The following is a 56759-nucleotide window of genomic DNA, read 5'->3' as shown; positions in this document are numbered from 1 at the left end:
GAATGTAAGGCGTGTAGCTGTCGATATCCGCGACCATCACGATGATGTCGCGCGGCGTCAACGACGGATCCTTCGCCAGCATGGTCAGCAGTTGATCGTGCAGCACCTCCACTTCCCGCTGCGGGCTGTGGCAGGCATGCAGGCTGAGGGAGCGGTCGTTCTCATCCAGCGGACGTTTGCTGAAGCTGCTTTCCAGCGTTTCCGCGGTAATACCGATCACCGCATGGTCTTCCAGCTCCAGCATGTCGCGCTGAACGGCGTGCAACATGGTATCGGCCGGGATATCGACAAAGGCGTCAACCTCTTGCGCCCCTTCCATCTGCGACAGCAGATAGAGGTGATCGCGCCCCAGCTTGCCCCAAGAGGCCAGCAGCGGGTTGCTGAGCTGCTGCTGGCCTTCGGCGTCAAACAGGCGCGCCGCGTCATCCGGCTGGCGGAACAGCCCGTGCTCACGAGCCTGGTGGTAGTGACGGCGTTTGCGGCTCTGCAAGCGAGCCAGGAAAGCGTAATCCTGAATATCGCCCCAATAGTAGCGACAGGGGTTGGTGAACATCAGGTGGATATCGATATGCCGCCCCAGCGCCTGCAGCGCTTCCAGATAGACCGGCGGCAACGCCGAGATGCCGCAGATAAACACCCGCGGCGGCAACCCGGGCGGGCAGGTTTTTGCCTGCTCCAGCGCGTGGATAAATCGGCTGTACAGATTGGCGCGGTGCCATTCCGGCTGCCCCAGCTCGCGCGTGTACTCCACCAGCCGCGCCCAGAGCGGCGCCTGCCATTGCTGAGCCTCCGCCAGGCCGTCGATGCGCTCACCGCGCTGCCAGCTCTCCAGCCACTGCGGGCGATAAACCAAATATTGGTCGAACAGGTCGGCGACCCGACCGGCCAACTGGTGAATTTTGCGCTTGTCACCGTCATCGGTCAGATAGTGCTGCAGTGGCGCAAACGCCGGCTGAGTCAGCATCTCCGGCAGCAACCACATCAGCTTCCAGGTCATGGCGTCCTTGCTGAAGGCGCTCTCTTTCGGGATATCCGGCAACACCCGGGTGAACATGTCCCAAATAAAGGTCGCCGGCAGCGGAAACGCAATATTGGCGGCGATGCCGAACTGTTCCGCCAACTGCATCTGCAGCCATTGCGCCATACCGGGGCTCTGCACCAGCACCACTTCCGGTTGAAAAGGATCGGCCAACGGATCTCTGGCTATCAGCGCGCTGGTCAGCGTTTTCAACAAATCCAGCTGATTGGAATGATAAACCGTGAACATCAAGGCTCCTTTAAAACAAAAGACATACCGGCTTAAAAGCGGGTGCAATACCAGCGGCTCAGCGTCGCCCACTGCCGCTGCGGCGTTTGGACTCTAACCGTCAATCGGCGGCAATCACTCTCCGCATCGTCAAGCGCCGTCTCGCGTCGCCAACCTTCCGGCGGCGATTCGGCCTCGAGCCGCCCGGTGACGGCGAACGCTTCTAACTGCTGATGCGCCAGCGCCCAGGCTTGCCGGTAGTGCCACTGGCGCTGAAACGACTGCAACAGCACCTGATGATACTGTAACAAGCCAAGCAGCGACACCGAGAACAGCAAGGCCGCCACCAACACTTCCGGCAGGCTGAAGCCGTTGCGGGATAGCCGCCCTGCCCGAGCGTTAGCCGTCACAGTCGGTCAGCCTTTTCTCTGGGCAAAAATCCAGCCGACCGCCCGGCTGAGCTTGCACCTTGCCAGCGGTCTCTGCGCCGTTAAAGGTGCCCCACTGATACAGCCAAAGCGGTTCACCGCCGCGCATCTCACCAAGGCCGCGTATCGTCACAACGCCCGCTCTGGCAGACAGCCGGGCGCAGGCCGTCAGTTCCGCGCGCTGCCTGCATAACCAGGCCGCCGCACTCAGCTCGGCGCGTGGCCAGCGCTGGCTCATGCCCCAACTCAGCGCCGAAGCGGCCTGATTATAAGCCTGAAGGTAACGCTGCTGATCGGCGGCCAGTAACAGCGCGTTATCCAACTGCCGATGCTGAGCGTTAAGCAACATCAGCCCCAGCGCCAACAGCAACATCACCGCCGCCAGAGTGCTACCGCCCCGCTGGGTTCGCCAATTCATGGCAGCGCCGCCATTTCGACGCTCGCACTCAGGCTGCGCCTGATACGCGTATCGCTGGCGGAGCGCCCCGCCAGCGTCAGGCGAGCCAAGGTCGCGCCGTGATAGCCCCGCTCGATCGCCACATGAAACCGCTCAATGCGCACTTCGTCATGATCGAGCAACCGCTCCCAGCCACCGCCATCGCATTGGCTCACGCCGCGCTGCCCTTCCAAGCCGCCATTGCGCAGCCGATAACCGAAATAGCCCGCATTCTCGCCCGAAGCGAGCCATTGCCCGCTGCGAGCGATGTCGTAGGCAACGATAACGCAGCTGCCCGCCGCTTCTCCCGATGCCTGACCGATCAGCAACGGACGGCCGGCGCACTGCCCGGCGCAAAAACCGGCGCGGCGCAGATCTTTCTCAATGCCGAACGCCAGTTGCCGCAGCGTTGACTCCAGCCGAAAGTGCTGGCTGACGACTACACTTTGCTGGCGCAACAACGGATAGGTTTTCGCCGCGCCGAGCGCGATCACGCTGCCGAAGACCAACGCCAACATCACCTCCGGCAAGGTAAAACCGCGTTCTAAAGTCAACATAGCGCAATGCCCCTGACCCGCTGCCCTTCGCTGCACAAACGCAGCCGCCCACGGGCGGACAGCACCAGCCGCAGGCTGCCTGCGTCGTTGCTGAGAAGGATGTGCCCCGCCTGCGCAGTATTGCGCAAACCGTAAAACCCAATCTCTTTGCCGGTGTAGCCGCTCAAAGCGACGTCGCGATAAGACGGCGAGAAAACGGCGCCTTCGGCGGAAGCGCAATCCGTCGGCGGCACGCCACCGCCCAGACACCAGGGCGTGCCGTTCTTGAACCACAGCAGCGTCGCGCGGTTACGCCAGTTGGCGTCCGCCTGCAATCGCAGCAAAAACGCCAGCAGCTGCTGAGCCGTGTGTTCCAGCCGCAGCGCTTGCTGATGATAACGCCATTGCCCGACGCCCCAGCCGGTGAGCATGCCGGCGATCAATATCGCCGCCAACAGCTCAATCAGCGTCATGCCACGCTGGCGATCATCGATGTTCGAGAGAGTATTGTCTTTCATGCCGCCAGTGTAAGGATCGCCACAACGCGGTAAAGCCGCATGCGTAATCGCTGCGGCAAGCTGCGCAATGTTTTATTTACGACGGCAGAGGACGACAAAAAAATGCGGCGCGGTGCGCAATGCGGATAAAAAAAGGGGTGCAATCGCTGCCCCCCTGGTGTGATGCGGTTAAGGTTAGATCGCGACCGGCGCCTTGATGGCCGGGTGCGGATCGTAACCTTCGATCTCGAAGTCTTCGAAACGGTAATCGAACAGCGAAGCCGGCTTGCGTTTGATCACCAGTTTCGGCAACGGACGCGGTTCACGCGTTAGCTGCAGCTGAGTCTGTTCCATGTGGTTGCTGTACAGGTGGGTATCGCCGCCGGTCCAGACGAAATCGCCCACTTCCAGATCGCACTGCTGCGCCATCATATGCACCAGCAGCGCGTAGCTGGCGATGTTGAACGGCAGGCCTAGGAACACGTCGCAGGAACGCTGGTACAGCTGGCAAGAGAGCTTGCCGTCCGCGACGTAGAACTGGAAGAACGCGTGGCACGGCGCCAACGCCATCTGATCCAGCTCGCCGACGTTCCAGGCGGAAACGATGATGCGGCGCGAATCCGGATCCTGCTTCAGCTGTTGGAGCACGTTGCTCAGCTGATCGATCTGACGGCCGTCCGCCGCGCCCCAGGCGCGCCACTGTTTGCCGTACACCGGGCCGAGATCGCCGTTTTCATCGGCCCACTCGTCCCAAATGGTGACCTTGTTGTCACGCAGGTAGGCGATGTTGGTATCGCCGTTCAGGAACCACAACAGCTCATGAATGATCGAACGAAGATGACATTTCTTGGTGGTCACCAACGGGAAACCTTCCTGCAAGTTGAAACGCATCTGATGGCCGAAAATCGACAGCGTGCCAGTGCCGGTACGGTCGGCTTTAGGGGTGCCCTCGGCGAGCACCTTGTTCATCAAATCCAGATACTGTTTCATTTGTCCCTCACGACATTTGTTGCTGCGGGCGACGACGGTACGCCCAAATCATCATAATAATACCGGCCACCACCATCGGGATGGACAGGATCTGCCCCATGCTGATCACGCCGTCGAACAGGCCGAGCTGGGCATCCGGCTGGCGGAACGCTTCAACGATGATGCGGAATGTGCCATAACCGATCAGGAACAGGCCCGAGACGGCGCCCATCGGCCGCGGCTTGCGAATAAACAGGTTCAGAATGATAAACAGCACCACGCCTTCCAGCAGCAGTTCATACAGCTGCGATGGGTGGCGCGGCAGTACGCCGTACTGATTCAATAACGGCAGCAAGGAAGGATCGGCGGCGGCGAGGGCCACGTCTTCGCTGCGCGAACTTGGGAACAGCATCGCCCAAGGGGTGTCGGTGGTCACGCGGCCCCACAGTTCACCGTTGATAAAGTTGCCGAGGCGGCCGGCGCCCAGGCCGAATGGGATCAATGGCGCGATAAAATCGGAAACCTGGAAGAAGGTGCGTTTGGTGCGGCGAGCGAACCAGAACATCACCAGAATCACCCCCATCAAGCCGCCGTGGAACGACATGCCGCCATCCCAGACCTTGAACAGATAGAGCGGGTTATCCAGGAACAGCGGCAGGTTATAGAACAGCACATAGCCTACGCGGCCGCCGACGAATACGCCCAGGAAACCGGCGTAGAGCAGGTTTTCAACTTCGTCTTTGGTCCAGCCGCTGCCCGGCTTGTTGGCACGGCGCACAGCCAGCCACATGGCAAAAACGAAGCCGACCAGGTACATCAGGCCGTACCAATGCAGAGAAACCGGGCCAATGGAGAAAATGACCGGATCAAATTTAGGAAACGCCAGATAGCTATTGCTCATCTATCACCACAACATGTCTGTTATTTTTCCCCATGCGGGGGCGGCAGGTGCCAAGCGGCGGCGGAGATTGTCCCGCGTCTTGCAAGCAGCAGCATTGGCCGCTGCGGTGTGCAAGGCGACGAGCCTGCGCCGCACTGAGGTTGCGCATCATAACATAGGCTTAGCGCGGTCCGGTCCGGCAGGCTGGGAAAAGTTCTGTAAAAAAATCACAACGCGCGGCGGCTACCGGCCCCCGCGGATCAATCCGCCCATGCCGCGTCGCTCCATAAACGCCGCCACCAAATGGCGCACTTCCGTGGTCATCTGGGTGTTCAACACCCGCTGCGCCAACATTTCGGCGTCGGCAAGGTCGATATGCCGCAGCAGGTATTTGATGCGCGCCACGCTGCGGCCGTTCATGCTCAGATTGCGATAGCCCATGCCCACCAGCAACAGCGCGCCCATGGGATCGCCGGCCAGTTCACCGCACAGGCTAAGCTGCAACCCGGCAGCGTTCCCCTGCTCGGCGATCAATTTCAGCACCTGCAGCATCGCAGGATGCAAACTGTCATACAGCGAGGCGACCCGGGTATTGTTGCGATCTACCGCCAACAGGTACTGGGTCAAATCATTGGTGCCGACCGAGATGAAATCAACGCGCCCGGCCAGATGCGGGATCAGGAAAATCATCGACGGCACTTCCAGCATCACGCCGATTTTCGGTTTCGGGATCGCATAGCCGAGCACCTCTTCCACCTCGCGCCCGGCGCGGTCAATCAGGCGTTTGGCCTCGTCGACCTCTTCCAGGCTGGTGATCATCGGCAACAAAATGCCCAGATTGCCGGTGCCGGCGTTGGCGCGCAGCATCGCGCGCACCTGAATCAAAAAGATCTCCGGCTGATCCAGGGTGATGCGGATGCCGCGCCAGCCCAGGCAGGGGTTCTCTTCGCTGATCGGCATATAAGGCAGTTGCTTGTCGGCGCCGATATCCAGAGTGCGCAGCGTAACCGGCTTGCTCGGGTAAAGCTGCAGCATGCCCTGGTACTGCGCGACCTGTTCCTCTTCGGAGGGGAAGCCGCTTTGCAACATGAACGGGATTTCGGTGCGGTATAACCCCACGCCATCTACCCGGCCGCCCAACAGCTGTTCATGTTCCGGGCTGAGGCCGGCATTCAGCATCACCTGAATGCGCTCGCCGCTTTTCAACTGCGCCGGCTGCTCGACGTCGTCTTCCGCCAGCTTGCTCAGTTCCAGCTCTTCGCTGATCAGCCGTTGATATTCCTGCACCAGCACCGGTTCAGGATCGACCAGCAGTTCACCGCGATAACCGTCGACGATCAGCAGCCGCTGGCTGAGCAGAGAAGGCTGGATGTCGGCGCCCATCACCGTCGGCACCCCCATCGCCCGCACCAGAATCGCCGCATGCGAGTTGGCGGCACCGTCGCGCACCACCACGCCGACCAGGCGATCCTGCGGCACTTCGGCCAGCAATGTCGCGGTCAGCTCATCCGCCACCAGCACAAAACGCGCCGGCCACTGGGTAGCGCCCTGAGTGGTGTCGTCGAGGTGGAACAGCAGACGCTGGCCCAGCGCGCGCAGATCGCTGCCGCGCTCGCGCATGTAGGTGTCCTGCAGTTTGGCGAACTGCTCGGCAAAGGCCTCTATCACCTGTTTCACCGCCCACTCCGCCACCGAACCGTTGTCGATTTCGGCGAACAGTTCGCGCTTGAGGCGGGCGTCGTTTAGCAGGTGAGAGTAAAGATCGAAGATCGCCGCGCTCTCCTTTTGCGAACTGGCGGCAAAACGCTTGCTGAAGCGGCGAAATTCCGCGCCGGCCTCTTCCAGCGCCAGCGTCAGGCGCTCGCGCTCGCTGGCTGTGTCCAGCGTCGAAGCGCGGTAAACTTGATCGAGTGAAGGCTGGCTGCTGTCCTGCCACCCTTCCGCCACCGCCACGCCGGGCGAGGCCGCCAGCGCGCGCACGCGCGTTTGGCGATACTGGCCGAAAATGGCGTTAAGCTGCGACTGTGACAGGATCCCGGCCATCTGCGTGGCCAGGGTGACCATGAAAGACTCTTCGCTTTCGTCGAACTGGCGCAGCTCGCGCTGCTGCACCACCAGCACACCCAGCAGCTGGCGCCGATGAATGATCGGCACCCCGAGGAAGGATCGGAAACGATCCTCTTTCACCTGCGGAACGTATTTGAAACTGGGGTGGCTTTGGGCATCGGCCAGGTTGATAGGCTCGGCTCTGCGGCCGACCAACCCGACGACGCCCTCGTCAAACGCCAATGCGATGGTGCGCCCGCGCGGCTTTTTCAGCCCGCGCGTGGCCATCAGGTAGTAGCAGCGGCGATCGTTGTCCGCCAGATAGATGGAACACACTTCGGTGTCCATCGCCAGACAGGTTTCATTGACCAGCAGATCCAGCGCATCCGTCAGACTGGCCGCCGCAGCCACCTTCTCTACAATTTCTCGCAAGCGCGTGAGCATAGTCGGCTTAACTTAACCTCTCTTTCGGCGATAAGCAGGGGCCTGCCGCGGCGCCGCCTGCTCTTGCATCGGCATCACGGTCACGGCGAATTCTTTCATCACCCGGCGGTAGACGTCGCGTTTGAACGACACCACCTGGCGTACCGGATACCAGAAGCTCACCCAGCGCCAACCGTCGAACTCCGGCGTGCTGCTGCGCTGCATATTGATATCAGCGTCATTGCACAGTAGCTGCAACAAAAACCATTTTTGCTTTTGGCCGATACAAACCGGCTTTGTGTCCCAACGCACCAAACGTTTCGGCAATTTATAGCGCAACCAGTTGCGGGTCGAAGCCAGGATGCGCACATCCTTTTTACTCAGCCCCACTTCTTCGAACAGCTCACGGTACATCGCCTGCTCCGCAGTTTCGCCAGGGTTAATCCCACCTTGGGGAAACTGCCAGGAGTGCTGACCGTAACGGCGGGCCCATAAGACCTGCCCCTGACGATTACAGATTACGATACCAACATTCGGGCGGTAGCCATCATCATCGATCACCGGACTACCTCGATAAGCTTAAATTCGCATAGATGTCCTGATTGTTTCACACAAGCTACAGGCGGTAAACCACTGCTTTACGGCGCTGCGGGCCGAATAACATTGGGATAACTCACAGATATAGGCAAAGTTATAAACATACCCTAGCCTTTCAGACCGGTTTTATTCACTTTTTCTGTGGATAGGTGTGTGCAGAACTCGAGGAATAAGCCGGTAAAACTCTTACCCCCCAAAATCCCCCCTCAACACTAAAAACGCATATTTATTTTAAAAACATACAATTATGTATTAACGCATCGTTATATACAGGGCAAAAATGTGATCTGTGCACGGTAAGGATCTTACCCTGGCGAAAGATCCACCAACGTCGTTTTTATCCACAGATTATCCGGGCGAGTTACGCACAAAACGGACAAATTCGTAAAAAACCGCCCGAGTCAAGGCTGTAAATTGAACCAGTGATCGGCAAAAATTTGGGTTATCCCAAAAATCTGTGGATAAATAGGTGTAAGATCCTGTTTATTGTCGGTGGCTTCAGGTGAACAAGCCCCGCCAGTGCATTGTCCACCACGCCAAGAAAGGAAAAAAGTCATGTAAAATCATGCTACTATTATTCTTTTCCCCAAGCGATGGCGGTTATCGCTCACCGCGCATAATTGCAGTACGTTTTTCAACCAAACCAGACAGGCTTGATTTATGGCGTTTTTATCCCCTTTGCCGCCCCCGCCGGAAAATGAACGGCAGCTGTTCGAGCGCGCTCAGGCGCTGGCCGGCGCCAGCTTTGGCGAACTGGCCGCTCGCGCGCAGCTGCCAATCCCCAAGGATCTGAAACGCGATAAAGGTTGGGTAGGCATGCTGCTGGAGCTGTATCTCGGCGCCATGGCCGGCAGCAAACCGGAGCAGGACTTTCCCGAGCTGGGCATCGAGCTGAAAACCATTCCTGTCGATGCCGCCGGCAAACCGCTGGAAACCACTTTTGTCTGCGTCGCTCCGCTCACCGGCAACAGCGGCGTCACCTGGGCCAACAGCCACGTTCGCTACAAGCTGGCGCGCGTGTTGTGGATACCGGTAGAAGGCGAACGCCAGATCCCGCTGGCCGAACGCCGCGTCGGTTCGCCGCTGCTGTGGAGCCCAAGCGCGGCAGAAGACGAAATGCTGCGCCGCGACTGGGAAGAATTGATGGATCTGATCGTGCTCGGCCACGTAGAGCGCATCACCGCACGCCACGGCGAAGTGCTGCAGCTGCGCCCCAAAGCGGCTAACAGCAAGACGCTCACCGAAGCCATCGGCGAACAAGGGCAACCGATCATGACGCTGCCGCGCGGCTTCTATCTGAAAAAGAGTTTTACCGGCGCGCTGCTGGCAAGACATTTCTCAATCTAAGCGATTTCGTTTAACTCTGGTTTAGCTGCCCCTATCAGCGCCATGATAAACGCGTATAATTCACGCTTTGCATTTATTAAGTATTAATAAGGTGTGTCGAGCAATGTTCGAATGGATTATGGATCCCAATGCCTGGTTAGCGTTAGGCACGCTAACCATTCTTGAGATCGTACTGGGTATTGATAACATCATTTTTCTGTCGCTGGTGGTGGCCAAGCTGCCCAAAGCGCAACAGAACAAAGCTCGCCGGATCGGGCTGGCCGCCGCCATGCTTATGCGCCTGGCGCTGCTGGCTTCCATCGCCTGGGTGATTCGCCTGACCCATCCGCTGTTTACCGTGATGGAGCACAGCGTATCCGCTCGCGATCTGATCCTGCTGCTGGGCGGGCTGTTCCTGATCTGGAAAGCCAGCAAAGAGATCCACGAAACCATCGAAGGGTCGGAAGAAGAGCACCACACCAAGGTGCACAGCTTCTTCGGCGCGATCGTGCAGATCATGCTGTTGGATATTATCTTCAGCCTGGATTCGGTGATTACCGCCGTGGGCCTTTCCGACCATCTGTTCATCATGATGGCGGCAGTGGTGATCGCCGTCGGCGTGATGATGTTCGCTGCCCGACCGATCGGCGAATTCGTCAACCGCCATCCATCGGTGAAAATGCTGGCGCTGGCGTTCCTGATCCTGGTGGGCTTCACGCTGATGCTGGAAAGCTTCCAGGTGCACGTGCCAAAAGGCTACATCTACTTCGCCATGTTCTTCTCGATGTCGGTAGAAGCGCTCAATCTGATGCGCAGCAAAAAAAATCGCGCGCCGGAATAACGCTATCTATATGAAAGCCGCCATTGGCGGCTTTCATCACTTTGTTGACCTCTCATTTCACTTTTTCTTATCAGATAAAGACTTATCTGAGACGCGCTTCGCCGAGAGTTTGCTAATCTTGAAAGAACATTATTTTCTGCATAATCGAGGATCCGCAGGATGAAAAAGTGGGTAATGGCAGTGTCTGCGCTGGTGATGGTGGCTGGCCTGGCGGGGTGTTCCAGCGACTACGTGATGGCGACCAAAGACGGCAACATGATCCTGACGCAAGGCAAACCGGAGATCGATGAAGATACCGGCCTCATCAGCTATAAAGACGAGAAAGGCAACCAGCGCCAGATCAACGGCGATCAAGTTTCTCAGGTTATCGAACGCTAATCACCGCCCGCCGGCTATCGCCCGTTCAAGCGCGGTAGCCCCCATTCGCGTCCGCACGGAATCCGCTTCCCCCATCTTCACCGCTTGGTTATAGTCAGGAAAGGCGACATCGCCGCCCGACGGACTCTGCGCCGTCTTCTGACATTGGGCTCCTGTTTCACCGGGCCGCGCGGCCCGTAAGCGCTAACAAGAAAGGAAGGCCGTTAATGCAATACCACCGTATTCCCCACAGTTCTTTAGAAGTGAGCGTGCTGGGACTGGGCACCATGACCTTTGGCGAACAGAACAGCGAAGCCGACGCCCATGCGCAACTGGACTATGCATTGGCCGCAGGCGTGAACCTGATAGACACCGCCGAACTGTACCCGGTGCCGCCCCGTCCGGAAACCCAGGGCCTGACCGAAAGCTATATCGGCAGCTGGCTCAAGGCGCGCGGCAATCGCGAAAAAATCGTCCTGGCCAGCAAAGTCTCGGGCCCGGTGCGCGGCACCGACAGCAGCATTCGCCCGCAGCAGGCGCTCGATCGCAAAAACATCCGCGCCGCGCTGGACGCCAGCCTCAAGCGGCTGAATACCGATTATCTCGATCTCTACCAATTGCACTGGCCGCAGCGCGCCACCAACTGTTTTGGCAAACTCAACTATCAATACACCGACGACAAAGCCACGGTCACGCTGCTGGAAACGCTGGAGGCGCTGACCGAGCAGGTGCGCGCCGGCAAGATCCGCTATATCGGGGTTTCCAATGAAACGCCCTGGGGCGTGATGCGCTACCTGCAGCTGGCGGAGAAACACGAGCTGCCGCGCATCGTGTCGATTCAAAACCCGTACAGCCTGCTGAACCGCAGCTTTGAGATTGGCTTGGCCGAGATCAGCCAGCACGAAGGGGTGGAACTGCTGGCCTATTCCAGCCTGGCGTTCGGTACCCTGAGCGGTAAATACCTCAATGGCGCAAAACCGGCCGGTGCGCGCAATACGCTGTTCACCCGCTTCAACCGTTATTCAGGGCAGCAAACCCAGCTGGCGATCGCCGAGTACGTGGCGCTGGCCAAAAAACACGGGCTGGATCCTTCGCAGATGGCGTTGGCCTTCGTGCGTCAACAGCCGTTCGTCGCCAGCACCCTGCTGGGCGCCACCACGGTGGATCAGTTGAAAATCAACATCGACAGCCTCGATGTGGTATTGGATGAAGACGTGCTGCAGGCGCTCGAAGAAATCCATACCCGGTTTACCATTCCGGCGCCTTAATACAGCAAGGGCGCAGCCTGGCTGCGCCCCGTTTCACCGCCGCTGCGACCACCATAGCGCGCTAATCGCCAGCGCAAACACCACGCCAAACCCTACGCCGACGCCCACCACCGGCACGCCCAGCTTCACCATCAGCGAATACAGCGCCAGCATCAGCAACATGGCGGCGTTTTCACCCAGGTTTTGCACCGCGATAGCATTGCCGGCGCCGACCGAATGCTTGCCCCGCTCCTGCAGCAACGCATTGAGCGGCACCACGAAAAAGCCCCCCAGCATGCCGATGATCGCCAACAAGACATAGGCATTGAGCATGGTGGTTTGCAGCGCGAATACCGCGACCGCAACGCCGATCAGGATCCCGGCCGGCATGCAGCGCTTCACCGTCTTCAGCGTGACAAAGCGTGCGGCGGCGCCGGCCCCCACCACGATACCGACGGCTACCATGGCGTTCAGCAGCGTCGGCGTGGCGTTATCGGCGATGCCGAGCGCTACCGGCACCCACAGCACCAGCAGAAAACGCAGCGTCACGCCGGCCCCCCAGAACAGGCTGGTGCCGATCAAGGAAAAACGCGTCTGCCCATCGCGCCATAACGTGACGCAGGCGGTAAAGAAGCTGTTCGTCATGGCCCGCGGGCGCCAGGAAGCCCCCGGGCGCGCCGCCGCGAGGCGCGGAATATACAGGTTGGCGACCACCGCCCCCGCGTAAACCAAGGCGCAGACCGCCAGCGCCGCCACCACATGCCAGTCCGCCAGAATGCCACCGGCCACCGAACCGGTCAGAATGGCGGCGATAGTCGAGGCCTCCATCAGGCCGTTAGCCTTGACCAGCTTCTCGCCGCTGGTGATCTCGCCCAGAATGCCGTATTTGGCCGGCGAATACGCGGCGGCTCCCACCCCGACCAGGCTGTAGCCGAGGAACGGGTTTCCCCCAAAACAGATCACCAACGCCCCCGCCAATTTTAAGGCGTTGGCGAACATCATCACCCGCCCTTTGGCAAAGCTGTCGGCCACCTGGCCGACGAACGGCGCCAGAATGATGTAGGTGGCGACGAAGGCCATCTGCAGGATTGGCTGGCTCCAGTCCGGATACAGCTGCTGCTTGATCAACGCCAGCGTGGCGAACAGCAACGCATTGTCGCCGAACGCCGAGAGGAACTGCGCGCTGATGACGGCGATCATGCCGCGTGACAGCAAAGGGGACTCGGTCGAAGGATTCATCGGGCACTCTCCGGCTGTTCGGCCATATGACGCAGGGTGACGAAATCGGGTTTGCCGCTGCCGAGCACCGGCAGCGTTTTCAACAGGCGAATATCGCGCGGCACCGCCAGCTCCGGGCTGCCCAGCTCACGCGCCACCCGCAGCAATGCTTCACGAGTGATGGCGGGATCGGTGGTGAACAGCACCAGCGCCTCGCCTTTGCTACTGTCGCCTTTGGCCGTGGCGGCATGCATTTTTTCCGGCGACAGCCGTTGCGCCAGCAATTCGACGCTCTCCAGCGACACCATCTCGCCCGCCAGCTTGGCGAAGCGTTTCACGCGGCCGCGAATGGTGCAATAGCCCTGCTCATCCAGGCTGACGATATCGCCGGTGTCGTACCAGCCCGGCTGCAGCACTCCGTTCGCATCTTCCGCCGCCGGCGGTTCCAGCTCGCCGGGGCGCTCAACCCGCAGATAGCCTTTCATGATGTTCGGCCCCTTCAGCTGCAGGCGGCCGCCGTTATCGATGCCCGGCACCGCAATCAGGCGCGCCTCCATCTGCGGCATGATGCGGCCGACGGTGCCCACCTTGGTCGCCAACGGCACGTTAATGGACACCACCGGCGCACATTCGGTCACGCCATAGCCTTCCAGAATGCGGATGCCGTATTTGTCCTGGTAGATCTGTTTGGTGCTGTCCGCCAGTTTCTCCGCGCCGGCCACCACGTAGCGCAGGCGGGCGAAATCATACGGATGCGCGAAGCGCGCATAGTTGTTGAGGAAGGTCGCCGTGCCGAACAGCACCGTGCAGTTGCGGTCATACACCAGCTCCGGCACCACGCGATAGTGCAGCGGGCTGGGGTAGAGGAAAATGCGGCTGCCGGTGATCAGCGGCGTAAGCAGCCCCACCGTCAGGCCGAACGAGTGGAACAGCGGCAGCGACGACATGAAACGGTCGCGCGGCGTGAAGTCGGCGATGGTGCGAATTTGTTCTACGTTAGCCAGCAGGCTGGCATGCGAATGCACCACGCCCTTGGGGTGGCCTTCGGAACCGGAAGTGAACAGGATCAGCGCCGCGTCCTCCGGGCGTTGCGGCAACGCCGCGCGCTGCGGCTGCAGCAAGTGCCGCAAAATCCACAGCTTGTCCGCCAGCGTAACGGTGTCTTTCAGATCTTCCAGATACACCCAGTTGGCCTGCGTCACCTGCTCCGGCAGGTGGGTCAGCTTGCCCTTCTCCAGAAACTGGCGCGAGGTGACGATGGTCTTGATGCCGGCGGCGAGCATCGCGCTGTTCAGGCCGTTGGCGCCGGCGGTGTAGTTGAGCATCGCCGGAATGCGGTTACGCAGCGAAGCGCCGAAGATCGCCGCCGCGGTGATGGTGGCGTTCGGCAACAGCAGCCCGACGTGTTCCCCTTCGGCGGTAAAGCGCTGCAGAATGCGGCTGACGCCCAGCGATTTCTTGATCAGCGTCTGGTAACTGTCTTCTTTGAAAGCGATGTCTTCGATACAGGGCTTGCGGCGCCCGTAGCGGTGCTGCGCCGCCAGCAAGGCATGGAACAGCGTCTGCGGTTCGCGCGTATCCATTCGCGCCCGCATCATGATCTGCATCAGCCGATCGCCCGCCAGCGCCCGGCGTTCACGCGCGCGCGGCGCTTCCGGCATCGGCAGCGTGGTCGGCGGCAAGATGCGGATGCTGATTCGCGGGAACCAGCGGATCTTGAATACCCCGGCCATGCGGCCGAACGGGCTGAACTCGGGGCCGTCGATCCGCACCGGCACCACGGTGGCGCCCGATTTGGCAGCGATAAACGCCGCGCCGTCGTAGATTTTCATCAGCGCGCCGGTCACGGTGATGCGCCCTTCAGGGAACACCACGATCGGCCGCCCCTGCTCGACCATGCGCACCAGTTGCTTGATGGCCATCGGCTTGGTGGGATCGAGCGAGACGAAATCAATGTAGGGCCGCAGCCAGCGCATAAACCAGCTCTCGCCGATGCTGGCGTAAACCGCAAACACCGGTTTAATCGGCAGGAACAGCGCCAGCAACACGCCGTCGAGGAAAGAGACGTGGTTCGGCGTAATCAGCAGTTTTTGCCGCTCGAAGTGCTGAACGTCCCCTTCGACCCGAACCCGAAACAGCAGGCGAAACAGCGCGCGCAGCAGTGAAAAGATCATGCCCTTCTCCCTTGGCCATGGAGGCGTAAATCGTTGTAGGGAAAAGAATACTATATGGCAGGCAAAAAAAAACCTACGCATCCGCGTAGGTTGGTGCAATTGAAAATGGCTTCAACATACAGAGTATGCTGATTTCTCACCAATCAATACCTCTGGGATCACCTACTCTAGAGAGATGGCGTGCAGGAAACTACCGGCGAATCGCAAGAGTTCTGCTCCAAATGCAACCAGCTGTAAATTTCCCGCGATCTGCTGTAATAACTCAATGAAACTTAAACCTTCCCGCAGCGGCGAAAAAATAAATACAGCCGCGACGGCGAGCCGGTTATCCCGACGTGAAACCTTCACTCATCGCGCGCTGACCTCCACCAAGCAACTCATGGCGTTCGGCCCCTGCGTCAGCGGCGAGGTGCCGATATCCAGCGTCAGCACGTTCGGGTTGCCCGCCTGCTCGACCGGCCGGCGCTGCGCGTCGTAACCCGGCTCGAACCAGGCGCCGGTCGCCATCAGCACCACGCCGCGCGTCACGCCGTCGGTGAGGGAGGCCCCCGCCAAACAGCTGCCGCGCGCATTGCTGACCAGCACTTCGGCACCGTCCGCCACGCCGCGCTGCGCCGCGTCCTCCGGATGCATATACAGGGTTTCGCGCCCGGCGGTCTTATTGCCCTGCGCCAGCGGCGCCGGATCCATCTGGCTGTGCAGACGATCGCTCGGTTGAATGGAGATCAGATGCAGCGGCCAGGTTTTGGCCTGCGGCGCCCCCAGCCACTCGACCGGCGGCCGCCACTGCGGATGCGGAGCGAAATCCTCGTAGCGATAACCGGCGATCCGCTCGCTGAACAGTTCGATCTTGCCGCTGGGCGTCTGAAGCGGGTTAGCCTGCGGATCGGCGCGGAACGCGTCAAAAAATACGAACTCCTTGGCCGGCGCGGGCAGTTCGACATAGCCCCGGCGCCAAAAATCCTCAAACTCGGGCCAGGCGACGCCGGCGCGCCGCTGTGCTGCGCCGCATTGCCGATAGATATCTTCGATCCAGGCCCGCTCGCCGCGGTTTTCGGTAAAGCGCTCGCGATAGCCCAGGCGCTCCGCCAGATCGGCGAAGATATCGAAATCGTTGCGCGCCTGATGCTGCGGCGCAATCGCCTGATGCATCGCCAGCACGTAGCGATCGCGCGAGGAGCCGCCGATGTCGTTGCGCTCCAGCGAACTGGTGACCGGCAACACGATATCCGCCATTTTGGCCGCCGCCGTCCACCAGATATCTTGTACGATCACCGTATCCGGCTTCTGCCAGCCTTCCACCAGCCGGTTCAGCTGCTGATGGTGATGGAACGGGTTGCCGCCGGCCCAGTGCACCAGGTGGATATCCGGGTACTGCCGCGTCTCGCCGCAAAATTGATAGGTTTCGCCGGGGTGCAGCAGCATGTCGCAGATGCGCGCCACCGGGATCGCCAGCCCGGCCGGGTTTTCCCCTACCGGCATGGTCGGCGCGGGGGTGTCCACGCGCGGGTTGCCGACGCCGTTCATCGAGCCGTGGCCGAACGAGAAGCCGCCGCCCGGCAGGCCCACCTGGCCCAACATCGACGACAGCGCGATCATCATCCAATAGGGTTGCTCGCCGCGGTGCGCGCGCTGTACGGAGTAGGAACAGGTGATAAAACTGCGCACGCCGATCAGCTGCCGCGCCAGCAGGGCGATGCGCGCCGCCGGAATGCCGGTAATGGCGCTGGCCCAGGCCGGCGTTTTCGCCACGCCGTCGCTCACGCCGTTCAGGTAATCCGCCAACTGTTGATAGCCCACGCAGTGGCTGCGCAGGAAGGCTTCGTCCTGCGCGCCCAGCCGCTGAATTTCGTAAGCCAGCGCCAGCATCAGCGCCACGTCGGTATTCGGCCGGATCGGGATCCACTCCGCGTTGACGAACCCGGGGCAGTCGTCGCGCATCGGGCTGATGTTGACAACCGGCGTGCCCTTGTGCGCCAGCTTTTGCAGCCAGGGTTTGAGCGCATGCTCCGCCGCACCGCCGGAAGAGACCTGGGCATTTTTCAGCGCCAGCCCGCCAAACGCCACAAACAGCTCGCAATGCTCCACCACGCTTGGCCAACTGGTGACGCGCCCGGTCAACGGCGAGAAAGTGCCGATCACATACGGCAGGAAAAACTGCGCCGCGCCCCAGCTGTAGTTGCCCTGCTGATCGACCCCGCCGCCGCCGCTGAAATAGAACCGTCGCACCAGCGAGCGCGCATGATGCAAGCGCCCGGCCGACGACCAGCCATAAGAGCCGGTAAACAGCCCGGAGGCGCCGTAGCGATCGCGCACCCGGCGATTCTCCTGCGCCACCAAATCGAGCGCCAGTTCCCAGTCCACTTCGACGAAATCTTCCCTGCCGCGCAGCGTGCGGTCGCTGCCCTCGCGCTTTTGCAGCCACGAGCGGCGCACCGCCGGCTTGCGGATACGTTTGTCAGAGTAAACCATCGGTACGATGGAATCGAGCAACGGCGAAGGGTCGGGATCGTCGGCGAAGGGTTCACAGCGGATAAGCCGGCCGTCTTCAACCACGGCGGTATAGGCGCCCCAATGGGCGAGCTGCGGATAGCGTTTAATGGACATGGCGTTCTCGGCGCAAATCGGAATGCACAGACGTTACCTCAGCCCGTCGCCAGTGCCAACGTACAAATTGCGCTATCGTTCGGCGGCCGACGGTTATGCGCGCAGCCGCGAAAAGATTCTGCAACGGCCGCCACAAGTTGCGCACAACACCGCTTGCAGCCCCGGTTTTTTTCCGCAAAACTGGGGGATGTAAGCGATTACCCAGGATGTGTTGACTGATATGGCTACGATAAAGGATGTTGCCAGGCTGGCGGGTGTTTCCGTGGCCACGGTATCCCGCGTGATAAACAATTCCCCCAAGGCCAGCGAAGGGTCGCGCACCGCAGTGCTGGCCGCCATGGAACAGCTGCAGTATCACCCCAATGCCAACGCACGGGCGCTGGCGCAGCAGTCCACCGAAACGCTGGGCCTGATCGTCTCCGACGTTTCCGACCCCTTCTTCGGGGCGATGGTCAAAGCGGTCGAGCAGGTGGCCTACGCCACCCACAATTTTCTGCTGATTGGCAACGGTTACCACGACGCCGAAAAAGAGCGTCAGGCGATTGAACAGCTGGTGCGACATCGCTGCGAGGCGCTGGTGGTGCACGCCAAAAGTCTGAGCGATCGGGAACTTGGCGGCTGGATGCAGCAGACCCCGGGCATGGTGCTGATCAACCGCACGCTGCCGGGTTTTGAAACGCGCTGCGTGGCGCTCGACGATCGCTACGGCGCCTGGCTGGCGACCCGTCATCTGATCCAGCAAGGGCATCAGCGCATCGCCATCATCTGCTCCACCCACCAGATTTCCGACGCCACCGATCGCCTGCAAGGCTATCTCGACGCGCTGCAGGAGCACGGCATTGCGGTGGATGAAAAGCTGATCGCCTACGGCGAACCGGACGAGATCGGCGGCGAACAGGCGATGACCGAATTGCTCGGCCGCGGCCGCTCTTTCTCCGCCGTTACCTGCTACAACGATCCGATGGCCGCCGGCGCGCTTTCGGTGCTGAGCGACAACAGCGTCGACGTACCGGGGCAAATTTCGCTGATCGGTTTCGACGACGTACTGATTTCGCGCTACCTGCGGCCGCGCCTGACCACCGTTCGCTACCCGATCGTGGCGATGGCGACCCAGGCGGCGGAACTGGCCCTGGCCTTGGCCAATCGTCAACCGCTGCCGGAAATCACCAACATGTTCAGCCCGACGCTGGTGCGCCGCCACTCGGTCGCCACCCTCAACAACGCGCACGAACAGCCGTAATCATGCCGCCGCATGGGTGAGCCATCACCCGTGCGTTCATATTGCGCAGCCCGCCGCATTTCCCGCTTTTGGATTTTTTCCGCTCCCAGCGTTCGTGCATATTGTTGGCACAATAACCTTTACACTATATAGCATAAACGCTATATTCGGAGCGCGTCATGTGGCAAGTGGTGACCGTCGAACGGTTCGACGACTGGTTTTTAGCGCTGAACAACGCCCAGCAAACAAGTATCCTGGCGGCGATCTACAAATTGCAGACGTTCGGCCCGCAGTTGACGCGGCCGCATGCCGATACGCTGTATTTTTCCGACGCGGTCCGGCAGTTGAAGGAGCTGCGCGTTCAACACCGCGGGCGCCCTTTCAGGGTGTTTTTCGCCTTTGACCCACAGCGGCAAGCGGTATTGCTGTGCGGTGGCGATAAAACCGGCGACAAACGCTTTTACCAGCGCATGTTGCCCATCGCCGCCATGGAGTTTTCACATTATCTGGCAACCCGGAGGTAGTGCAGATGGCCAAACCTTTATCCCAACTGATCGATAAACTCGATCCCGCCGTCGTTGCCGCCGCCAGGCAAAAAGCGGACCAGGAAATTTTCGAGCTGCGGCTGGCGATGCTGAGGGAAGAGCTGGCGGTCTCTCAGGTTGAATTGGCGAAGCGGCTCGGCATCAGCCAACCCTCCGTCGCCAATTTGGAAAAGCGCGGCAGCGAAATAAAGCTGTCATCGCTCAAACGCTATATCGAGGCCATGGGCGGCACGCTGTCGCTGGATGTGCAATTGCCCAATGGCCAACACCGCCGCATGACGTTGTGAAGCGAGCGCAAGGCGCCCGCCCGCTTATCAGATAAGCTCCAGCGCGATCAGCTCTTCGATGGTCTGGCGGCGGCGGATCAGCCGCGGTTCGCCGTTTTCGAACAGCACTTCGGGCAACAGCGGGCGACTGTTGTAGTTGGAGGACATCGATGCGCCGTAGGCGCCGGTGTCGTGGAACACCAGATAATCGCCGATCTGCACCGGCGGCAGTTCGCGGGTTTCCACGCCGCCGCCCGCCTGCTGGGTGAACACGTCGCCGGATTCGCACAGCGGCCCGGCAATTACCGTCTCGCACAGCGCTTGCCGCGAGGTGTCGCGCCCATCGGCCGGCAACAGCGAAATATGGTGATAGCTGCCGTACATTGCCGGGCGCATCAGATCGTTAAAACCGGCGTCCACCAGCACGAAGTGGCGGCTGCCCATGTCTTTTACCGCCCGCACCTCGGCCACCAAGACGCCCGCTTCCGCCATCAGGAAACGCCCCGGTTCGATCTCCAGCTGCACCGGATGCCCCAGATGCGCAGCGATGCGTTCACGCGCCCGGTTCCACAACCCGAAATAGTGTTCGGTATCGATCGCCTCTTCGCCGTACTGGTACGGGATAGACAGGCCACCGCCGGCGGAAATGGCGCTGATATCATGACCGAGATCGATCACCTGCTGCACCATCGCATCGCAGACACGCTCCAGATGCTGGTAATCGACGCCGGAACCGATGTGCATATGCACGCCGATCAGTCTCAGGCCGTAGCGGCGAATTTTCTCCACCGCCTGCGGCAGATCGGCATACCAGATACCGTGCTTGCTGTTCTCGCCGCCGGTGTTGGTTTTCTGGCTGTGGCCGTGGCCAAAACCCGGGTTAATGCGCAGCCACACCGGGTGCCCTGCGGAAACCTGGCCGAGCTGCTCCAGCATGTCGATGGAACCGGCGTTGACCGGGATCTTCAATTCGCTGACGCGCGCCAGCGTGGCATGATCCAACACGTCCGCGGTAAACACGATTTCGCTCGGTTCGCCGCCCGGCTGAAAACCGGCCTGCAGCGCCCGCTCGATCTCGCCCAGCGACACCGAATCCACCTTCACGCCCTGCTCGCGCATCAAGCGCAAAATATGAATGTTCGAACAGGCCTTCTGTGCGAAACGGATAGTGTCGAAGTGGCGCAGCTGAGCGATGCGCTGGCTGATGATGTCCGCATCATAGGCCCAAACCGGGCAGCCGAAACGCTGCGGCAAGGCCAACAGGTTAGCGGCGTTCAACGCAGTGGAGGTGTCGTGCAACGGGCGTGGCATGGCGATATTCCCAATTCAAAAATGACGGCAGATAACGCCATAGTGCCGCACGCTGAATCGGGTGGAAAATATCTATTTAGCCGTAGTCTATTCATTTATGATATGGCTTTCCCCTTAATCGAGCGCCCTCGCCATGCACAGCATCTCTTTGCGGCAGATCGAAATCTTTCGGGCGGTGATGACCACCGGCAACCTGACCGAGGCGGCGGCCCTGCTGCAGACCTCGCAACCGACCGTCAGCCGCGAGCTGGCGCGCTTTGAGAAGCTGATCCGGCTGCAGCTGTTCGACCGGGTGCGCGGTCGCTTGTCCCCCACGATGCAGGGCCTACGGTTGTTCGAAGAGGTGCAGCGCTCCTATTACGGCCTCGATCGCATCGTCAACGCCGCCGCCGGCATCCGCCAGTTTCAGCAGGCGCAGCTGTCGATCGTGTGCCTGCCGGTATTTTCCCAATCGCTGCTGCCGGCGGTGTGCCGGCCCTTTATCGAACGTTACCCGGAAGTCAGCTTCAGCGTTATCCCGCAAGAGTCGCCGCTGCTGGAAGAGTGGTTGTCGGCCCAGCGCCACGATCTCGGGCTGACGGAAACCACCCTGACGCCGGCGGGCACCGAGCGAGTGACGCTGATGACGTTGAACGAAGTGTGCGTGCTGCCGACGGGCCACCCGCTGCTGCTGAAAGATCGGCTGACGCCGCAGGACTTCGCCGGGCAGAACTTTATCAGCCTGTCGAGCACCGACAGCTATCGCCACCTGCTGGATGCTTTATTCGGCGAACAGGGCGTCGAGCGCCGCATGGTGATGGAAACGCACAGCGCGGCATCGGTATGCGCCATGGTGAGGGCCGGCGTGGGGGTGTCGATCGTCAACCCGCTGACGGCGCTCGACTATGCCGGCAACGGCGTGCACGTGCGGCCGTTCAGCATCGACGTGCCATTCACCGTCAGCCTTATTCGGCCGCTACACCGCCCCTCGTCGGCGCTGGTGACGGCCTTTATCGACCACCTTCATCAGCAGGCCGCCACCTTTGTCGCCCGGCTGGCCGCCGCCGTCAGGCGCTGAAAGCGGCGTGGGAATATTGCCGAAGCATCAGCGCAGCGTCGCCTGCCACTGCGGATCGGTGGCGAACCACTCCACCAAAAAGTCCAGCATGGTGCGCAAGGTGGCGGGCATCTGGCGGCGTGAGGTATAGATGCCGTAGATGCCCATCGACTGCGGCCGGTAATCCGGCAACAGTTCGACCAGTTCGCCGCTGGCCAGCAGCGGCGCCGCCGAATAATAGGGCTGCATGGAAATGCCCGCCCCCTGCACCGTGCCGGCCATCAGCACCACCGACTCGTTGGCACTCAGGTTGCCGCTGACCGCCACCGCCGATTTCACGCCCTGAGCATCGAAGTGCCACAGGCTTTTGCCGAAATAGGAGTAGGTCAGGCAGTTGTGCAACGCCAGATCCTGCGGTTGACGCGGGGTGCCGTGCGCCGCCAGATATGCCGGCGCGGCGCACACCACCGATGCGCAGGTGGACAGCGGGCGGGCGATCAGGTTGGGATCCAGCTCGTTGGTGATGCGCAGCGCCAGATCGATGCGCTCTTCCACCAGGTTCACCGCCCGGTTGTTCATCTGCAGATCGACCGCCACCTGCGGGTGGCGCTTCAGATACTGAGCGACCGCCCCCACCAGCGCCGTTTGCCCGAGCGATTGCGAACAGGTGATGCGCAGCAGGCCGCGCAACTCGTCGCTCTGCCCTTCCTCCACCAGGTCGATCTCCCCCGCCAGCGCCAGCATTTGCCGGCAGCGTTCCAGAGTGCGCTCCCCGGCGTCGGTCAGACTAAGCTTACGGGTAGTGCGGTGCAGTAAACGCGCCCCGGCCCATTGCTCCATCTGCGCCAGGTAGCGCGTCACCATCGCGCGCGACATCTCCAGCGTTTCCGCGGCGGCGATCATGCTGCCGCGATCGACGATGGTGACAAAAACCTCAGCGGCGGTAATGCGATCCATAATTAGTCCGATTTATGCAACGAATAATTGCTTATTATCCGGTTTTTCTATCGCTTTATGCAACCTAACATCATTACAACATTAACCGATACCTAAGGACCTCTGCCCATGTTTAAGAAATCACTGTTAACTCTGGCCTTCACCGGCGTCGCCACCCTCAGCACCTACGCCACCGCGGCCGATACCCTGACCATGGAAGTGTATAACCCGGGCGAGAAAAGCGTGTTCCCGGTGTCTTCCGAAATCATCAGCGGCAAACACGAAGTGGCGCTGATCGACGCTCAGTTCCAACGCAACGACGCTGAAGAGCTGGTGAAAAAGATCAAGGCGACCGGCAAGAAACTGACCACCGTTTACATCAGCCACTCAGACCCGGATTTCTATTTCGGTCTGGACGTGATTAAAGCGGCCTTCCCGGAGGCGAAAATCATCGCTTCGCCAGGCACCATCAAGGACATCAACGCCACCAAAGACGGTAAAGTCGCCTATTGGGGCCCGATCCTGAAAGACAACGCGCCGAAAACCGTGATCGTGCCGCAGCCGCTGCAGGGCGACAGCTTCACCATCGACGGCCAGAAAGTGGAAGTGAAAGGCCTGAACGGCCCGACCCCCGATCGCACCTTCGTGTGGATCCCGGCGCTGAAGGCGGTCGTTGGCGGTGTCGCGGTCGCCGGTGACAATATCCACCCGTGGATCGCCGACAACCAGAGCGTGGAATCGCGCCAGCACTGGCAGCAGACGCTGAAAAACATCGAAGCGCTGAAGCCGCAGGTCGTGGTGCCGGGCCACTTCCTGCCGGGCGCAGCGCAAACGCTGGCATCGGTGCACTTTACCCAGAAATACCTGACCACGCTGGAAGCCGAGCTGCCGAAGGCCAAGGATTCCGCCGCGCTGATTGAGGCGATGAAAAAGCACTACCCGACGCTGAAAGACGAGTCGAGCCTGGAACTGAGCGCGAAAGTGCTGAAAGGCGAGATGAAGTGGCCGCAATAAGCGCCCGTGCGTGATTGAACCAGCCCTGGCGCCGCGGTGAGCTGCCGCGCGCCAGGCGAGGAGTAAAGATGACCGAAACCACTCTGCATTACATTTTCGATCCGCTGTGCGGCTGGTGCTACGGCGCCGCACCGCTGGTGAAAGCGGCTCAGAGCCTCCCTGGGCTGAAGATCGTGCCGCATGCCGGCGGCATGATGACCGGCAACAACCGCCGTCAGATTACCGACGAATGGCGCAACTACGTCATTCCGCACGACAAACGCATCGCCGAGATGACGGGCCAGCCTTTTGGCGAAGCCTATTTCAACGGCCTGCTGCGCGACACCACGGCAGTGATGGATTCCGAGCCGCCGATCACCGCTATCCTGGCGGCGGAAAAGCTGGCGGGGCGCGGGCTGGACATGCTGCACCGCATTCAGCAGGCGCACTATCAAGAAGGCCGGCGCATCGCCGATACGCCGGTGCTGGAAGCGTTGGCGAAAGAGCTGGGGTTGCCTTCGGCGGCGTTTATCGCCGAAATGCGTTTCAACACCGGCGCGCCAACCGCGCAGCACATCGCGGAAAGCCGGGCGCTACTGGCCAAAGTGCAAGGCCAGGGCTTCCCGACCTTTGCGCTGCAGGACAGCGAAGGCCGTCTGCATCTGCTGCCGGCCGGCAACTATCTGGGTAACGTGGAAGCCTGGAAAAACCTGCTGGGCGCCGCCGCGCTGGCGTAACCTACCTTTCCCGCCCCGGCTGCCGGGGCGGGTCATTCGACCCGCACGAACCGCCCTTCCGCGCGCACGTTGTGACCGAACCCGCAATCCCCCCGCGTGTGCATCTCCAGCGCTTGCTCGCCAAATTCCAGCGTGACGTCGCAGACCTGCGCGCTTTCCGAGTCATGCTGATGGTAGACCGCTTTGCCGTGCTCGATTGGCAGCTCGGCGGTGAAGTCACCCATGTTCGGCCCGTAATACAGCCCCATCTGCGGCATGGCGTAGCCGGAAAAATCGATCAGCCAGCGCTCGCCCTGCGGCTTCACCGCCACTTCGCTCCACACGCCGCGCCCGGCGTATTGCCAATACACGCCGCCCGGCCCCTGCGGCTGCGGCCGCTGCGCCAGGCGTTGGCGCAACAGGCTCATGTTGTGCTGCGATTTGTCATCGTGCGGCGCCAACGCCAGGTAGGCCTGTGCCTTGAGCAATTCCCCGGCGCGCATCAGCGACAGCGCCACGTTGTTGTAGGCCGTGGCGATGGCCTGCTCGCTCAGGCCGCAAAACTCGCTCCAGGCCGCCTGATCGCGAAAGATGTCGGCAGCTTTGGCGTAATCCTGCCGCTGATAGGCCTTTTTTCCCAGTTCGGCGTAGCTCGCCACCTTTTGGCAGTCGGCGGCGATGTCCGGCTCGTCAATGTGCGCCCAGGCCCGGGCACCGGCGAAGACGCCGCAGGTCAGCAACAGGGGAAACCAAGCCTTCATCGTTTATCCTTTCTGCAAAAATTCGGCGCCAGTATAACCGCCCGGCGGTGGAGTGTATGCCGCAATTGCGCCCGTCGGCGTGCCGCTGTCGATTCAGCCGCCTTATTTCAAACGGTTAGCGGAGTTAAAACTGCTTACAGTCGCGGTTTGTTTGTTACCGCCCCGCAGCCCATGCTGAACGAAATACCGCAATTATCGAGCCGTTATGAACGCAACCCCCTTGCAGAAACACGCCGTGTGGCAGCTGATCAAACCCTTTTGGGTGTCGGAGGAGCGATGGCGCGCCTGGATGATGCTGATCGCCATCGTCGTCCTGTCGCTCGGTCTGGTCTATATCAGCGTGCAGATCAACCAGTGGAATCAGGTGTTCTACGATGCGCTGCAGAACAAGAACTACCCGGTATTCAAGGCGCAGCTGTGGCGCTTTACCTATCTGGCGCTGATCTTCATCGTGCTGGCGGTCTACAAGATCTACCTGACTCAGGGGCTGCAGATGCGCTGGCGGCGCTGGATGACGGAAAAGTTCATGGAAAAATGGCTGGCGCACCAGGCGTATTACCACGCCGAGCAGCAGCAGATCGTCGATAACCCCGATCAGCGTATCGCCGAAGATCTCAACGTCTTGACCCAATATACCCTGTCGCTGTCGCTCGGGCTGCTCTCCAGCCTGGTGACGCTGTTTTCCTTTATCGACATCCTATGGCACGTCAGCGGACCGATGACCTTCGCGCTCGGCCAGCATGCCATCACCTTGCCCGGTTATATGGTGTGGTTCGCGCTACTGTATGCGGTGCTGGGATCGCTGCTGATCTGGTGGGTCGGCAAACCTCTGGTCATGCTGGGCTTCAACCAGGAACGGTATGAGGCAAACTTCCGTTTCGGCCTGATCCGCATCCGCGAAAACAACGACGCCATCGCGCTGTACCACGGCGAACCGCGCGAGGCGCAGCAGCTGGGCGACCGTTTTGACACTATTCGCAGCAACTGGTGGGCGATTATGCGCATCACCCGGCGGCTGAACATCGCCACCAACTTCTACGGCCAGTTCGCCATCGTGTTTCCCCTGCTGGTGGCGGCGCCGCGCTACTTCTCCGGCGCCATTCAGATGGGCGGCCTGATGCAGATCGCCTCGGCCTTCGGCCAGGTACAGGGTGCGCTGTCATGGTTTATCGACGCATTTAACGATTTGGCGACCTGGAAAGCCTGCGTCAACCGTCTGGCCGGCTTCAACGCCGCCGTCGATCAGGTGCATCATCAGCCGCGCGGCATTCAGCTGCGGGAAGAGACCGCCCATCCGTTGACGCTGGATAACCTCAGCCTGAACTTGCCCGACGGCCAGCCGCTGCTGGCCGGCGCCGAGCTGACGCTGCAACGCGGCGATCGCCTGCTGATCGTCGGCCCTTCCGGCTGCGGCAAGTCGACGCTGCTGCGGGCCATCGCCGGTATCTGGCCTTACGGCGCGGGCGCCATCGGGGTAGCGGCCAATGCCAACACGTTGTTCCTGCCGCAGCGCAGCTACATTCCGATCGGCACGCTGCGCGAAGCGTTGAGCTACCCGAGCCTGGCGTCGGAATACAGCGATCCGCAGCTGATGCGGGTGCTGGAAAACTGCCGCCTGAAACACCTGCAGCGCTGGCTGAATACCTCCGCCAACTGGAGCCACCGCCTGTCGCCGGGCGAGCAACAGCGGCTGGCGTTCGCTCGCGCCCTGTTGATTCGCCCGAACATCCTGTTCCTCGACGAAGCCACCAGCGCGCTGGACGACGAAACCGAACAGTTGATGTACTGCCTGCTGGTGGATGAACTGCCGGACGTGACGCTGATCAGCGTGGCGCACCGCAACAGCGTGGCGAAGTACCACCAGACCTGCTGGCGCTTCAGCCGCAGCGAAGATCAAGCGGCGCGCCTGGCGCTGAGCCCGCTGCCGGCATAACCCGCAGAGCCGGGCGCGGCGGCGCCCGGCGTTCGTTCAGATGCCGTCGGCCGGCACGTCTTCACATTTCACCCGGCGGCGCTCATGCCACAGGCTGGTCAGGCCGCGTTTGCCGCACGCCAGCGCCACCTCGCGAAACTCATCCAGGCTCAACCCGTCGCGCTCCAGCATCATTTCCGCCGCCAGCTGCATGTTGACGCCGGTCAGCACTTCGCAATCGCCCTGCGCATCCGCCAGTTCGCAGGCGCTGCGAAACGGCGAGCCGCCGAGCATGTCGGTGAGAAACACCACGCCGTCCGGCTGCGCCACCGCCGCCAGCGCCGAGCGCAAGGCGTCGTTGAGCTGCGCGGTGCTCATCTGTTCAGGGAAATCGACCGCCGCGCAGTGCGGCTGCGGCCCCACCACCTGCTCCACCGCCTGCAACAGCCCGGTGGCGAAGCCGCCGTGGCCGGTAATCACAATGCCTGGCATAGCCCACTCCTCACAAAATGCCGATAAATTTGCCCGCCACGCCGATCGCTACGGTGACGCCAATCAGCTTCACCGGCGAGAAACCGCGCTTCATCAGGAAGAAAATGAGCAGCGTGAAGCACAGCGGCAACAAGTTGGGCATCAACTTGTCCAGCACGTCTGTCTGCAGCGCCACCCTGGCTTTGCCGGCATGCATCACCAACGGCGTGGACAGATGCACATACGAGGCCACCAGTGCGCCGATCACCGTCATGCCGACGATCGACGCGGCGTGAGAAATGCGCCGGGTGTGGGTCTTCAACAGCGCCAGCGCGCTGGTGCCGGCCTGATAGCCGTAGTGCGCCAGCCCGAAGCGTAGGCCGAAGTGGAACAGGTTGAACAGCAGCAGGAAGACGATCGGCCCGAACAGGCTGCCCTCCAATGCCAGCGAAGCGCCTATCCCGGCGCAGATCGGCAGCAGCGTCAGCCAAAACAGCGCGTCGCCGATGCCGCCGAGCGGCCCCATCAGCGCCACTTTCACCGCGCGAATGGTGGAGATCTTCTCCTTGTTCTGCTCCATCGCCAGCACCAGGCCGGACAGGAAGGTGACGTCGAACGGGTGCACGTTGATAAATTCCATGTGCATCTTCATCGAGTTGGCCAGATCCTGCGGGTTGCGGTGGATCTTGCGCAGTCCGGGGATCAGCTGGTACAGCCAGCCGCCGGCCTGCATACGTTCATAGTTGAACGACGCCTGCAGCAGCAGCGAACGCCAGGCCATACGATTGATGTCGCCGCGCGTCAGCGCGTCGGCGGGCTGGCTGTCCAGATAGTCGTCCTGCTCCACCTGGCTGGTGGCCAGCGCCTGCGCCATGCGTTGCTCGGCCTTTTGCGCCAGCAGATCGTCGGAATCGTTAAATGCCATCTTCGGCATCCTCCTGCGGAGCGGGCCGGGCCGTCGCCTCTGCCGCGCCGCGTTGCGTGTTGAAGAAGTCGATCAGGGCGATCGCCAGGGCACCCAGCGCCACCGCCAGGATCGGCAGCTTGAGGAACGTGACCGAGATAAAGCCGAGGATAAAATAGGCCACGTAGGTTTTTTTCATCATCACCTTCATCAGCAGCGAGAAGCCGATCGCCGGCATCATGCCGCCCGCCACCGCCAGCCCGTCCAGCAGCCAACCCGGCGCCTTCTGCACCATGGCGCTGGCCGCATCGGCGCCGAAGTAAATCGGCAGGAACGCCACCACGAAATAGAAGATGAACAGGATGCCGATGCCGAGATAGTTCACCCGTTCGACGCCGCGCCAGTTCAGCTCTTTCACCATGCGATCGCAGCGGTGCATCATCGGCGAGAACAGCGTAAACAGCAGCGTGATGCAGCCCTGCACCGCAATCGAGAATGGCACCGCCACGCCGATCGCCACTTTAGGGTCGGCCTTGGTCAGAATGGCGAACGCGGTGCCGATCACCCCGCCGATCACCACGTTCGGCGGTTGGGCGCCCGCCAGCGGCACCATCCCCATCCACACCAGCTCCAGCGTGCCGCCCACCAGCAAGCCGGTGTAGACATCGCCCAAAATCAGCCCCACCAGCGGCCCCATCACCACCGGCCGATGGAAGTGGGTCAGGCCGTCGAACAGGTCCACCCCCGCCAGCCCGGCCAACAACGCAATCAATAACGCATCCGTCAACATGCTTTCCCCCTGGCTCAAAAGAGCAATTTGCCGATCGCCTCGCCCGCCTCATCCGGCACCCGGCGCACTTCGCACTCCACGCCCAGCGCCGCTAACGCGCGAAACGCGGCCACGTCGCCGTCGTCCAGCGACACCGTTTTGTGCACCTGCCGCTTCCCCTCGGCGAAGTGCATGTTGCCGACGTTGACGAAACGGATCGGCACCCCACCGCGCACCAGCGTCAACACATCCTGCGGCGTTTTGCACACCAGAAAAATCTTCTGCCGATCCGCCGCCTTGTGGATCACGTCGATGGTTTTCTGCAGCGTGAAGTAGCGGGTCTGCACCCCTTCCGCCACCACCATGTCCATCAGGTTCTGCTGCACCGGATCGGCGGCGGCCTCGTCGTTGGCCACCACCACCAGGTTGGCGCCGAGGGTGTTGGTCCAGGTCACGCCCACCTGGCCGTGCACCAGGCGATTGTCGATGCGGGTCATTAAAATGTTCGGCATGTCAGCGGCCCTCCGGGTAGCAGGCGGCGTGGTAATCGTCGAGCACCTGCGTCACTTTATGCAGCACCCACTCTTGCGGATCGGCGCTCAATTCGCCGGCGTTCAGCGCCCGCGCCTGATCCGGCAGGTACTGGCTGAGCAGCGCCAGCGGCGCCGGGCTGCGGCGCAGGTTGTCCAGCAGCCCGTCGACCGCCTGCTGCACCTGCGGCTGCGGCCAGTAGTAACGCACTCGATCGCTCAGGCTGTAGTGGCGATCGAGGTACTGTTGGTGCGGCGTGCCGTGGTAATAGCGGCTCCACTGCTGCGGCTGCTCGCGCATCACCTGCTCCAGCGTGGCGCACAGCTGCGCCGACTGGCGCTCCCCCAGCCATTCACGCTCGATGCGATCGAGGGCGAACAGCGCTTCGCGCAGCGCGAAGGTCAGCGCCGGCCCCACCTTCAGGATGGCGAAGTGATCGCGCACCAGTTGGCGGTAGGCCTGCGGCGGCTGATAGTCCGTGGAGTGCGCTTCATAGATCATGCCCGGCTGGCGTTCGATGAAATGGCTCAAGGCGTCGGCGCGCTGCGGCTGATAGCGTTCGACGCGGTGGTGATCGAACTCGACGCCCGGCTGCACCACCAGCGCGATGGCTCTCTGCCAGGCATCGTTCAGCTCGGCCTGTTGCCAGGCGATACGGTGCGTTTCCAGCGTTTGCGCCACCGCCTGCGGCGTGGTGACCTGCAGGCTCGCCAGCGCCTCCTGCGCGCCGCCCGGCACCGGCACTTCGGTGCCAATCACATAGACCGGCGCTTCGCCGCCGCTCTGCATCCAGGCCCGCTCCGCCACCGCGCACAAGCGCGCCGCACGCTCGGCGACCATGGCATCCCCCAGGGGCGAGGGATCGCCGGCGCACGACATGGAACAATCGAGGTGAATCTTGCGAAATCCGGCGCGAACGTAATCGTCGATCAAGGTTTCCGCCAGCGCCATCGCCTCCTGAGCCGGGCGATCTTGCCAGGCGTTGGGCCCCAGGTGATCGCCGCCCAGCCACACGCGATCGCGCGCCAGGCCAACCTCATCCGCCAGATGCCACAGCGCATCGCGGAACTGGGCCGCCGTTTGGCCGGTATAGCCGCCGAACTGATTGACCTGGTTGGACGTCGCCTCCACCAATACCGGCGTGCCGCGCGCTTTGGCCTGCCGCAGCGCGGCCTTCAGAACCCAGGGATGGGCGGAACAGACGGAAAAGATCCCGACCGGCATACCGGCCTTGTGCTGCTCGACAAGCTGTAACAACTGCTGCATGAAGCCCCCATGCAGGCGCCCTGCTACCGATCGGCGATGATGACCTCCACGCCCAGCTCGGTTAACGCCCGCTCGTAATCGTCCGGAAGACGGCTGTCGGTGATCAGCCGATGGATTTGTCCGGCTTCGCGAATCATGCAAAAGCTCTTGCGACCGAATTTGCTGGCATCCGCCACCGCGATAATCTCGCGCGCCACCTCGCACATCACGCGATTGAGGTGCGCCTCACCGGGGTGAGGCGTGGTAATGCCGGCGCTCAGATCGAACCCGTCGACGCCCAAAAACAGCTTGTCGAAGCGGTACTGACGCAATTGCTGCTCGGCGGCCGGACCGTAGAGCGAGTAAGAGTTGCGGCGCACGCTGCCCCCCAGCACCATGACCTCCACCCCGTCGTTTCCCGAAAGCTCGTAGGCAATGTTCAGCGCATTGGTCATCACCACCAGATCGCGCCGCCCCTTCAGGAACGGCACGATCTGCGTGGTGGTGGAGCCGGAATCGAGGATCAGCGCATCGCCGTCGCGCACATAGCCGGCCGCCGCGTTGGCGATCAGCGTTTTGACGTCGCGATTCAACCGCCCCTTGTCCCGCAGCGGCCGATCGAAAGCGAATTGCTGATTGAGCATCGCGCCGCCGTAAGCGCGCAGCGCACACCCTTTTCGTTCCAGAAAGCGCAGATCGTTGCGGATCGTCACCGTGGATACCGCAAACTGTTTGCTGAGCTGCTCCACGCGCACGCTGCCGTGCTCGCATAACAGATCGATAATGTGTTCACGTCGCTTTGCGGTATTCACTGGCATGAGCTGCGGTCCTCAGGTTTCCGGCATCGCCGGGGAGAAGATGGCTTTCGCTCTACTGCGCAGGCATTACAGCAAAGCGAAAGCAATGAAATTGTGATCGGGCTTACAGCCCGGTTTTAGCAAAAAAACCGTCAAAAAACCTTTCGAATCGAAACGGATCGAAAAGCCAAAAAGCGGAAGGGAGAAAAAGTGAAATGCCAGGATGGGCGAGAAGCCCGGAGCGCCGAGGTGCGGGCTGCGAGGAAAGCGAAAGCGGCGCCTGGCGCGCCCCGCGCCCTGACTTTTAGTTCACTCAGTGACCAGGATCACATAATGGCAATTATCCTGCGGCCGGTGGGGGTTAACCGCCGCCATCCCGCCGGGTCATACCCTTGTCAGCGCGCGCCATCTTCCCTACACTTGCGATCGGATACCGTCGATTTGTCGGTACGTAAGCGTTAACGTCAATCAACGCATCATGCCATGCAGCACTGATTGACTGCATGCCCTGGTGCGAGGAACCCATGCCGCAACCCGCTTCACCCCCAGCGTCCACCGCGACCCCGCGTCGCCGATTACACCGCCCCGTTCTGCTGATCGTCGGCATTATGCTGATCGCGGCCAACCTGCGCGCCGCCCTGACCAGCGTCGGCCCGCTGCTGGAACAGATCCAGCAGCAGCTGGCGTTGTCCGCCACCGCCGCCGGCCTGATCAACTCGCTGCCGCTGATCCTGTTCGCCATCCTCTCGCCATTGACTCCGGCGCTGGCGAAACGCATCGGCATCGAGCGCACCCTGGGTCTCGCCCTCGCGCTGCTGGTCTGCGGCATCGCGCTGCGTTCCCTGCCGCAAGACGCCATGCTATGGCCGGGCAGCATCCTGATCGGCGCCGCCATCGCCTTCGCCAACGTAGTGCTGCCGACGCTGGTGAAAAGAGATTTCCCGCATCGCGCCGCCGCGATGATCGCCGCCTATGCGGCGGTGATGTCGCTGGTTGCCGCCATCGCCTCCGGCCTGGCGGTGCCGCTGGCTGCCCTGGCCGACCTCGGCTGGCGCTTCTCCTTACTGTGCTGGGGGTTGCCCGCGTTGCTGGCGCTGCTGGTGTGGCTGCCGCAGCTGCGACGCTCAGCCACTCCCGCCGCCAAAGCGCCGCAGCCGACGGAGCCACAGCGCTATCGCTCTCCCTGGGGCAGCGCGCTGGGTTGGCAAGTGGCGATGTTCATGGGGCTGCAATCGATCGCCTTCTACACCATCATCGGCTGGTTCAGCGCCTTTGCCGCCAGCTACGGCACCTCAGCTCAGCAGGCAGGTTTCGAGCTGTTCGTTTACCAGGTGGTGGCCATCGTCGCCAACTTTGTCATGGTGGTGATTTTGCCGCGCGCACACGATCAACGGGCGATAGCGTTGGGCAGCTCACTGCTGATCTTTATCGGCGTCGGGGGATTGTTGGTGCAACCCGCCAGTTCACTGGTGTGGCTGACGTTTGCCGGATTGGGGGCGGGGAGTTCGCTGGTGCTGGCGCTGTCGTTCTTTGGATTGCGCAGCCAGCATCATCATCAGGCGACGCTGCTGTCGGGTATGGCGCAATCCGTCGGTTATCTGTTGGCGGCGCTGGGGCCCACCCTATTCGGCCTGCTGCACGATCTGACGGCAGGTTGGCGTTTGCCGTTGATCGCCCTGCTGTGCCTGACCGTCTTGCAAATGCTGTTCGGCGCGCTGGCCGGCCGCCGCCGCGTGATCAGCTAACGCGGCTGCGCGATGGGGGCCGCGGCGGCTCAGAGTCGGTATCCTGCCATAAGTCTTCAATAAAGGCGCGCTGCTCATCGCTCAGCACCCATGACGGCGGAATTTTGGACTGTGCGCGACGCTCAGCGCCCTCACGGTTTTTAGCCTGCTTCTTGTTCACGAATCGCCTTCCTGCTTAACCTGCTAACTCAGTAACCAGTAAATCACGGCGGCGGTTAACAGCCAGAACAGCCCGCTACCGATAAATACACACAGCCATGCTCTACGTTTGATATCTGATCCATCCTTGCTCACCACAGCGCCCTCAACCAATAGATTAAACCATTCAAACCGTGATTATTGATCTATTTTAACGATCAATAAAGTGGCTTTTTCCTATGGAAATTTAAAAAACAGCTGCCAGCCATAGGCCTGCATCACCGCCTCAGTAAGAACGACACCGTGGATATCACTGTTATCGGCAGGCGATAACTTGTATTGATAGGCGAACGAAGGTGCAGTGTGCCATACCTTGGAAGGTCGAAATTAAACCACTGGTAAATAATTCAACTATCAATTATTTGACTGCCCGTAAGCCAAATCGGCAACAGGCAGCGCTGGAGACGGGGGAGAAAATGAAGCGATGTACTGGGATCATGCGGAGAGAACACCGGCCCGTTTTGGTCTCGCTCGGGCCGGCGTGAGTTAACCGATTCTGCTGACGGAATCCCGGCTGGCGTGTTCACGCTCGCTGCCGGTCAGCTCACGTAAATGGCCTGAGCGCATCTCAAGCAACCGATCGGCGTGTTCGAAATAGTGATCGTCATGGCTGATGGCAAACACCGTTTTGCCCATCGCGCGCAGCTCCGGCAATAGTTCACGATAGAAAGTGCGCCGAAATTGCGGATCCTGATCCGCGGCCCATTCATCCAACAGCAAGATATCGCGCTGTTCCGCCACCGCCAGCAGCAAAGCCAGACGTTTGCGTTGCCCCTGCGACAGTTGCGGATTGGTCACCCTGGTGCCGTCAAACTGCAGTTTGCTTTTCATATTCAACCGCTCGAGCCAGATGGCGACCAGATCCGCATCGGGTTCGCCGCCTTCCGGCCCTTGCAAGCGATCGAACTGATGAAAATCGGTGAAAATCGCCGAAAACAGCCGCCGGTAGTCCGGCATATCCGCTGCGCTCTGTGCGACGCCATCCAGAACGATATGGCCGCTCACCGGCCGGTACAACCCGGTCAACAACATCGCCAGCGTTGACTTGCCGCTGCCGTTGCCGCCGATCAGAAAGACCAGCTCACCACGCCGCAGCGTCAGATTGAGCGGCCCGACGGCAAAACCGGGCTGCTGTTCCGTATCTGCATAGTGAAAAACCACGTCGCGCAGCTCCAGCGTCTGCCAGGAGCGACCAACGGCGGCAGGAAACGCCGGTTGATACTCGGCCAGGCGCAGCGTCTTCAGCTTGTTAAAGGCCACTTCGGCGCTGACCAGCGTCGGAAACGCTCCGACCGCTTGCAGTAATGGCGTGCGCAAAAACAGCAGCGTCAGTGAATAGGTGGCGGCCACCGCCGAGTCCGCCCATCCCAGACTGTTGGCCATAAAGAACACCAGCCCAATCGCGCCCAACATCATGATGTTTGACCAGTTGAGCGCGCTCAAATGGAAGGTATCGGCGCGAATGATGTGGTGGCGATAAGCTTGCGCATCGGGCTGATAGGCCTGTTCGTACAGCGCCTGCGCCCGCTTGCGGTTCAACGTCAGTTCCTTGCGGCCGTCAATCACCGACTCATAACGATGATAGAGACGTTCTTCCGACTCACGCAAACTGGCCATATGACGATAAACCCGTGATACCAGGCAGCCGCTGCCCACGACGGTCACCGCCACCCAGACTGCCGTGACCGCCAGCATTTTCGGCGATAGCCACCCCAGATAGGCCGCTGCCCCCAGGGTTAAAATCACCCCTTGTACCAGTTCAGGCAGGCGCACGAAGGCAACGGTGATATTGCGGATATCGCTGGACAGGCTGGCCAACAATGAGGCGCTGCCCAATTGTTCGAGGCGTTCAATATCGGTATCCAAAATGCGCTTCACTAACTGCCCACGCAGGCGATAGACGAAGTAATGGCCCAATGTCGTCAGCGCCAATTGCGAACCCAAGGTGACCGCTATCAACAATGCCAACAGGGCGAGAAACACCGGCAGCACGGCCAAGGCATCGCCGCCGGCGTCCATCAGGTATTGATTGATAAAAGCAATGATACCGATACCTAAGCCGGCGCTGGCCATGGTCAACGCCATGACAGCCAGAAATGGCCAACGATACTGGTGATAAACCACCCGTAGCAGTTCCATGAAAAAACCTCTGAAGTCGCGATCTGGCAGGCATTGTAAGCGGCGTGAGAATGAGATCAAGACGAATTCTCAACACAGTTTATCAAGCACCGTTCTGAGAGAGGCGGTATCCCCGTGGTCATCTGACGGGGGCAAAATTCCCATACGGCTCTTACAGGACGCTCAATATTCGCTGATTAAATAGCTTCCCGAAATAAATTAAATAAACATATATGAATCAAAAAGCCATTCACTTGAAAAATAAAACAATAAAAACCCATGCATTCACAAATGAAATTATTTATTTTCTTTGCCGCCTATTATGTTCCAATGCTTTAATAAAACATCATAATAGAAATCGCCAACATCTAAGACGCAGGAAGGGAAAATGAAAAAAAGGAAATTTCTTAGTCAGGTTGAAATTGAGCAATTGATTGCCGCTGTGAATGAAGGAAAAAATAGCATTCGAGATCGTTGTTTACTATTAATGTGCTTTATTCACGGCTTGCGGGTTAGCGAACTGCGTGCATTGCGCCTTCAGGATATTGACCTTACCTCCAATAGGATCCATATATCCCGGTTAAAAAACGGGTTTTCCGTTCAGCACCCCATTCAACCGCGAGAACGGCAGGCGCTGTTAAACTGGCTGGCCCAACGGGCGAACTATCCTGACGCTGAAGCGCCATGGCTATTCCTGTCGCGCCACGGCGGGCAGATATCACGTCAGCAGCTCTATCGGTTGATGAGAATGTATGGCGAGATGGCCGGCATTAGCGTTCAGGTCCATCCTCACATGTTGCGACATTCCTGCGGTTACGCCCTTGCGGATAAAGGGATCGATACGCGTTTGATTCAGGATTATTTAGGGCACAAAAACATCCAGAATACGGTGATTTACACCGCGACCAACGTAGAGCGATTCCGCACGATCAACATTTAACCTCACGACGAGAATAATTACGCAGCCCCGTCCTCCGTTAAACAACACATCGAGTGCTATGCAATATTCAGATGGGAGAGGCAGCCCGGCACGTCATCAACGGCCTACTCAGCAATATTTTAACGCCGAGCTGCTTTTCATGCATCGGCGCCAGGGATAGGCCACGCTGGGTAAGCTTTTAACGGCAAGCCTGCCGATAAATCATAGCCCATACCGTTTCATTAAAGGTTAGGTGCCCTTTGACCATTTCCCCCCCAATTGCCGCGTAATATTGGCGTGCAGAGAAAACAGTTCGCTGTCATTCTTCACCTGCAGTTTACGCATGGCGCTGCATTTATGCGCGCTGATCGTCTTGATGCTGCGCCGTTGCAACTCGGCGATTTGCCGCAGGCTCATTCCGTTGAACAAAAAGGCCAAGACGTCGCTCTCACAGCGGGTCAACTTTCGCGTTGCCGCCTCCTCTCCGCTAACGGAAGGCGCCAGAAAAGCGCCTATCTGCGGGCTCAACACGCGTTCCCCAAGCAGCACGCGATTAAAAAACTCCGCCACCAGCGGCAAAGCGTCATCTCTGGCTACAATGCTGATATTGGGCTGGTTCAACAGACGCCCCACCTCTTCTGCATTCTGGCAACGGGTATAGACGATCACCCGCAATTCGGGCAACTGCGTGCACAAGGCAAGCAACGTTTCCCTGCCCTGAGCGACCGTTTCATCTTCACCATCCATCTCGCTAATCAGCACGTCAGCCTGCTGATAGACCACGCTATCCGCCACCGCGCGGACGCTGGTTTCCTTTACGACGACTTTTGCCTGGGTTGGCAGCGTTTTTAAAAAACTCGCCAGCCCCTCCAGCGTTAATGGGCATCTGTCCATTAATGCTATGTTCAGCGGCTGCTGACGCCATGAATGCATAATCTGCTCCTATGCTTGCTTACCCCAGAGGCATCGCACGCTTGCCTAGCGAACAAAAGACGAACCTTGCGCAGCCATCCATTTCCCCTGAAGATACAATTCCCCATCGCTGTGAAATCCCAACTTCAACATCGCATTGCGTTTATGCGTGCTGACGGTGCGAATATCACGGCACATCGTTAACGCCACGCTGGTCACGCTTTTACCGGAAAACAACTGGGTCAGCACATCCAGTTCCTTCGCCGTCAAAGGCTTGTCGGCTGTCGCCTCATGCAATTGACGCTGACGCACCCGATGGCTGAAACTGCTGCAGCCCGCCAAGACCTGTTGGACGCAATGAGTCAACGCAATGGCCGGCTCTTGCTTCAACATCAGGCCGCGGATGCCGGATGCGATCAGTTGCCGCAGCAGCCTGGGTTCATCCAATGCCGTACAAATAATTATCGCGGTGTCCGGCGAGCTTTCACGCACATCGGCAATCAGCCTGAAGCCGTCCAATACCAATTCTGATTTGCCGCACAAATCCATCACCAGTAAACGATGCGTGTGCTGAGTGAATAAGGCTCTCAGCGCCACCAGGTTCGTCACCTGTCGAACGTTGTCGGGCTGTAGACCGCAGGACTCAATCAATCGGTTTCTCATCCCCAACGCCGTGAGGGGGCAAGGTTCCATGATAGCCACGGCCCCCGTCGCCGCATTGCCGGCCGCCAAGGTTGTTCCATAGGGATAATTAATATTCATATCATCACCTTAAATCTGTCGTTAACCTTCCATCTAGGGCAGCCCTTTGTCTACTGATAGACGAAAGTGACCTGCAGAGCCCCTTCTATCGAACCGGGCGTTGAACCGCCATTGACGCTGAATGCCCGCGCCCGCAAATTGAATTTGGCTTCATTCGTCGCCCGATTAACTAACTGGGCCATACTCTTGCCATTGCCCAGGTTTGCCCCTTGGCTATTTTGCAATTCAATTTGTACTCGGCGAGAACTGCCGGTGCTTTTGTACAAGCTGGCACCTTCATCCGCAGCCGTTCCGCTGAAGGTTGCGACGACCGACGTGGTGGTGCTTGGGCAGTTTTTTAGCGTCAAAGGGAACTCCACCCACGGGCTAAAGGCACCGGAGGTCGCCAGTACGGCGGCAGAAATATCGTCCCCCAGATTGACCGAAACCGTGCCGTTCGCGCCGTCGATTTCACAGGGTGCCGCTTTGATGTTGCCGGTAATCACTATTTTTGATACGGCATGCGCCGACGGCATCGCCAGGATAAACAGGCCCGCCAGCGCCAATTTGCAGCCAATACCGCTAAAAACCTTCCCCATAATCTGCTCCTTCTCGTTAAACGCCGGACCCCCGGCGTGCTACCGTTGAAAAATCCGTTATTGAATTTCTGCCTGAATGGTCGCCGTTGCATTGAACTGCCCCACGGCAGGAGGTTGGCCGGTGGTGTTGATCGGATATACGCTGATCCGTGAGCTGCCACTCTGGTTGGGATATTGGAAGTTATCGATCGGCAAGCGCCCGCTCTGAGGCCGAATAACATTGCCCTGCATATCCTTAATCATCACGCCAATGTCGCGATTGCTGGTCTTCAGAGCCTCGGGCATGCTGCCGTCCGCCTCACCGCGAAATGACAGGCTGACCTTGACGCCGGCGGAAATATTGCGGCAAGCCAGCGTCAGCGTTCTCTCTTCTGGCGTGACGCCGGACGCCATCGCCCCCTTGATTTGAATATTCGACGTCAAGATATCGCCAAAATCGATCGTGACCGTTTGCGGACTGATTTCACAGCTCTGCGGCACGGTGACGGTGCCGCTCATGGAGATAGTGGAGACCGGCACATCGCTTTTCACCCCGCTCACCACGGAGACGTAGGTGTCTACCAGGCGGGTGCTGGGGATTGTGGTCACGCCAACGAAAGGGCGGCGGAAATACAGGTGAATTCGCCCGCGAGCACCGCTGTTGTAGGGCGTGCTGGCACAGGATTCGTCATCACCATCCATATCGGTCTTAAAGTTAGACTCATTGGTGAACGGTGCGGCAATAAACGCGTTGCGATACCCCGCAACGAAAACTTCGCTGGCCACGCCCAGGTATTCATTCAACGCGTAATACGTTAATCCCCCGCTGCTGAATACCGGCTCGCTCAGCAGCATTTTGGCGGTGACATAAGACGCCGTACGCGTCTGACATTCGCACTTCACCCGATAAGAACCGGGCAAATTCCAGTTGCCGCCGTCAGCATTCTTAATAATCCGCCCCACCACGTTTTGCGACGGGTCGGTTAAAACCGGGGAAAAAAGGAATGAAAACCCATGGGTCCCCGAAATAGGAACACACTGCCCGAAAGCCGCCTGCACCTGTGGTGCGCTCAACGTTGCGCACGCCAATAGCCCACCGACGATGATCCCTCGTTGAATCGATATTCCTGTCGCCATCATATGCACCTTATAAACACTGCCCGTTAACGAGGCGAATCCCACCGCTCTCGGGCTGATTAGCCAATTGATAGTTGGCCTGACATTGCTGAGCCGCGTCATTGCCCCACTTAACCCGCAACCGCCCGCTATCCGGCAGGCCAGCCAGATAAACCTGGCCGCCATCACCGACGATGGCTGCATTGTCAGAGGGGCTGTTGAGAGTGCTGACGGTGGCGCCGAACGGCACCGGAGCGCCGCTGCGCGTCAGCAAGGTCAGCAACACGCGGGCACCGACGTCCGGATTAAAGCGGGCGCGCACCACGGCGCCGCGAGTTGGGATCACCGTTTGGCTACTCAGCGTCATGTCGACGTCCTCTGCGAAAGATTCACCGTCCAATCCGACGATGTTGCGCCGGTAAGGCGTCAGGTAAGGCACAACCGCATAGCCGCGCCAGTCGGTGCTGACTCCGGTCTGGTTCAGGACATTCACCCCTGAAGCACCAGGCGCCTGCACCAACGCCACCGTATCGCCCAGCGGTTGGGAAAGCGTGATGCCGTTTTGGTGCACCAGAACGCCGCCCTGCACGCCGTAGTTCACCTGCCGGCGATGGCGATCGTAGCCGTACCCCAGGTTCAACTCGGCGAGAGAGCCTTTATAATCCGCCTGAATATTGCCGTTCGCCCCCACATCCCTGCCGGTATAGCCCTGGCTGATGCTGTAGTTCAGGTTGTTTCCCGGCAACGCCGTACCGCTCAACCCAAGGTTGTTGCTAGTGGCACCATTGCGACTGGCGTTCATACTGTAGGTGGCGTAGCTGCCCGGCAGCCATTTGCTGAGCGGTACGCTGACGTTGAAAGCCACGATATGGTCACGAATGCTGCTGCGATTGCCGTTACTGTCGTAACCGTTCTGGTTGAACGTGTAATTCAGCCCGTAACTGACCGCTTCCCAGCTGTTGTTGTAGCTGAGGCTGACAGACTGCGAACGGCGATTGTTATCCCAGTAGTCTTCGTTAAACAGGCTGAGCGACAGCGTTCCTCCCCGCTCCCACAGGCTTTGGCTCATCGTCAGCTCGGCGCGGCTCTTCTTGTGATCGCTATAGACGGCGCTGTTGCCGCCATAGCTCTCCAGCGCCTCCTGCAGGCTATAAAAGCCGCGCGTGGAGTAGCGGTAACTGGCCAAACTAAAGTTGGTGCCGGTTTCAATGAAGTTTTTACCGTAACGCAGACGCCATGATTGCCCCTGTTCCTTCGGCCGGGTTTCCTGCTTGGTCCAGGCTTGGGTGACATCGGCAGACAGCGCGCCTACCGCCCCCATGTTCTGCCCCCATCCCAGCGCCAAAGACTGATATTTACTGGCCGCCTGCACGCCGCCATACAACGTGGCCCCCCAAGGCAAACCGTAGATCCCGGTTGCCTGGCTGAACGGGCGTTCATCAACGCCGCCGCTGTATGACCGGTATTTCCCGCTGGTCAGGCTGTATTTAAACCGCCCTTCGCGCTGCAATACCGGCACCACGGCGTACGGCACCACAAAATGCTGCTCCTGGCCGTCTGCCTCACGCACGTTTACATTCAGGTCGCCGCTGCCACCCGTGGGATACAGATCGGAAATTTCAAACGCCCCCGGCGGCACATAGCTTTGATAAATCACGTAGCCGTTTTGCCGGATTATGATTTGCGCATTCGTGCGTGCAATCCCGCGCACTACCGGCGAGTACCCTTTCATGCTGTCCGGCAGGATATCGTCCTCAGAGGCCAACTGCCCGCCGCGGAACTGCACGCTATCGAACACATCGCTGGATGTTGTGCTGTCACCCAGGGTCAGGCGGCTTTGCAACGCAACGATATCGCGCTGCAGGTAGGTATTGATTGAGCGCCAGGAAGAAGAGCCACCGGAGTAATGATTCCAGATCGAATAGTTACGCAGGCGCCAGGCGCCCCAGTTGATGCCCGAGCGCAGATTGAGGTAATAGTTATTGTTGTTTTGCCGTTCGCTGGCGCGCATCTGGCTATTGGCGCCGCTGAAATTGTAATTGACCAACAGCGCCGGTATGCCGGAATCCCATTTATCCGGGGAAACGTAGTCGCGCGCATTCAAGCGCAGTGCCGCCTGCGGGATGCTCAAATTCAGCCTCAACTGATTGAACAGGAATGTCGAAGAGGCTTGTGGAATGGCCTGCGCCAAATTGACGCAACTCTCCCCAGGCACCATCGCCGGAAACATGGCAACCCTCACGCCCAATTCAGCTAATTTTTCAGTGCTGAAACAAGGTTGCAGCGTTTGTTTACCGCCGGCCCCTGGCATAAGCCGGAACTCGACGTCGAGGCTGTCTATCTGTTCGCCGTTCAGGTAAAGATCGACCCGATAGTTCCCGGGCGCCTGGCTGCTGTTCTCCTCAAATACGGAGAGATCGGCGCCGCGCAGCGCCGGATTATCGATTTCCAGCAACGCCGGGTTGAAATAATCGCGCGCATAAGCCGTGCCGATCGGGCTCAGCAGCGCCACCTGGCAAGATATCAGGCCGGCAAGAACCGATCGCGCCCCTGGTAAACCAATGCAATTCGGGTTATTCATCCTTTTAACTCCCTGTCCCGATTGGCTCGGCCCGACGAAAAGCCAGGTAAGCCGAACACCTGCTCCAGCGTTATTCCGGAGCAAAAAACACGTACCGCAGCCCGGTTATAATGTGCTGGTGAAGGTCTGGCCGGTGCCGCCATAGTCATTGATGATTTGCCAGCTCAGACCGCCTCCTGCGCCATTCGCCGTCGGCAACGGGAAACTGGCGCTTGCCTGCGGCGCTACCATGGTGTTGCCGGTAATGGCGCGGCCATTCAGCTTCAAATTGAAAAAGGTGAGGTAGTAGGGTGAAGGGTTGGTCACCTGCAGACGATCGCCACTGCGCCGCCACGTCACTTTACCGGCCGCCTCCTCCAGATTGCCGGTGAGCCCCTGCGGGCGGTAAATCAACTTGATACGGGTCTTGATGGCGATTTGGAGGGTATTTTCTTTCTTTTCCACCGAGGGGATCGCCTTCACATTCAGCCAATACAGCGACTCTCTGTCCGTCGGTAAATTGCCGCCCGCACGTACCACGCGCAGCAGGTTATTTTGGCCGCCATCCAAGCGAAATAGCGGCGGTGTAATGATAAAAGGCGCTTTCGCGCTATCGCCTTCTTGCGCATCAACCCAGGATTGGATCAGATAAGGCATCGCATCCGGATTACTGATATTCAGAGCAGACTCTTTTTTGCCGCCGTCGTAGATCAGGCGCGTTCCCCCCACTACTACACCGGCCCGTACCGGAGTCCAAAGCGTCATCAGCAACGCCGCCGTCAGCACAAAGTATCCCGCTTTCATTCTCTTTCTTCCCGTTTCCATCACCGATGAATAAGAGCCAGAGAACACGCTCTCTGGCTCATTTTTCTAACTGTTCCGCCGCCGTAACGGCATGGCCTTACTGATAAACGATGGTGAAGTTGGCCGTAGCGTTGGCGCTACCGACGGAAACGTTGTCATAAGCGAAATAGCGCGCAACAAAGCCCAGAACGTTGTCTTTGTTCTCTGCCAGGGTATAGACGCGGGAATCGTTGCCGATATTTAACACGTTGCTGCCGTCGTCCAGCAGTTGCACGCCAATGCCGCCCGCGACCCCGGCGGTGCCGGCGCCGGTCAGTTGCAGCAGCCCGGACTGCCCCTGCACCTGAGTGCCGTCAAAACGCACGGTGGCGCCGGTGACGGTGGCCGGGCAATTTTTCAGCACCAGATTGAACGCCTTGGCGCCGGCGGTTTTGGACAGGGTGAACGCATCTTTGGCGATCTTGCCCAGAGCGACCTGCTTGTTTTTGGAATCCGCATCGACGGTGCAAGACTGATCGGTGATGGTGCCAGTAATATTCAGCGCGCCGTCGGCGGCAAATGCAGAAGTGGTAAATGCGGACGCGGTCAATATAGCTACAGCCAACAGATTCTTTTTCATCCTACTTTCCTTAAAATTATGCAAAATGTGCATGGGTTTATTTCCGACATATCCTTAATGTCATTCCTTTTATTTAGTTCCATGAATGGGAAACGTCTTAAGCCAAGTTGATTGATGGATTCTGGCTTATTCACCCAAACGATTCATTTTGAACTAAAGTGACTCCTTTGGACTTTTAAACCAATAAACAGACATTTGTCGGAATTTAAAACCAACCAATTGATGAATAACTGATAAATCAGACTAAAAAACCGAGGTGATAACGCAGTGATTTAAACTCGTGGGGTTTTGAGTAGGATTTTACTTAGATTGCCAGGGATGACACGGCATGCACAAAAAACACAACACATTGTTTTTAAATGATATTTATCTTTATCCTGGAAAGAAGGCATGGGAATATTGACATTGTTTTTACGCGTCCTTACAGTATGTTTCAGTTTAGTTCAAAGTGACTCCTTAACGTTATTAACTTAAATCACACTTACCAAATTTCCTTGAAGCGCTGCGCATTACTGGCGGTATAAATCACCGTATTCTGGATATTTCGGTGCCCGAGGTAATCCTGAATTAAACGGGTGTCGACACCGCGATCCGCCAATGCAAATCCGCAGCCATGCCGCAGCATGTGCGGGTGCGCATTGACCTCCAATTTAGCCACCTTGCTGTAATGGCGAATCAACCCGTAAATACGTTGACGCGACAGGCGGCCGCCGCGATTGGAAAGAAACAGCCACTCCTGATCGGCCCAGCGGTGCCGCTGACGTTTATCCAACCAGCGCCGCAAACATTGTCTTTCGCGCAGATAAAGCGGATGCACGGTGGAAAAACCATTTTTCAACCGATGCACATAGATATTACCGCCTTCCAGATCGATATCCGACAAACGCCATCCCCCTATTTCACTGGCGCGGCACCCATGAATAAAACACATATAAATCAAACAATAATCGCGTTCTGGATTCTTTCCATGCAGCGTGACCTCAAGCAGTCTCTCCACTTCAGAAGGCGTCAGATGTTTACGATTAGACATACAACCTCATTACTTTGATAGGAAAAATGTGGCTGTCATTTTCCTTTTACATCACCACAATGGACACTCAGGGCAGCCCCTGACATATGGATAGGTTCCTGCATCCAGCGCGGAGTATAGCGGATTTGCCGAATGCGAACAGCGCGACAACCGTTATTCTCGCGGCCATCAATCGCCTCTGAGAATCGCTATCGTGAATAATCTGCGCAGCTTTCCGGCCGTATCATAAATAATGAGGCCGCACTGCCCCTATTTTCTTTAGCTTGCATTATCACTTACAAGCGCGATGTAGAGTGAGATTGATAAATTAACCGGCAAAACAAAGAATATTCCTAAAAAATATCGCCACATAATTAACACTCATCATTCATAACGCCGCCAAAGGTTGAATAAAAAAACGCCATCTCTGGCCATATTAACCTGACGGATAAGCATTAATATTTATGGATATCGATAACTGAGTGAGGCAGGATGCGAAAAGAATGAAATGGACGTTACAACAGATGAAAAACCCAGGCCAGACCCTAGCAAGCGATCGCCTGGGGGGATGAAATTATTGACGGGTTATCAGGTGGCACAATTCGCCGAGGGTCAATTCAGGATGCTCGATAAGCATTTCCGCAGTGAGCGTAATGCCAAATTCTCGCCGAACCAACAACATCAGCTCCATATAATCCAGGCTGTCCAACCCAAGCTGCTGTAGCGGCATATCCGCCGACAGCAGCGTTCTCTCCAGCCCTCGGGCTTCATGCAACATGCCGCAAATCGTCTCATATAACCGATGATATTTTTCCATGCGTTCTACCGTTATTCATAGTGATTGCCAAATACCAGCGCCGCATTGGCGCCGCCGAAACCGAAACTGAGGCTCATGACATTACGCAGACGACCATGCCGATGTCCTTCGCGAATATAATCGAGATCGCATGCGGGATCGGCTTCGTGCAAATGGCAGGTCGCCGGCATCATTTGCTGCTGTAACGCTTGCAGGCAGACGATCGCCTCAAAGCTGCCGGATGCGCCAAGCAGGTGCCCGGTATAAGATTTCGTGCTGGAAATCGGTGTGCGATAGGCATCACGCCCCAGCGCCGCCTTGATCACCTCGGTTTCGTTCACGTCGTTTTGCAACGTAGACGTGCCATGCGCATTGATATAGTCGATTTCATGGCTGCCGAGCCCCGCCTGCTCCAAGGCCCGTCGTAGGGTTTTCACCTTGGCCTGAGGATCCTTCGACGGCGCGGTAAGATCAAAAGCGTCTGAAAAGTTGCCGTATCCTTTGATTTCGCCCAAAATCGTCGCACCGCGCGCTAAAGCCGCTTCCCGTTCCTCAAGGCATAATACGGCGGCCCCTTCCGCCAGGACGAAACCGTTGCGTTCCCGGCTAAACGGGCAACTGGCTTTGGTGATATCCTTTTGCTCCCGGCTCAACAAACGCAACGCATCCATATTCCAGATCGCGCCGTTGCCGCGCAGCGACTCCGAGGCGCCGGCCAGCATCATTGAAGCGCGGCCGCAGCGTATCACCTCAAACGCATCGCCAATCGCGATGCCGCCGGTCGCGCAGGCCGCCGCCGGCGAGCCTTGATAGCCCCGTAGCAACCAATGCTGGCCGCATATGGCGGTCGCGATATTGGGCATCGCGTGAAAACAGCCAAACAGCTGCCCCAATCCGGATTGCAGATAGTCCGCATTGTTTTGCATGATCTCATCCTGGCCGCCCCAGCCACTGCCGATAATCGCTCCGCACTCCAACGACGAATAAAAGTGCGCGGGCCCCACAAAACTGGATGAAAACGCCATTTCGATCGCCTCCGCGGCGGCGGCAAGCGCCAGTCTGGCGAATCTGGGCAAGCGGCGGCTTACCCGTGCGGCAACGCCCTCCAACGGCGGTTCGGCCTCCAGCAAAGCAAAAAAGCGCGCGTGGATCCCCGCCGCCGATTTATCGTGATAACGATAGGCCAGACGGCTGGCCATGATAGCCTGCCAGCTTTGCTGCGCGTTGCCCCCCAGCGCGGTGACGGCACCGTAACCGGTAACCACTACGCGTCTTGTTTTCTCCATGCTTATTCTCCTTGCCCGGATGCGAAAGCCTCGTTGCCGCCCAGCGCCAGCCAGAGTTGCATCGTGGCGTTCAGATAGCGGAATTGCAGTGCCGACAGCGAATTCTCGCTGGCCAACACCGCCTCTTGCGCATCCAGCAGCGTTTGCAGCGCAACGGAACCAGCCTGATATTGATGTCGCGCCAACGCCACGGCTTGTCGACTCATCGCCAGATGCCACCGCTGATTGCCGATTTGCCGCTGTGCTTCCAGGCGTTGTCGCATGGCGTTGTCCACATCGGCCAGCGCACGGTAGACCGCATCGCGAAATTGAATCTCCGCCCGCTGCGCCTGCAACGCCGCTTTGTCGCTGGACAAGCGCATCTTGCGCCATTCGATAAACGGCAGCGTCAACGTGGCGCCCAGCGAGCGCGAAGGTTCACTGAACCACTGGCGGAAAAGTCCGCTGCCGGCATCCAACCCGGCCTCCAGGCTCAGCGCCGGATAAAAACTCAATCTTGCCGCCTCGGCACCGGCCAGCGCCGCTCTCAGACGGCGTTCTGCTGCCTGAACATCCGGCCGGCGCGCAATCACCCACGCCGGCTGACGCTGCGCGACAGCCACCTCGTCAAGCGGCAACGAACGCCGTTCGCTATAGCGCAGCAGCGGCGATCGCCCGAACAACAGTGCCAACGAGTTACGCGCATCTTCCCGCTGTCGCTCCAGCTCATGCAGCTGATTCTCTCGCGCCAACAAGCTTTGCTCCGCCTGCAACAGCTCGAATCGGCCAACGTCGCCGGCGGTGTGACGTGCCGCCACCAGCCGCAAAGTTTCACGCGCGATCGCCAGCGCCTGTTGCTGATGGAGGACTTGCTGATTCAAGTCGGCAATCTGCCAGTACCCGCGCGCGGTAGCACCGATCAAGGTCAACGCGGTATTGCGCCGATCCAACTCCGAGGCGACGGCCAGCCATTCGGCCTGTTCGCGAATGCGCGCCAGCTTGCCCCATAAATCCAGTTCATAGCTCAGAGAAAGCCCTGCACGGTAGCTTTCCTGCGGCGTAGACGCGCCCCGCAACGCTCGGGTATTGCGGCCGCTCAGGCTGGCGGTGAAATCCGGCGTCAAGTTGCCCTCCGTTAATCCGGCCTCCAACATGGCCTCGCGCCACTGCAATCCGGCCAGCGCCAAATCCTGATTCGCGATCAGCACGCCATCGATCAGCGAGGAGAGTTGCGGATCATTGAAGTTTTCCCACCAGGCGACGCCCGCCCGCAGCGAACCGGAACGCTCATCGACCACGCGCCACTGCGGCGGCAACGACGGCGGCGCCGTGGCGTCGATCGGCCGCCCTCCGCAGGCGCTCAGCGACAGCATCACCAGCCCGTAAACCCAAAGTCGGCTCATTCTCGCGCCAGCGCCTCCACCGGCTGCAGGCGCGCGGCGGTGCGAGCCGGAAAGAACCCGAACCCGACACCGATCAACGCTGAAAATCCACAGGCCAGGAGCAACGGCGGCCAGGTAAAGATCATCGTCACCTGCGGCGCCAATCCGCTCAGAACCCCTTTGACCAGCGCGGCGCAGGCGATCCCCAATACGCCTCCCAAGCTGCAGATCACCACCGCCTCAATCAAAAACTGCCGCATAATGTCCTTCTCGGCGGCGCCCACCGCCATTCGAATACCGATCTCATGGGTCCGTTCCGTCACCGAGACCAGCATGATGTTCATCACCCCCACACCGCCCACCAGCAGCGAGATGGCGGCAATCGCGGTAATCAGCAGTTGCATGGAGCCTGAGGCGCGCTGAATGGATTGCGTCAGCTGATCGTCGGTCAACGTGAAGAAATCACGCCGCCCGTGTTCTACGATCAAACGCCGGGTCGCATCCCGTCCTGCCTCTTCCAGCGTCAGTTTTTCATTCACTCGCATCACAATGGATTCCAGCGGCATATCGCCGGCGATGCGGCCGGTCAGGGAGGTATAGGGCAGCCAGGCAAGCGGTTGAGAGCCGGCGTATTGAGCGCCGCGGCGCTGCGCGACGCCGATCACCCGATAAGGCACGCCCGCGATCAGCACTACCGCGCCTATAGGGTCTTGCCGGGAAGCAAACAGCGCCTGTTTCAGCAAGGGATCAATCACCGCTACCGGTGCGCGCTCACTCAGATCCTGCGCGGTAAACAAGCCGCCGGAAAGCAGGCGAATGCCCTGCGTGCGGAAATACCCTTCGCCGACGCCCATCACGGCAAGCGGCACCTGTTTGCCTTCGCGAACGGCCAGCAGTTGGGTGCCGATCACCGGCGAAACGCTGTCGACGTAAGGCAGCGCAGCCAATAATGCGGCATCCCGCTCGCTCAGCGAGCGCGCAAGGTCGGGCCGCGGTTTCTCCCACCCGAGGCCTGGGCGAATCTCCAGCGTGCTGGTGCCAAGCTGGCTGATTTCCTTGAGAATATTACGCCGCGTGCCTTCTCCGATGGCGATGGCGGAGACCACCGCCGCAATGCCGATAATGATGCCGAGCATCGATAGCAATGCCCGGACCCGGTGCCCCAGCAATGCCCGCCAGGCCATGCCGACGGCCTCTTTCAACGCCGCGCCCGGCGCCATGCGTTTCAGCGGCGCCGCCAGCGGTCGTTCGAACGTAGAAAGATGTCGGGAGGCTTCATGGCGACGATCCGCCACGATCTCGCCGTCGCCGATCTCAATGATCCGCCGCGCCTGTTCGGCGATCCGCCGATCGTGTGTCACGATGACGACGGTATGCCCGATAGCGTTCAGCTCGTGCAAAATGGTCATTAACGCCTGACCGCTAGCGCTATCCAGCGCACCTGTCGGTTCGTCGGCCAAAATAATTTCCGCGCCGTTCATCAGGGCGCGAGCAATACTGACCCGCTGCTGTTGCCCACCGGAAAGCTGCGCCGGACGATGACCGCCGCGCTGCGCCAACCCGAGCCGAGCCAGCAAATGCGCTGCCCGCAGGCGGCGTTCGGCGGCCGGCATGGCGGTATACAACGCCGGGATCGCCACATTCTCACCGGCGGTCAGATAGGGCATCAGGTGATAGCGCTGGAAGATAAAGCCGATATGCCGGCTGCGAAGCTGCGCCAGGCGATCGGCGTCGGCTTGCCCAATAGCCACTCCGTTGATGTGCACGTCGCCCTGAGAAGGTTTGTCCAGACAGCCGATGATGTTCATCAACGTCGATTTTCCGGAACCGGAGGCGCCGACGATAGCAACCATTTCCCCCCGTTGAATGCTCAGGGAAACGCGCTTGAGGACCGCAATTTTCTGCTCCCCCGCCTGAAACTCGCGCGAGACGTTATCCAACGCAATGATGGGAGCGGTGTTAACTGACATCAGCGCCCTCCTCCACATCAGGCTGTTGCTCCAGCAGCACCTGCTCTCCTGCGTTCAGCCCTTCCAACACTTCGGCATAGCGGCGATCGCGGGTGCCGATACGCACGCGGCGCACCACCGTTTGCCCGCCTTCCAGCACCTTGACCTGATAGCTTCCTTCATCCAATGCCGCGCCCAGCGCAGCCATCGGTACCCGCACCACCCTCTGTGCGCGTTCGGTCATGATGAATACCTGCGCCGTCATCGAGGTGCGCAATCGACGCTCGCCGTTGGCGACGGCAAACACGCCGTTGTAATACACCGCCGCCGTTTGCTGGCTTGAATTCCTGCCCAGCGGGTCGGTTTCCAGCGCCTCCGCCGGCGCCTGCTGTATCGCGCCCATCGCTCCCTCATAGCGGCGGCGGGGATCGGCGGCGACGTAAAACCACAGCGGCTGCCCCGTCTTCACCTGCAAGATGTCATTTTCCGATATGCGGGTATGCACCATCATCGTATCCACGTCTGCCATCACCAAAATGGTCGGCGCGCTTTGCGACGAGACGATGGTTTGCCCTTCCTGGGTAACGATGCCCAGCACTTCGCCGTCGATAGGGGCGGTAATACGGGTAAAAGCCAGATTGGCCCTGGCGGTTTCCTGCGCCACTTCGGCCTGGACGATCTGCGACTCGTTCACTTTCAACTGCGCCAGTTGCGCGTCGTGCTGCGCCTGCGCTTTTTCCAAATCGCTGGCCACGCCGGCGCGGTCTCGCGCCAGCGCTCTTTGCCGCTTCAGCTCCAGCTGGTACTGCTTCAGCTGTACCTGGCTCGCCAGTTTCTGCGCCTGCGCGCTGCGTAATTCAGCCTGTGACTTGCGCAGTTCGTTAAGCTGCAGCGTCGGATCGATCTCGGCCAACAGCTGCCCCTGGATCACCCTGTCACCCTGTTTGACATACAGTTTTTTCAACTGCCCGTTGACCTGCGCGCCCACGTTCACCTGCCGAAGCGGTTTCAGAATCCCGGTCGCCAACACGCTTTTTTCGATGTCCCCGCGCTCGACGCGCGCCGTTTGCGGTGGTTGCGTGTCAGGGGGCCGATTCAGCAACGACAGCCCGCCAAGCAACGCTGCCAAAACGACCATCGCCAACGCCACTCGCCGCCAGCGTCTCTTTCCGGGCACCTCACTCCACCTCTGCACAATCATTCATCCTGGCGTCGTCGGTGGATTCAGGCACCAGCCGCCCCTGCGACATGCGCAAGACCCGATCGAATAACGGCAACAGCCGCGGATTATGGGTGACCGTCACCAGGGTTTTACGGTTTTCACGGCAATGCGCCACCAGAGCCGACATCACCGCCGCCGCAGTCTTTTCATCCAGATTCGCCGTCGGTTCGTCCAGCACCAACACCGGGCAACGGCTGTACATGGCGCGCGCCAGCAACAGACGCTGCCGCTGCCCCAGCGACAGCCCGGCATGGCTCTCCCGCACCAGGGCGTTCACGCCCCCCGGCAGCTGCGCCACCGCGTCCGCCAGCCCCAAACTGCGCAACGCCTGTTCCACCTGCCGTTGCTGGCCCGGCGCCGACGGCGCGAACAGCGTGATGTTCTGCAACACCGAGGCGTTGAACAGAATGTCCTCCTGGCTTTGCAGGAAGAACAGCCGCTGCGCGGCGGCACTTGCCAGTACGCGCCCATCCAGCGTCAGCTCCCCCTGCTGCGGCGTCAGCAGGCAGGCGAGCACCTTCAGCAACGTGCTCTTGCCCGCGCCGGAACCGCCGCAAATGGCGATGCACTCGCCACGCTCCAGCGTCAGCGACAAATCGCACAACACCGGTTGACCAGCGTCGTAAGCGAAGGCCACCCCCCGATACGCCAACCGCGCGTCAAAATGGCTCACGCTTTCGTCCGCAGACTGGGCCCGAGCAGATACCGCAGGAAACAGATCCCGCGCGCGTTCATCGATGACGTGCAGCTGGTTTTTCTGCAAAACGGCAAAAAAGATCTTGCTGCTGTACGAAGTAAAGATTTCGCGCAGAAAGCTGTAGGCGAAGAATGCCCCCAGACTGAGCTCGCCCTCCTTGAGCAGCGGCAACGCCAGCAGCATGAACAACACCATCTCCAGACTGCCGATCAGCTGGTAAATGCTGCCTTTTATCTGTTCATAGATCTTTTGCTGCTGCAGGCAATTGAACAGCGAGCGGGCATGTTCGGCGAACCCTTCCTGCCGCTGGCCGGCCAGGCCGGCTGATTTGATGGTCGAAAACCCCTGGATGGTTTCCAGGATGAAGTCATTTTGCACCGCGCCTCGCACCTGCAGCTGCTGGGTGTAATGCCGATCGCGGTAGATGGCCCATACGCTGACCGCCCCCATCAGCAGCACGCCGACAACCGGCACCAGCGCCAGCATCGGGCTCAGGTAGCACATCACCGCCAACGCGATGGCGCCGATGATCCAGTCGGTGCGCAGGCCGTTGTCCAGTTCGATTTTCTGGCCGGCGGCCATCTGCCAGCTGGTGAAACGGCTGAAGATCTCGCCGGGGGCGCGCTTGCTGAAGAAATTGAGTGAGTTTTCCAGCAGGCGAGAAAACCCGGCGGCGCCGTGCAACAACACGAAATTTTTGATGAAGCGTTCGGTGAGGGTGCGCGCAATCAGCGCCAACGCCGTGGACGCCACAAACGCCAGCAGATAATAGGCGTAGGGGAACGCGACCTCGCCGGCCATGGCGAACACCTGATTGATCGCGCTGGCGACCATCATCGGCATGATGAACAGCGTCAGTGAGATAAAAAACGTCATCGCCGCCAGGCGATAGATGCCGGCGATGCCGGCGGTATCCTTCAGGCTTAAGCTGGCGAAAGCGCTGCGGCGGTGGCTGCGCCGGGCCGGGACGGTGGCTGGCAAATCATCGCGATCCAGCACCAACGCATAACCGCTGATTTCCGCTTTCAGGGCGGCATACGGCAGCAGCTGCTGCCCCAACGCCGGGTTCATTACGCACACGTACCCCCCCTGGCGATACGCCAATAACACATAGTGGCCCGCGCCGTAATGCAAAATGGCCGGTAACGGCAGCGCCGCCAGATCCCGGTGCTCGAACGCCACCGGATAAGCCGGTAGCGCCAGCTCTCCCAAAATGGCGCACAGCGTCGCCAGCGAAGTGCCGTGCTGCGAAGCGGGATAACGCTCCCGCAGCTCCGTCAACGGTGCGCGAATGCCCTGAGTTTCCGCCAGCATGGCGATGCAGGCCAGCCCGCACTCATTGATTTCGCTCTGCAAGACCGGCGTAGGAAGGGTGTTTTCCATACGTTGTGATATCCCTGACTTATTCGTTAATAAAAAATAAAGAGTGCGAATGCCATAGCAGCCAATCATCCGCATGCCGCCGGAGGGTTCGCTCGACGATCGCCGGCATGACGCGGCCGACCCGATCTGCGGCGACCGGTTCTTCAATGTGAATGCGGATGCCGCGATCGAAATAAAGCGAATAGAACACCACCTGAGCCCGCAACGCCCGGGACAGCCGAACGATGCCGCTGTGCAAATGCGCCGGCCGGCCGAACAGATGGCAGGCCAGTTTGGCCGCCACATCCTGATTGCTGTGCAGGGTGTAATCCGGCGTGATATCGGGGAAGAGGATGATGTTGCACCGATGTTCCGCCGCTTCCAGCATCGCCTGCGACAGGGTGCCGGCGATGTGCCGCGGATCGTCGTGAATCGAGCAATAGTCGAGCCGCTGCCGCCATTCGTCTTCCGGCGATCGCCGCGCAAACGCCTGCACATCGCCGGAAACGATCACCGTGGCCCGCCCGGGATAAACGCCCGCGCCGACCAGCGTCGCCAACACGTCGGAGACCGTATGCATCGGCGCCAGCAGCACCGGCACGCCCGCGCGATGCAGCGGTTCCACGACCTGATCAAGCTGCGCGGAACAGTGCGCCAAATGGCTCATCAACGCCGCATTGCGGGCAGAGACCGCCGCCATGTCCAGCCACTGCCGCCGCTGCATCAGCCAGGCGAAGTCCAGCTTGCCTTCACCCAACAGGCTTTGGCGGTTCGCCAGCGCTACCGCATGCCGGTGGCGAAAGCGGCGCTGCGGCCTGCTTCCCCTCAACCGCCGGCGCACCGCCAGCCACAGGCGATAGTCCACGCGCCGCAGCAGGGCACACGTCAGGCGGTTGCCCATCCCGGCACCGGCAGCCGATAAGCGGGCCATCGCGTCCAGGCCGTTGCGCCAGGCCAAATACCCCCGAACCGCGAGCAGGCGCATCAGGGGGCCAGCGGTTTATCGTGCTGCAACAGCGACAGCAGCTGCCGGCTGAAAGCGGAAAACTCGCGATCTTGCAGCGCCAGCCATTTGCGATTGACGATAAAACTGGGGGTCGCGTTGATCTGGTAATAGCGGCTTACCGCCGTCATATGCGCCAACAACGCCTTGACCCGCTCTGACTCTCTGGCCTGCCGATAGGCAGCCTCATCGATACCGTTGGCCGTCAGCCAGGCGCTAAGCTGCTTGTCGTCCGTCAGGTTGAGGTTTTCTTTGATAATGGCGCGATAAGCGGCGGGGCGATGCTGTGCTTCGATCCCCATGATCGTCAGCGTGGCGAACAGGGGCGCAAAGGCCGCCATGCCGGCTTGACTGTCGTCGCTGAGGTGCAAGCGCACCAATTTGGCGCCCGCCGGCAAACGTTTTTCCAGCTCTGCCACGCCGCTTTCGTTGACTTCACAATAGTGGCAGGCGTAAGAGAAGACTTCGACAATGGTATTATCGTCTTGCAACGGGCTTTGTTCGATTTTTTCCGGGGAGATAAAACTCAGGCTTTCCGCCTCCGCCGGTTGCATGACGTAATGTTGAAAATAAAATGCGGTCAAAAAAGAAGAGGCAAAAATAATAACGAGCGTGTAGCCGATAAAAAGCAAGGGACGTTTATACATAACGGACGCATCCTGCGTATATATTAATATTCACCCGGCAGAGTGAATACATGAAAAAGAGTTAATGCCGTAAATAATGAGAACGTAAGACGACTTTTTCGCCGGTATCAGGCGGGACAGCGCGAACGCTGCCCGCCTGCCCACCGCTAATCTAAATGCAGGGGGTCAACCCGCATCAGCTTGGCGTGGTTGGGTTAGACGGGCAGCTTGCTACCGGCGCCGGGTAATAAGACTTCTGTACGCCACCGAATTTGTTCGCACAGGTTTTCACCAGCTGGCAGGTGCGGTTGTTACCGCTGCCCACCCAGGCAAATTCCTTGGTACAAACAAAAGTACCGCCGACGATGTTTTCCGCTTCTGACAGATTGATTTTTTTCATTACAATATCCTTATTTATATTAAAACATAAACACACTACCCATTACCCTGTCGGCAGACAGAGCAATCCTTCAATACGTTTCAAAACTATTTAACCAATAACAATGAGAGCGCTTCGGGAAAAAGCATAGCCATCCCAAACGAGCAGATCAATACAATTATTTACACTGCAAGTTAAAGTTAATCAAATAAGTAACGCTCGATTACAGGACTATTCCAATTTAAATAAGACTAAAAACAAGAAAAGTAGACTAAAACCGGTTACAGCAAGAAAAATAAAAAAGGATAATTCTCAGTAAAATGAAAAAACAAATAAGAAAAATTCAGATCCGACCAGTTGGTGACGACGTGCGACACGCTGAAAAGATTGCTTCCTGCCGCGCCGGATTTACACTGGGACAAAAGGACTCTCACTCTACAGGATGCCCATGCTCGCCACCCACGAATACGCCAACGACCTGATTCTGTTCGCCCTGATCGTCGACTGCGGCTCGTTCAG

The 56759-nt window shown here is 59.5% G+C and carries 54 protein-coding genes (2 of these 54 only partly in view); 14 read left to right on the top strand and 40 right to left on the bottom strand.

Annotated elements, in window-relative coordinates; translation table 11 throughout:
• The 9 genes from recC to rppH all read right to left on the bottom strand — a co-directional run.
• Positions 1-1267, bottom strand: partial view of an exodeoxyribonuclease V subunit gamma gene (recC, locus tag ACJ8PI_RS22965; protein WP_103773102.1) — the 5' portion only. It extends 2105 nt beyond the left edge of the window; 1267 of the gene's 3372 nt are visible here — the first part of the coding sequence; the start codon lies at positions 1265-1267; its stop codon lies beyond the left edge, outside the window.
• A 32-nt stretch (positions 1268-1299) separates the two neighbouring features.
• Positions 1300-1656, bottom strand: coding sequence for a prepilin-type N-terminal cleavage/methylation domain-containing protein (locus ACJ8PI_RS22960; protein WP_033649504.1), 357 nt, complete (start codon positions 1654-1656; stop codon positions 1300-1302).
• The gene (locus tag ACJ8PI_RS22955) at positions 1646-2092 is read right to left on the bottom strand and encodes a YgdB family protein (RefSeq protein ID WP_033649503.1); all 447 of its coding nucleotides are present in this window, start codon (positions 2090-2092) and stop codon (positions 1646-1648) included. The genes ACJ8PI_RS22960 and ACJ8PI_RS22955 overlap by 11 nt, the downstream gene beginning before the upstream one ends.
• Entirely contained in the window at positions 2089-2667 is a 579-nt protein-coding gene (locus ACJ8PI_RS22950) for a prepilin peptidase-dependent protein (RefSeq protein ID WP_060431453.1), read from the bottom strand. The genes ACJ8PI_RS22955 and ACJ8PI_RS22950 overlap by 4 nt, the downstream gene beginning before the upstream one ends.
• Positions 2661-3164 (bottom strand): prepilin peptidase-dependent protein, encoded by a 504-nt coding sequence (locus ACJ8PI_RS22945; protein WP_039567375.1) that lies wholly within the window; start codon positions 3162-3164, stop codon positions 2661-2663. Before ACJ8PI_RS22945 ends, ACJ8PI_RS22950 begins: the two co-directional genes overlap by 7 nt.
• 174 nt (positions 3165-3338) lie before the next feature.
• Positions 3339-4133 carry a thymidylate synthase gene (thyA, locus tag ACJ8PI_RS22940; RefSeq protein WP_016929918.1) on the bottom strand — a complete coding sequence of 265 codons (795 nt, stop codon included), beginning with the start codon at positions 4131-4133 and terminating at the stop codon, positions 3339-3341.
• 7 nt (positions 4134-4140) lie between these two features.
• The gene (gene lgt, locus ACJ8PI_RS22935) at positions 4141-5013 is read right to left on the bottom strand and encodes a prolipoprotein diacylglyceryl transferase (RefSeq protein WP_060422186.1); all 873 of its coding nucleotides are present in this window, start codon (positions 5011-5013) and stop codon (positions 4141-4143) included.
• A 222-nt stretch (positions 5014-5235) separates the two neighbouring features.
• Complete coding sequence (ptsP, locus tag ACJ8PI_RS22930) at positions 5236-7482, bottom strand: phosphoenolpyruvate--protein phosphotransferase (RefSeq protein WP_041036509.1); 2247 nt, start codon at positions 7480-7482, stop codon at positions 5236-5238.
• Positions 7483-7494: 12 nt separating this feature from the next.
• Positions 7495-8022 carry an RNA pyrophosphohydrolase gene (gene rppH, locus ACJ8PI_RS22925; protein ID WP_004931849.1) on the bottom strand — a complete coding sequence of 176 codons (528 nt, stop codon included), beginning with the start codon at positions 8020-8022 and terminating at the stop codon, positions 7495-7497.
• A 696-nt stretch (positions 8023-8718) separates the two neighbouring features.
• On the opposite strand from rppH, the gene mutH reads away from it, so the two are divergent.
• From mutH to ACJ8PI_RS22905, 4 genes are all read left to right on the top strand, one after another.
• Positions 8719-9405, top strand: coding sequence for a DNA mismatch repair endonuclease MutH (gene mutH / locus ACJ8PI_RS22920; RefSeq protein WP_164134718.1), 687 nt, complete (start codon positions 8719-8721; stop codon positions 9403-9405).
• 103 nt (positions 9406-9508) lie between these two features.
• Complete coding sequence (locus tag ACJ8PI_RS22915; protein WP_033635765.1) at positions 9509-10225, top strand: TerC family protein; 717 nt, start codon at positions 9509-9511, stop codon at positions 10223-10225.
• A gap of 159 nt (positions 10226-10384) precedes the next feature.
• Positions 10385-10603, top strand: coding sequence for a YgdI/YgdR family lipoprotein (locus ACJ8PI_RS22910; RefSeq protein WP_033635766.1), 219 nt, complete (start codon positions 10385-10387; stop codon positions 10601-10603).
• 206 nt (positions 10604-10809) lie between these two features.
• Positions 10810-11850, top strand: coding sequence for an NADP(H)-dependent aldo-keto reductase (locus tag ACJ8PI_RS22905; RefSeq protein WP_033635767.1), 1041 nt, complete (start codon positions 10810-10812; stop codon positions 11848-11850).
• A 33-nt stretch (positions 11851-11883) separates the two neighbouring features.
• On the opposite strand, the gene lplT is transcribed toward ACJ8PI_RS22905, so the two are convergent.
• The 3 genes from lplT to ACJ8PI_RS22890 all read right to left on the bottom strand — a co-directional run bounded on the left by lplT (position 11884) and on the right by ACJ8PI_RS22890 (position 17828).
• Positions 11884-13068, bottom strand: coding sequence for a lysophospholipid transporter LplT (gene lplT, locus ACJ8PI_RS22900; protein WP_049212617.1), 1185 nt, complete (start codon positions 13066-13068; stop codon positions 11884-11886).
• Positions 13065-15221, bottom strand: a complete 2157-nt coding sequence (gene aas / locus ACJ8PI_RS22895) for a bifunctional acyl-ACP--phospholipid O-acyltransferase/long-chain-fatty-acid--ACP ligase (protein WP_039567360.1) — start codon at positions 15219-15221, stop codon at positions 13065-13067. The genes lplT and aas overlap by 4 nt, the downstream gene beginning before the upstream one ends.
• A gap of 348 nt (positions 15222-15569) precedes the next feature.
• Positions 15570-17828: a molybdopterin guanine dinucleotide-containing S/N-oxide reductase gene (locus tag ACJ8PI_RS22890; protein WP_039567358.1), complete on the bottom strand. Its 2259-nt coding sequence runs from the start codon at positions 17826-17828 to the stop codon at positions 15570-15572.
• Positions 17829-18048: 220 nt separating this feature from the next.
• Between ACJ8PI_RS22890 and galR the strand changes: the two genes are divergently transcribed.
• From galR to ACJ8PI_RS22875, 3 genes are all read left to right on the top strand, one after another.
• Positions 18049-19068 carry an HTH-type transcriptional regulator GalR gene (gene galR / locus ACJ8PI_RS22885; protein WP_164134717.1) on the top strand — a complete coding sequence of 340 codons (1020 nt, stop codon included), beginning with the start codon at positions 18049-18051 and terminating at the stop codon, positions 19066-19068.
• 158 nt (positions 19069-19226) lie between these two features.
• Positions 19227-19571, top strand: a complete 345-nt coding sequence (locus ACJ8PI_RS22880; RefSeq protein WP_041036518.1) for a type II toxin-antitoxin system RelE/ParE family toxin — start codon at positions 19227-19229, stop codon at positions 19569-19571.
• 5 nt (positions 19572-19576) lie between these two features.
• Positions 19577-19879 (top strand): helix-turn-helix domain-containing protein, encoded by a 303-nt coding sequence (locus ACJ8PI_RS22875; protein WP_004931828.1) that lies wholly within the window; start codon positions 19577-19579, stop codon positions 19877-19879.
• Between the two features lie 27 nt (positions 19880-19906).
• Here ACJ8PI_RS22875 and lysA read toward each other — a convergent pair whose 3' ends face one another.
• A complete protein-coding gene (lysA, locus tag ACJ8PI_RS22870) occupies positions 19907-21169 on the bottom strand; it encodes a diaminopimelate decarboxylase (protein WP_049232248.1) in 1263 nt (420 codons plus the stop codon).
• Positions 21170-21302: 133 nt separating this feature from the next.
• Here lysA and ACJ8PI_RS22865 point away from each other — a divergent pair, with 133 nt between their 5' ends.
• Complete coding sequence (locus ACJ8PI_RS22865) at positions 21303-22226, top strand: LysR family transcriptional regulator (RefSeq protein ID WP_049194767.1); 924 nt, start codon at positions 21303-21305, stop codon at positions 22224-22226.
• Positions 22227-22253: 27 nt separating this feature from the next.
• Here ACJ8PI_RS22865 and ACJ8PI_RS22860 read toward each other — a convergent pair whose 3' ends face one another.
• On the bottom strand, positions 22254-23162 hold the full coding sequence (locus ACJ8PI_RS22860; protein ID WP_015378928.1) for a LysR family transcriptional regulator: 909 nt from the start codon (positions 23160-23162) through the stop codon (positions 22254-22256).
• A gap of 108 nt (positions 23163-23270) precedes the next feature.
• On the opposite strand from ACJ8PI_RS22860, the gene ACJ8PI_RS22855 reads away from it, so the two are divergent.
• Complete coding sequence (locus tag ACJ8PI_RS22855; protein ID WP_041036524.1) at positions 23271-24155, top strand: MBL fold metallo-hydrolase; 885 nt, start codon at positions 23271-23273, stop codon at positions 24153-24155.
• 68 nt (positions 24156-24223) lie between these two features.
• Positions 24224-24871 carry a DsbA family protein gene (locus tag ACJ8PI_RS22850; RefSeq protein WP_039567349.1) on the top strand — a complete coding sequence of 216 codons (648 nt, stop codon included), beginning with the start codon at positions 24224-24226 and terminating at the stop codon, positions 24869-24871.
• Positions 24872-24903: 32 nt separating this feature from the next.
• On the opposite strand, the gene ACJ8PI_RS22845 is transcribed toward ACJ8PI_RS22850, so the two are convergent.
• On the bottom strand, positions 24904-25611 hold the full coding sequence (locus tag ACJ8PI_RS22845) for a hypothetical protein (RefSeq protein ID WP_033635780.1): 708 nt from the start codon (positions 25609-25611) through the stop codon (positions 24904-24906).
• Positions 25612-25816: 205 nt separating this feature from the next.
• Between ACJ8PI_RS22845 and ACJ8PI_RS22840 the strand changes: the two genes are divergently transcribed.
• Entirely contained in the window at positions 25817-27544 is a 1728-nt protein-coding gene (locus ACJ8PI_RS22840) for an ABC transporter ATP-binding protein/permease (RefSeq protein WP_164134716.1), read from the top strand.
• Between the two features lie 36 nt (positions 27545-27580).
• Here ACJ8PI_RS22840 and agaF read toward each other — a convergent pair whose 3' ends face one another.
• From agaF to agaR, 6 genes are read right to left on the bottom strand one after another with little or no spacing between them, the layout of a single operon-like run.
• Positions 27581-28015 carry a PTS galactosamine/N-acetylgalactosamine transporter subunit IIA gene (agaF, locus tag ACJ8PI_RS22835; protein ID WP_033649491.1) on the bottom strand — a complete coding sequence of 145 codons (435 nt, stop codon included), beginning with the start codon at positions 28013-28015 and terminating at the stop codon, positions 27581-27583.
• Positions 28016-28025: 10 nt separating this feature from the next.
• A complete protein-coding gene (locus tag ACJ8PI_RS22830; protein WP_033635783.1) occupies positions 28026-28919 on the bottom strand; it encodes a PTS system mannose/fructose/sorbose family transporter subunit IID in 894 nt (297 codons plus the stop codon).
• Positions 28909-29688 carry a PTS N-acetylgalactosamine transporter subunit IIC gene (gene agaW / locus ACJ8PI_RS22825; RefSeq protein WP_033635784.1) on the bottom strand — a complete coding sequence of 260 codons (780 nt, stop codon included), beginning with the start codon at positions 29686-29688 and terminating at the stop codon, positions 28909-28911. The genes ACJ8PI_RS22830 and agaW overlap by 11 nt, the downstream gene beginning before the upstream one ends.
• A gap of 14 nt (positions 29689-29702) precedes the next feature.
• Positions 29703-30179 carry a PTS N-acetylgalactosamine transporter subunit IIB gene (gene agaV / locus ACJ8PI_RS22820; protein WP_019455696.1) on the bottom strand — a complete coding sequence of 159 codons (477 nt, stop codon included), beginning with the start codon at positions 30177-30179 and terminating at the stop codon, positions 29703-29705.
• Position 30180: 1 nt separating this feature from the next.
• Positions 30181-31464 (bottom strand): D-tagatose-bisphosphate aldolase, class II, non-catalytic subunit, encoded by a 1284-nt coding sequence (locus tag ACJ8PI_RS22815; RefSeq protein WP_049212611.1) that lies wholly within the window; start codon positions 31462-31464, stop codon positions 30181-30183.
• Positions 31465-31487: 23 nt separating this feature from the next.
• Complete coding sequence (agaR, locus tag ACJ8PI_RS22810; protein WP_033649488.1) at positions 31488-32261, bottom strand: transcriptional repressor AgaR; 774 nt, start codon at positions 32259-32261, stop codon at positions 31488-31490.
• 503 nt (positions 32262-32764) lie between these two features.
• Between agaR and ACJ8PI_RS22805 the strand changes: the two genes are divergently transcribed.
• On the top strand, positions 32765-33985 hold the full coding sequence (locus ACJ8PI_RS22805; protein ID WP_049194773.1) for a CynX/NimT family MFS transporter: 1221 nt from the start codon (positions 32765-32767) through the stop codon (positions 33983-33985).
• A 183-nt stretch (positions 33986-34168) separates the two neighbouring features.
• On the opposite strand, the gene ACJ8PI_RS22800 is transcribed toward ACJ8PI_RS22805, so the two are convergent.
• Entirely contained in the window at positions 34169-34282 is a 114-nt protein-coding gene (locus ACJ8PI_RS22800; protein WP_049232362.1) for a YmiA family putative membrane protein, read from the bottom strand.
• Between the two features lie 387 nt (positions 34283-34669).
• Positions 34670-36322 carry a multidrug ABC transporter permease/ATP-binding protein gene (locus ACJ8PI_RS22795; protein ID WP_033654093.1) on the bottom strand — a complete coding sequence of 551 codons (1653 nt, stop codon included), beginning with the start codon at positions 36320-36322 and terminating at the stop codon, positions 34670-34672.
• Positions 36323-36689: 367 nt separating this feature from the next.
• On the opposite strand from ACJ8PI_RS22795, the gene ACJ8PI_RS22790 reads away from it, so the two are divergent.
• Positions 36690-37241 carry a tyrosine-type DNA invertase gene (locus ACJ8PI_RS22790; RefSeq protein WP_033649485.1) on the top strand — a complete coding sequence of 184 codons (552 nt, stop codon included), beginning with the start codon at positions 36690-36692 and terminating at the stop codon, positions 37239-37241.
• Positions 37242-37469: 228 nt separating this feature from the next.
• On the opposite strand, the gene ACJ8PI_RS22785 is transcribed toward ACJ8PI_RS22790, so the two are convergent.
• From ACJ8PI_RS22785 to ACJ8PI_RS22705, 17 genes are all read right to left on the bottom strand, one after another.
• Positions 37470-38153: a response regulator transcription factor gene (locus ACJ8PI_RS22785; RefSeq protein ID WP_060431448.1), complete on the bottom strand. Its 684-nt coding sequence runs from the start codon at positions 38151-38153 to the stop codon at positions 37470-37472.
• Between the two features lie 45 nt (positions 38154-38198).
• Entirely contained in the window at positions 38199-38894 is a 696-nt protein-coding gene (locus ACJ8PI_RS22780) for a response regulator transcription factor (RefSeq protein WP_033649483.1), read from the bottom strand.
• 50 nt (positions 38895-38944) lie between these two features.
• Positions 38945-39472: a fimbrial protein gene (locus ACJ8PI_RS22775; RefSeq protein ID WP_103774440.1), complete on the bottom strand. Its 528-nt coding sequence runs from the start codon at positions 39470-39472 to the stop codon at positions 38945-38947.
• 57 nt (positions 39473-39529) lie between these two features.
• Positions 39530-40588 (bottom strand): fimbrial protein, encoded by a 1059-nt coding sequence (locus ACJ8PI_RS22770; RefSeq protein WP_239509796.1) that lies wholly within the window; start codon positions 40586-40588, stop codon positions 39530-39532.
• A 10-nt stretch (positions 40589-40598) separates the two neighbouring features.
• Positions 40599-43148 (bottom strand): fimbria/pilus outer membrane usher protein, encoded by a 2550-nt coding sequence (locus tag ACJ8PI_RS22765; RefSeq protein ID WP_164134714.1) that lies wholly within the window; start codon positions 43146-43148, stop codon positions 40599-40601.
• Between the two features lie 105 nt (positions 43149-43253).
• Complete coding sequence (locus ACJ8PI_RS22760) at positions 43254-43931, bottom strand: fimbrial biogenesis chaperone (RefSeq protein WP_033635793.1); 678 nt, start codon at positions 43929-43931, stop codon at positions 43254-43256.
• A gap of 97 nt (positions 43932-44028) precedes the next feature.
• The gene (locus tag ACJ8PI_RS22755; RefSeq protein WP_033635794.1) at positions 44029-44550 is read right to left on the bottom strand and encodes a fimbrial protein; all 522 of its coding nucleotides are present in this window, start codon (positions 44548-44550) and stop codon (positions 44029-44031) included.
• Between the two features lie 481 nt (positions 44551-45031).
• Positions 45032-45580, bottom strand: coding sequence for a tyrosine-type DNA invertase (locus tag ACJ8PI_RS22750; protein ID WP_033635795.1), 549 nt, complete (start codon positions 45578-45580; stop codon positions 45032-45034).
• A gap of 553 nt (positions 45581-46133) precedes the next feature.
• A complete protein-coding gene (locus ACJ8PI_RS22745; protein WP_033649480.1) occupies positions 46134-46376 on the bottom strand; it encodes an acyl carrier protein in 243 nt (80 codons plus the stop codon).
• 11 nt (positions 46377-46387) lie between these two features.
• Positions 46388-47641: a beta-ketoacyl-[acyl-carrier-protein] synthase family protein gene (locus ACJ8PI_RS22740; RefSeq protein ID WP_060443602.1), complete on the bottom strand. Its 1254-nt coding sequence runs from the start codon at positions 47639-47641 to the stop codon at positions 46388-46390.
• Between the two features lie 2 nt (positions 47642-47643).
• Positions 47644-49023 carry an efflux transporter outer membrane subunit gene (locus tag ACJ8PI_RS22735; RefSeq protein WP_049232266.1) on the bottom strand — a complete coding sequence of 460 codons (1380 nt, stop codon included), beginning with the start codon at positions 49021-49023 and terminating at the stop codon, positions 47644-47646.
• Positions 49020-50972: an ABC transporter permease gene (locus tag ACJ8PI_RS22730; RefSeq protein WP_060452052.1), complete on the bottom strand. Its 1953-nt coding sequence runs from the start codon at positions 50970-50972 to the stop codon at positions 49020-49022. The genes ACJ8PI_RS22735 and ACJ8PI_RS22730 overlap by 4 nt, the downstream gene beginning before the upstream one ends.
• Positions 50962-52089: an efflux RND transporter periplasmic adaptor subunit gene (locus ACJ8PI_RS22725; RefSeq protein WP_399574360.1), complete on the bottom strand. Its 1128-nt coding sequence runs from the start codon at positions 52087-52089 to the stop codon at positions 50962-50964. The genes ACJ8PI_RS22730 and ACJ8PI_RS22725 overlap by 11 nt, the downstream gene beginning before the upstream one ends.
• Before the next feature lie 40 nt (positions 52090-52129).
• Positions 52130-54253 carry a peptidase domain-containing ABC transporter gene (locus tag ACJ8PI_RS22720; protein WP_121535346.1) on the bottom strand — a complete coding sequence of 708 codons (2124 nt, stop codon included), beginning with the start codon at positions 54251-54253 and terminating at the stop codon, positions 52130-52132.
• Positions 54254-54272: 19 nt separating this feature from the next.
• Positions 54273-55217, bottom strand: a complete 945-nt coding sequence (locus ACJ8PI_RS22715; RefSeq protein ID WP_164134713.1) for an ABC transporter — start codon at positions 55215-55217, stop codon at positions 54273-54275.
• Positions 55217-55882: a DsbA family protein gene (locus ACJ8PI_RS22710; RefSeq protein ID WP_033654086.1), complete on the bottom strand. Its 666-nt coding sequence runs from the start codon at positions 55880-55882 to the stop codon at positions 55217-55219. The genes ACJ8PI_RS22715 and ACJ8PI_RS22710 overlap by 1 nt, the downstream gene beginning before the upstream one ends.
• 175 nt (positions 55883-56057) lie before the next feature.
• On the bottom strand, positions 56058-56261 hold the full coding sequence (locus tag ACJ8PI_RS22705; RefSeq protein ID WP_033635804.1) for a DUF4762 family protein: 204 nt from the start codon (positions 56259-56261) through the stop codon (positions 56058-56060).
• A 427-nt stretch (positions 56262-56688) separates the two neighbouring features.
• Between ACJ8PI_RS22705 and ACJ8PI_RS22700 the strand changes: the two genes are divergently transcribed.
• Positions 56689-56759 carry the 5' portion of a LysR family transcriptional regulator gene (locus ACJ8PI_RS22700; protein WP_033654085.1) on the top strand. The gene runs 850 nt beyond the window's last position, so 71 of the gene's 921 nt are visible here — the first part of the coding sequence; its start codon is at positions 56689-56691; the stop codon falls past the right edge of the window.

Origin of the sequence: Serratia sp. CY82433 (assembly GCF_052166535.1) — a bacterium.
Classification (GTDB): domain Bacteria; phylum Pseudomonadota; class Gammaproteobacteria; order Enterobacterales; family Enterobacteriaceae; genus Serratia; species Serratia sarumanii.
Note: the sequence above shows the minus strand (reverse complement) of the source record. Positions and strands in the feature narration are given on the sequence as shown.

Bases quoted from the DNA above. Each gene is read 5' to 3' on its own strand.
- ACJ8PI_RS22785 (WP_060431448.1), bottom strand. From the start codon at position 38,153: ATGCATTCATGGCGTCAGCAGCCGCTGAACATAGCATTAATGGACAGA.
- ACJ8PI_RS22765 (WP_164134714.1), bottom strand. From the start codon at position 43,148: ATGAATAACCCGAATTGCATTGGTTTACCAGGGGCGCGATCGGTTCTT.
- ACJ8PI_RS22855 (WP_041036524.1), top strand. From the start codon at position 23,271: ATGTTTAAGAAATCACTGTTAACTCTGGCCTTCACCGGCGTCGCCACC.
- ACJ8PI_RS22880 (WP_041036518.1), top strand. From the start codon at position 19,227: ATGTGGCAAGTGGTGACCGTCGAACGGTTCGACGACTGGTTTTTAGCG.
- ACJ8PI_RS22950 (WP_060431453.1), bottom strand. From the start codon at position 2,667: ATGTTGACTTTAGAACGCGGTTTTACCTTGCCGGAGGTGATGTTGGCG.
- aas (WP_039567360.1), bottom strand. From the start codon at position 15,221: ATGATCTTTTCACTGCTGCGCGCGCTGTTTCGCCTGCTGTTTCGGGTT.
- ACJ8PI_RS22705 (WP_033635804.1), bottom strand. From the start codon at position 56,261: ATGAAAAAAATCAATCTGTCAGAAGCGGAAAACATCGTCGGCGGTACT.
- ACJ8PI_RS22840 (WP_164134716.1), top strand. From the start codon at position 25,817: ATGAACGCAACCCCCTTGCAGAAACACGCCGTGTGGCAGCTGATCAAA.
- ACJ8PI_RS22845 (WP_033635780.1), bottom strand. From the start codon at position 25,611: ATGAAGGCTTGGTTTCCCCTGTTGCTGACCTGCGGCGTCTTCGCCGGT.
- agaF (WP_033649491.1), bottom strand. From the start codon at position 28,015: ATGCCAGGCATTGTGATTACCGGCCACGGCGGCTTCGCCACCGGGCTG.
- ACJ8PI_RS22760 (WP_033635793.1), bottom strand. From the start codon at position 43,931: ATGAAAGCGGGATACTTTGTGCTGACGGCGGCGTTGCTGATGACGCTT.
- ACJ8PI_RS22955 (WP_033649503.1), bottom strand. From the start codon at position 2,092: ATGAATTGGCGAACCCAGCGGGGCGGTAGCACTCTGGCGGCGGTGATG.
- ACJ8PI_RS22710 (WP_033654086.1), bottom strand. From the start codon at position 55,882: ATGTATAAACGTCCCTTGCTTTTTATCGGCTACACGCTCGTTATTATT.
- ACJ8PI_RS22830 (WP_033635783.1), bottom strand. From the start codon at position 28,919: ATGGCATTTAACGATTCCGACGATCTGCTGGCGCAAAAGGCCGAGCAA.
- ACJ8PI_RS22815 (WP_049212611.1), bottom strand. From the start codon at position 31,464: ATGCAGCAGTTGTTACAGCTTGTCGAGCAGCACAAGGCCGGTATGCCG.
- mutH (WP_164134718.1), top strand. From the start codon at position 8,719: ATGGCGTTTTTATCCCCTTTGCCGCCCCCGCCGGAAAATGAACGGCAG.
- ACJ8PI_RS22945 (WP_039567375.1), bottom strand. From the start codon at position 3,164: ATGAAAGACAATACTCTCTCGAACATCGATGATCGCCAGCGTGGCATG.
- ACJ8PI_RS22740 (WP_060443602.1), bottom strand. From the start codon at position 47,641: ATGGAGAAAACAAGACGCGTAGTGGTTACCGGTTACGGTGCCGTCACC.
- agaV (WP_019455696.1), bottom strand. From the start codon at position 30,179: ATGCCGAACATTTTAATGACCCGCATCGACAATCGCCTGGTGCACGGC.
- ACJ8PI_RS22865 (WP_049194767.1), top strand. From the start codon at position 21,303: ATGCACAGCATCTCTTTGCGGCAGATCGAAATCTTTCGGGCGGTGATG.
- ACJ8PI_RS22850 (WP_039567349.1), top strand. From the start codon at position 24,224: ATGACCGAAACCACTCTGCATTACATTTTCGATCCGCTGTGCGGCTGG.
- lgt (WP_060422186.1), bottom strand. From the start codon at position 5,013: ATGAGCAATAGCTATCTGGCGTTTCCTAAATTTGATCCGGTCATTTTC.
- ACJ8PI_RS22790 (WP_033649485.1), top strand. From the start codon at position 36,690: ATGAAAAAAAGGAAATTTCTTAGTCAGGTTGAAATTGAGCAATTGATT.
- ACJ8PI_RS22715 (WP_164134713.1), bottom strand. From the start codon at position 55,217: ATGCGCCTGCTCGCGGTTCGGGGGTATTTGGCCTGGCGCAACGGCCTG.
- ACJ8PI_RS22805 (WP_049194773.1), top strand. From the start codon at position 32,765: ATGCCGCAACCCGCTTCACCCCCAGCGTCCACCGCGACCCCGCGTCGC.
- thyA (WP_016929918.1), bottom strand. From the start codon at position 4,133: ATGAAACAGTATCTGGATTTGATGAACAAGGTGCTCGCCGAGGGCACC.
- ACJ8PI_RS22775 (WP_103774440.1), bottom strand. From the start codon at position 39,472: ATGGGGAAGGTTTTTAGCGGTATTGGCTGCAAATTGGCGCTGGCGGGC.
- ACJ8PI_RS22750 (WP_033635795.1), bottom strand. From the start codon at position 45,580: ATGTCTAATCGTAAACATCTGACGCCTTCTGAAGTGGAGAGACTGCTT.
- lplT (WP_049212617.1), bottom strand. From the start codon at position 13,068: ATGAATCCTTCGACCGAGTCCCCTTTGCTGTCACGCGGCATGATCGCC.
- ACJ8PI_RS22875 (WP_004931828.1), top strand. From the start codon at position 19,577: ATGGCCAAACCTTTATCCCAACTGATCGATAAACTCGATCCCGCCGTC.
- ACJ8PI_RS22910 (WP_033635766.1), top strand. From the start codon at position 10,385: ATGAAAAAGTGGGTAATGGCAGTGTCTGCGCTGGTGATGGTGGCTGGC.
- ACJ8PI_RS22905 (WP_033635767.1), top strand. From the start codon at position 10,810: ATGCAATACCACCGTATTCCCCACAGTTCTTTAGAAGTGAGCGTGCTG.
- ACJ8PI_RS22720 (WP_121535346.1), bottom strand. From the start codon at position 54,253: ATGGAAAACACCCTTCCTACGCCGGTCTTGCAGAGCGAAATCAATGAG.
- ACJ8PI_RS22745 (WP_033649480.1), bottom strand. From the start codon at position 46,376: ATGGAAAAATATCATCGGTTATATGAGACGATTTGCGGCATGTTGCAT.
- agaR (WP_033649488.1), bottom strand. From the start codon at position 32,261: ATGCCAGTGAATACCGCAAAGCGACGTGAACACATTATCGATCTGTTA.
- lysA (WP_049232248.1), bottom strand. From the start codon at position 21,169: ATGCCACGCCCGTTGCACGACACCTCCACTGCGTTGAACGCCGCTAAC.
- ACJ8PI_RS22915 (WP_033635765.1), top strand. From the start codon at position 9,509: ATGTTCGAATGGATTATGGATCCCAATGCCTGGTTAGCGTTAGGCACG.
- ACJ8PI_RS22860 (WP_015378928.1), bottom strand. From the start codon at position 23,162: ATGGATCGCATTACCGCCGCTGAGGTTTTTGTCACCATCGTCGATCGC.
- ACJ8PI_RS22725 (WP_399574360.1), bottom strand. From the start codon at position 52,089: ATGGTCGTTTTGGCAGCGTTGCTTGGCGGGCTGTCGTTGCTGAATCGG.
- agaW (WP_033635784.1), bottom strand. From the start codon at position 29,688: ATGTTGACGGATGCGTTATTGATTGCGTTGTTGGCCGGGCTGGCGGGG.
- ptsP (WP_041036509.1), bottom strand. From the start codon at position 7,482: ATGCTCACGCGCTTGCGAGAAATTGTAGAGAAGGTGGCTGCGGCGGCC.
- ACJ8PI_RS22770 (WP_239509796.1), bottom strand. From the start codon at position 40,588: ATGGCGACAGGAATATCGATTCAACGAGGGATCATCGTCGGTGGGCTA.
- galR (WP_164134717.1), top strand. From the start codon at position 18,049: ATGGCTACGATAAAGGATGTTGCCAGGCTGGCGGGTGTTTCCGTGGCC.
- ACJ8PI_RS22890 (WP_039567358.1), bottom strand. From the start codon at position 17,828: ATGTCCATTAAACGCTATCCGCAGCTCGCCCATTGGGGCGCCTATACC.
- ACJ8PI_RS22795 (WP_033654093.1), bottom strand. From the start codon at position 36,322: ATGGAACTGCTACGGGTGGTTTATCACCAGTATCGTTGGCCATTTCTG.
- ACJ8PI_RS22780 (WP_033649483.1), bottom strand. From the start codon at position 38,894: ATGAATATTAATTATCCCTATGGAACAACCTTGGCGGCCGGCAATGCG.
- ACJ8PI_RS22735 (WP_049232266.1), bottom strand. From the start codon at position 49,023: ATGAGCCGACTTTGGGTTTACGGGCTGGTGATGCTGTCGCTGAGCGCC.
- ACJ8PI_RS22755 (WP_033635794.1), bottom strand. From the start codon at position 44,550: ATGAAAAAGAATCTGTTGGCTGTAGCTATATTGACCGCGTCCGCATTT.
- ACJ8PI_RS22730 (WP_060452052.1), bottom strand. From the start codon at position 50,972: ATGTCAGTTAACACCGCTCCCATCATTGCGTTGGATAACGTCTCGCGC.